The 55705-nt window shown below is 73.8% G+C and carries 52 protein-coding genes (1 of these 52 cut by a window edge); 17 read left to right on the top strand and 35 right to left on the bottom strand.

The genetic code is table 11. From position 1 onward, the window contains the following. Positions 1-673, bottom strand: partial view of a haloalkane dehalogenase gene (locus AB0F11_RS20525; RefSeq protein WP_362175527.1) — the 5' portion only. 212 nt of this gene lie to the left of the window's left edge; the window shows 673 of its 885 coding nt (coding positions 1-673); the start codon lies at positions 671-673; the stop codon falls past the left edge of the window. A gap of 109 nt (positions 674-782) precedes the next feature. Between AB0F11_RS20525 and AB0F11_RS20520 the strand changes: the two genes are divergently transcribed. Continuing rightward, a complete protein-coding gene (locus tag AB0F11_RS20520) occupies positions 783-1286 on the top strand; it encodes a MarR family transcriptional regulator (RefSeq protein ID WP_362175524.1) in 504 nt (167 codons plus the stop codon). Positions 1287-1367: 81 nt separating this feature from the next. Next, positions 1368-2897: a UDP-N-acetylglucosamine 1-carboxyvinyltransferase gene (locus AB0F11_RS20515; RefSeq protein WP_362175521.1), complete on the top strand. Its 1530-nt coding sequence runs from the start codon at positions 1368-1370 to the stop codon at positions 2895-2897. Positions 2898-3127: 230 nt separating this feature from the next. Here AB0F11_RS20515 and AB0F11_RS20510 read toward each other — a convergent pair whose 3' ends face one another. Next, positions 3128-4012 carry a hypothetical protein gene (locus AB0F11_RS20510; RefSeq protein ID WP_362175518.1) on the bottom strand — a complete coding sequence of 295 codons (885 nt, stop codon included), beginning with the start codon at positions 4010-4012 and terminating at the stop codon, positions 3128-3130. Positions 4013-4223: 211 nt separating this feature from the next. On the opposite strand from AB0F11_RS20510, the gene AB0F11_RS20505 reads away from it, so the two are divergent. Together AB0F11_RS20505 and AB0F11_RS20500 are read left to right on the top strand one after the other, a co-directional pair. Further along, positions 4224-4424 carry a ferredoxin gene (locus AB0F11_RS20505; protein ID WP_362175515.1) on the top strand — a complete coding sequence of 67 codons (201 nt, stop codon included), beginning with the start codon at positions 4224-4226 and terminating at the stop codon, positions 4422-4424. Continuing rightward, the gene (locus AB0F11_RS20500; RefSeq protein ID WP_362175512.1) at positions 4421-4954 is read left to right on the top strand and encodes an NUDIX hydrolase; all 534 of its coding nucleotides are present in this window, start codon (positions 4421-4423) and stop codon (positions 4952-4954) included. The genes AB0F11_RS20505 and AB0F11_RS20500 overlap by 4 nt, the downstream gene beginning before the upstream one ends. 28 nt (positions 4955-4982) lie before the next feature. On the opposite strand, the gene AB0F11_RS20495 is transcribed toward AB0F11_RS20500, so the two are convergent. Beyond that, entirely contained in the window at positions 4983-5630 is a 648-nt protein-coding gene (locus tag AB0F11_RS20495) for an NAD(P)H-binding protein (RefSeq protein WP_362175509.1), read from the bottom strand. A 60-nt stretch (positions 5631-5690) separates the two neighbouring features. Here AB0F11_RS20495 and AB0F11_RS20490 point away from each other — a divergent pair, with 60 nt between their 5' ends. From AB0F11_RS20490 to AB0F11_RS20475, 4 genes are all read left to right on the top strand, one after another. Beyond that, positions 5691-6074, top strand: a complete 384-nt coding sequence (locus tag AB0F11_RS20490) for a helix-turn-helix domain-containing protein (RefSeq protein WP_362175507.1) — start codon at positions 5691-5693, stop codon at positions 6072-6074. 137 nt (positions 6075-6211) lie between these two features. Then, positions 6212-6829 carry an excalibur calcium-binding domain-containing protein gene (locus tag AB0F11_RS20485; protein WP_362175504.1) on the top strand — a complete coding sequence of 206 codons (618 nt, stop codon included), beginning with the start codon at positions 6212-6214 and terminating at the stop codon, positions 6827-6829. Positions 6830-6951: 122 nt separating this feature from the next. Further along, positions 6952-8382: a cytochrome P450 gene (locus tag AB0F11_RS20480; RefSeq protein ID WP_362175501.1), complete on the top strand. Its 1431-nt coding sequence runs from the start codon at positions 6952-6954 to the stop codon at positions 8380-8382. Positions 8383-8455: 73 nt separating this feature from the next. Further along, complete coding sequence (locus tag AB0F11_RS20475) at positions 8456-9175, top strand: DUF1963 domain-containing protein (protein ID WP_362175498.1); 720 nt, start codon at positions 8456-8458, stop codon at positions 9173-9175. Between the two features lie 13 nt (positions 9176-9188). On the opposite strand, the gene AB0F11_RS20470 is transcribed toward AB0F11_RS20475, so the two are convergent. Next, positions 9189-9602, bottom strand: a complete 414-nt coding sequence (locus AB0F11_RS20470; RefSeq protein WP_362175495.1) for a hypothetical protein — start codon at positions 9600-9602, stop codon at positions 9189-9191. A 44-nt stretch (positions 9603-9646) separates the two neighbouring features. After that, entirely contained in the window at positions 9647-11200 is a 1554-nt protein-coding gene (locus AB0F11_RS20465; RefSeq protein WP_362175612.1) for an MFS transporter, read from the bottom strand. Between the two features lie 118 nt (positions 11201-11318). Here AB0F11_RS20465 and AB0F11_RS20460 point away from each other — a divergent pair, with 118 nt between their 5' ends. Continuing rightward, positions 11319-13421, top strand: a complete 2103-nt coding sequence (locus tag AB0F11_RS20460) for a prolyl oligopeptidase family serine peptidase (RefSeq protein ID WP_362175492.1) — start codon at positions 11319-11321, stop codon at positions 13419-13421. A gap of 110 nt (positions 13422-13531) precedes the next feature. Here AB0F11_RS20460 and AB0F11_RS20455 read toward each other — a convergent pair whose 3' ends face one another. From AB0F11_RS20455 to AB0F11_RS20435, 5 genes are all read right to left on the bottom strand, one after another. After that, positions 13532-14476, bottom strand: a complete 945-nt coding sequence (locus AB0F11_RS20455) for an oligopeptide/dipeptide ABC transporter ATP-binding protein (protein ID WP_362175609.1) — start codon at positions 14474-14476, stop codon at positions 13532-13534. 101 nt (positions 14477-14577) lie between these two features. Then, positions 14578-15588 carry an ABC transporter ATP-binding protein gene (locus AB0F11_RS20450; RefSeq protein WP_362175489.1) on the bottom strand — a complete coding sequence of 337 codons (1011 nt, stop codon included), beginning with the start codon at positions 15586-15588 and terminating at the stop codon, positions 14578-14580. Further along, a complete protein-coding gene (locus tag AB0F11_RS20445) occupies positions 15588-16574 on the bottom strand; it encodes an ABC transporter permease (protein WP_362175487.1) in 987 nt (328 codons plus the stop codon). The genes AB0F11_RS20450 and AB0F11_RS20445 overlap by 1 nt, the downstream gene beginning before the upstream one ends. Further along, a complete protein-coding gene (locus tag AB0F11_RS20440; protein ID WP_362175483.1) occupies positions 16571-17521 on the bottom strand; it encodes an ABC transporter permease in 951 nt (316 codons plus the stop codon). Before AB0F11_RS20440 ends, AB0F11_RS20445 begins: the two co-directional genes overlap by 4 nt. 9 nt (positions 17522-17530) lie before the next feature. After that, entirely contained in the window at positions 17531-19273 is a 1743-nt protein-coding gene (locus tag AB0F11_RS20435; protein WP_362175480.1) for an ABC transporter substrate-binding protein, read from the bottom strand. A 194-nt stretch (positions 19274-19467) separates the two neighbouring features. Here AB0F11_RS20435 and AB0F11_RS20430 point away from each other — a divergent pair, with 194 nt between their 5' ends. Continuing rightward, positions 19468-19629 (top strand): hypothetical protein, encoded by a 162-nt coding sequence (locus AB0F11_RS20430; protein WP_362175477.1) that lies wholly within the window; start codon positions 19468-19470, stop codon positions 19627-19629. A gap of 103 nt (positions 19630-19732) precedes the next feature. Here AB0F11_RS20430 and AB0F11_RS20425 read toward each other — a convergent pair whose 3' ends face one another. The 9 genes from AB0F11_RS20425 to AB0F11_RS20385 all read right to left on the bottom strand — a co-directional run bounded on the left by AB0F11_RS20425 (position 19733) and on the right by AB0F11_RS20385 (position 30353). Then, on the bottom strand, positions 19733-20443 hold the full coding sequence (locus AB0F11_RS20425) for a GntR family transcriptional regulator (protein WP_362175474.1): 711 nt from the start codon (positions 20441-20443) through the stop codon (positions 19733-19735). A gap of 56 nt (positions 20444-20499) precedes the next feature. Continuing rightward, the gene (locus tag AB0F11_RS20420; protein WP_362175471.1) at positions 20500-21462 is read right to left on the bottom strand and encodes an ornithine cyclodeaminase family protein; all 963 of its coding nucleotides are present in this window, start codon (positions 21460-21462) and stop codon (positions 20500-20502) included. Next, entirely contained in the window at positions 21459-22529 is a 1071-nt protein-coding gene (locus AB0F11_RS20415) for a proline racemase family protein (RefSeq protein ID WP_362175468.1), read from the bottom strand. Before AB0F11_RS20415 ends, AB0F11_RS20420 begins: the two co-directional genes overlap by 4 nt. Then, the gene (locus AB0F11_RS20410; protein ID WP_362175466.1) at positions 22526-23530 is read right to left on the bottom strand and encodes a proline racemase family protein; all 1005 of its coding nucleotides are present in this window, start codon (positions 23528-23530) and stop codon (positions 22526-22528) included. Before AB0F11_RS20410 ends, AB0F11_RS20415 begins: the two co-directional genes overlap by 4 nt. A 17-nt stretch (positions 23531-23547) precedes the next feature. Then, positions 23548-24483, bottom strand: coding sequence for a dihydrodipicolinate synthase family protein (locus AB0F11_RS20405; protein ID WP_362175464.1), 936 nt, complete (start codon positions 24481-24483; stop codon positions 23548-23550). 97 nt (positions 24484-24580) lie between these two features. Beyond that, a complete protein-coding gene (locus AB0F11_RS20400; protein ID WP_362175461.1) occupies positions 24581-26050 on the bottom strand; it encodes an NAD(P)/FAD-dependent oxidoreductase in 1470 nt (489 codons plus the stop codon). Beyond that, positions 26031-26366 (bottom strand): (2Fe-2S)-binding protein, encoded by a 336-nt coding sequence (locus AB0F11_RS20395; protein WP_362175458.1) that lies wholly within the window; start codon positions 26364-26366, stop codon positions 26031-26033. The genes AB0F11_RS20400 and AB0F11_RS20395 overlap by 20 nt, the downstream gene beginning before the upstream one ends. Positions 26367-26665: 299 nt before the next feature. After that, a complete protein-coding gene (locus tag AB0F11_RS20390) occupies positions 26666-27805 on the bottom strand; it encodes an FAD-binding oxidoreductase (RefSeq protein WP_362175455.1) in 1140 nt (379 codons plus the stop codon). Between the two features lie 112 nt (positions 27806-27917). After that, the gene (locus tag AB0F11_RS20385; RefSeq protein WP_362175452.1) at positions 27918-30353 is read right to left on the bottom strand and encodes a collagenase; all 2436 of its coding nucleotides are present in this window, start codon (positions 30351-30353) and stop codon (positions 27918-27920) included. 220 nt (positions 30354-30573) lie between these two features. On the opposite strand from AB0F11_RS20385, the gene AB0F11_RS20380 reads away from it, so the two are divergent. Further along, a complete protein-coding gene (locus AB0F11_RS20380; protein WP_362175449.1) occupies positions 30574-31944 on the top strand; it encodes an aminopeptidase P family protein in 1371 nt (456 codons plus the stop codon). A gap of 185 nt (positions 31945-32129) precedes the next feature. Here AB0F11_RS20380 and AB0F11_RS20375 read toward each other — a convergent pair whose 3' ends face one another. The 3 genes from AB0F11_RS20375 to AB0F11_RS20365 form a co-directional block, all read right to left on the bottom strand. Continuing rightward, positions 32130-32441: a hypothetical protein gene (locus AB0F11_RS20375; RefSeq protein WP_362175447.1), complete on the bottom strand. Its 312-nt coding sequence runs from the start codon at positions 32439-32441 to the stop codon at positions 32130-32132. Positions 32442-32543: 102 nt separating this feature from the next. Next, positions 32544-32963, bottom strand: a complete 420-nt coding sequence (locus AB0F11_RS20370; RefSeq protein WP_362175445.1) for a Rid family hydrolase — start codon at positions 32961-32963, stop codon at positions 32544-32546. Then, a complete protein-coding gene (locus AB0F11_RS20365; RefSeq protein WP_362175442.1) occupies positions 32960-34111 on the bottom strand; it encodes an acyl-CoA dehydrogenase family protein in 1152 nt (383 codons plus the stop codon). The genes AB0F11_RS20370 and AB0F11_RS20365 overlap by 4 nt, the downstream gene beginning before the upstream one ends. Positions 34112-34251: 140 nt before the next feature. Here AB0F11_RS20365 and AB0F11_RS20360 point away from each other — a divergent pair, with 140 nt between their 5' ends. The 4 genes from AB0F11_RS20360 (at position 34252) to AB0F11_RS20345 (ending at position 38093) form a co-directional block, all read left to right on the top strand. Further along, on the top strand, positions 34252-35871 hold the full coding sequence (locus tag AB0F11_RS20360) for an AMP-binding protein (protein ID WP_362175439.1): 1620 nt from the start codon (positions 34252-34254) through the stop codon (positions 35869-35871). A 4-nt stretch (positions 35872-35875) separates the two neighbouring features. Continuing rightward, positions 35876-36682 carry a PaaX family transcriptional regulator C-terminal domain-containing protein gene (locus tag AB0F11_RS20355; protein ID WP_362175436.1) on the top strand — a complete coding sequence of 269 codons (807 nt, stop codon included), beginning with the start codon at positions 35876-35878 and terminating at the stop codon, positions 36680-36682. A 132-nt stretch (positions 36683-36814) separates the two neighbouring features. Then, positions 36815-37180: a hypothetical protein gene (locus AB0F11_RS20350; protein ID WP_362175433.1), complete on the top strand. Its 366-nt coding sequence runs from the start codon at positions 36815-36817 to the stop codon at positions 37178-37180. A 70-nt stretch (positions 37181-37250) separates the two neighbouring features. Continuing rightward, positions 37251-38093, top strand: coding sequence for a GNAT family N-acetyltransferase (locus AB0F11_RS20345; RefSeq protein WP_362175430.1), 843 nt, complete (start codon positions 37251-37253; stop codon positions 38091-38093). A 353-nt stretch (positions 38094-38446) separates the two neighbouring features. On the opposite strand, the gene AB0F11_RS20340 is transcribed toward AB0F11_RS20345, so the two are convergent. From AB0F11_RS20340 to AB0F11_RS20300, 9 genes are all read right to left on the bottom strand, one after another. After that, the gene (locus AB0F11_RS20340) at positions 38447-40705 is read right to left on the bottom strand and encodes a bifunctional salicylyl-CoA 5-hydroxylase/oxidoreductase (protein ID WP_362175427.1); all 2259 of its coding nucleotides are present in this window, start codon (positions 40703-40705) and stop codon (positions 38447-38449) included. Positions 40706-40709: 4 nt separating this feature from the next. Then, complete coding sequence (locus tag AB0F11_RS20335) at positions 40710-41537, bottom strand: enoyl-CoA hydratase family protein (protein ID WP_362175424.1); 828 nt, start codon at positions 41535-41537, stop codon at positions 40710-40712. Between the two features lie 223 nt (positions 41538-41760). Beyond that, a complete protein-coding gene (argF, locus tag AB0F11_RS20330; protein WP_362175421.1) occupies positions 41761-42777 on the bottom strand; it encodes an ornithine carbamoyltransferase in 1017 nt (338 codons plus the stop codon). A 186-nt stretch (positions 42778-42963) separates the two neighbouring features. Then, positions 42964-44190, bottom strand: coding sequence for an arginine deiminase (locus AB0F11_RS20325; RefSeq protein WP_362175418.1), 1227 nt, complete (start codon positions 44188-44190; stop codon positions 42964-42966). Between the two features lie 88 nt (positions 44191-44278). Next, on the bottom strand, positions 44279-44779 hold the full coding sequence (locus tag AB0F11_RS20320; protein WP_362175415.1) for a hypothetical protein: 501 nt from the start codon (positions 44777-44779) through the stop codon (positions 44279-44281). A 158-nt stretch (positions 44780-44937) separates the two neighbouring features. Then, entirely contained in the window at positions 44938-47514 is a 2577-nt protein-coding gene (locus AB0F11_RS20315; protein ID WP_362175413.1) for a polynucleotide kinase-phosphatase, read from the bottom strand. Continuing rightward, positions 47511-49025 (bottom strand): 3' terminal RNA ribose 2'-O-methyltransferase Hen1, encoded by a 1515-nt coding sequence (locus tag AB0F11_RS20310; RefSeq protein ID WP_362175410.1) that lies wholly within the window; start codon positions 49023-49025, stop codon positions 47511-47513. Before AB0F11_RS20310 ends, AB0F11_RS20315 begins: the two co-directional genes overlap by 4 nt. Positions 49026-49063: 38 nt before the next feature. Then, a complete protein-coding gene (gene mmuM, locus AB0F11_RS20305) occupies positions 49064-49963 on the bottom strand; it encodes a homocysteine S-methyltransferase (protein ID WP_362175407.1) in 900 nt (299 codons plus the stop codon). Positions 49964-49979: 16 nt separating this feature from the next. Further along, entirely contained in the window at positions 49980-50903 is a 924-nt protein-coding gene (locus AB0F11_RS20300; RefSeq protein ID WP_362175404.1) for an LLM class F420-dependent oxidoreductase, read from the bottom strand. 230 nt (positions 50904-51133) lie between these two features. Between AB0F11_RS20300 and AB0F11_RS20295 the strand changes: the two genes are divergently transcribed. After that, a complete protein-coding gene (locus AB0F11_RS20295; protein ID WP_362175618.1) occupies positions 51134-51400 on the top strand; it encodes a hypothetical protein in 267 nt (88 codons plus the stop codon). 239 nt (positions 51401-51639) lie between these two features. Here the strand turns inward: AB0F11_RS20295 and AB0F11_RS20290 are convergent, their stop codons facing one another. The 4 genes from AB0F11_RS20290 to AB0F11_RS20275 form a co-directional block, all read right to left on the bottom strand. Next, positions 51640-52125: a DUF6099 family protein gene (locus AB0F11_RS20290; RefSeq protein WP_362175401.1), complete on the bottom strand. Its 486-nt coding sequence runs from the start codon at positions 52123-52125 to the stop codon at positions 51640-51642. Between the two features lie 120 nt (positions 52126-52245). Then, positions 52246-52659, bottom strand: a complete 414-nt coding sequence (locus tag AB0F11_RS20285) for a nucleotide pyrophosphohydrolase (RefSeq protein ID WP_362175398.1) — start codon at positions 52657-52659, stop codon at positions 52246-52248. After that, on the bottom strand, positions 52656-53936 hold the full coding sequence (locus AB0F11_RS20280; protein WP_362175396.1) for an ATP-binding protein: 1281 nt from the start codon (positions 53934-53936) through the stop codon (positions 52656-52658). Before AB0F11_RS20280 ends, AB0F11_RS20285 begins: the two co-directional genes overlap by 4 nt. 67 nt (positions 53937-54003) lie before the next feature. Then, positions 54004-54399 carry a cell division protein SepF gene (locus AB0F11_RS20275; RefSeq protein ID WP_361902684.1) on the bottom strand — a complete coding sequence of 132 codons (396 nt, stop codon included), beginning with the start codon at positions 54397-54399 and terminating at the stop codon, positions 54004-54006. Positions 54400-54617: 218 nt separating this feature from the next. On the opposite strand from AB0F11_RS20275, the gene AB0F11_RS20270 reads away from it, so the two are divergent. Beyond that, positions 54618-55355 (top strand): DUF2470 domain-containing protein, encoded by a 738-nt coding sequence (locus AB0F11_RS20270; protein ID WP_362175393.1) that lies wholly within the window; start codon positions 54618-54620, stop codon positions 55353-55355. The last annotated feature ends 350 nt before the right edge of the window (positions 55356-55705 follow it).

Raw genomic sequence — 55705 nt, 5'->3', positions numbered from 1 at the left:
CCGCGAGCCAGGCGTCGTACGCCTCCACCCGGGCGACCACGTCGGCCGGTTCGCCGCCGAGCGGCATCGACCGGGCCCACTGGAGCATGGGCAGGCGGCTCTCGCGGGTCGGGTAGGGGGCGGCGTAGACGGCGCGGTCGCTCTCGCCGATCCCGGTCAGGACCGTCTGCCCGATGCTGTCCTCGATGAAGAGGTTCCGGTCCAGGACCATCTCCTCGCCGACGCCCGGCGTGCGCAGCGCCTCGAACCGGGCGCGGGCGCCCTCGGGGTACTCCTCCCAGGTCATCGGCCGCAGGATCGTTTCCATGAAGGCGATCCCCCGGACCCGCCCGGGATGGCGGGCGGCCCAGTCGAAGGCGAGCGCCCCGCCCCAGTCCTGGCCGACGAGGACCACGTCGGCCAGGCCGAGGGCGTCGAACCAGCCGTCCAGGTAGCGGGCGTGGTCGGCGAACCGGTAGGCACCGCCGGGCTTGCCGGAGCGGCCCATGCCGATGAGGTCCGGCGCCAGGAGGCGGACCCGGCCCTCGTCCACCCCCTCGATCCGGGGCAGGACGCCCCGCCAGAGGTGGGAGGAGGTGGGGTTGCCGTGCAGGAAGACGAAGACGGTCGCGGCGTCCGCCGCGCCGCGCTCCTCGTAGTACATCGTCGAGTCGAGAACGCGGACCGTGGCCATGGGAGCCCCCTCAGATCGATTGGTGCATTAATTGGTGGACCTAACGTTCGCGACACGAACGAAATTACATCGTTAGTCGCACCAACACAAGGGTCGGTAGCATCCCCGCATGAGCACCGAGGAGCACGAGACCGTTCCGGCGCGCCTGCGCGAGCTGCCCAGCCGCCTGCTGGCGCAGGCCGCCACCCACGCCCAGCGCCTGGTGGCCGAGCAGCTGACCGCCGTCGACGCCCGGACCTGGCACTACGCGACCCTGGTGGCGCTGGATGCGCACGGCCCCGCCAGTCAGGCCGGCCTGAGCAGCCGCACCGGCATCCACCGCAGCGACCTGGTCGCCGTCATCAACGAACTCGCCGAGCGCGGACTGGTGGAGCGGGCCCCCGACCCCGCCGACCGCAGGCGCAACACGGTCTCCCTCACCGCGGCCGGCCGGGGCCGGCTGCGCCGGCTGGAGCAACTCCTCGACACGGCACAGGAGGAGCTTCTGTCCCCTTTGTCCGCATCAGAGCGCGCCCAGCTCATCCACCTCCTCGGCCGCATCGTGGACCACCACGCAGCCACGGCGACACCAATCGCGACACCAATGCCCCAAACCACCCCTGACGCCCCATAAGGCCCACAACCCGCACTCCCCACCACCCGTCCGCCACACCCGTTTCGGATCTCATCTCATATCTGAGATACGGTGCACCCCATGGCAGACGACTACCTCGTACGCATCGGCAAGCTCATCCGTGACGCCCGGCAACACCGTGGCTGGACGCAGAGTCAGCTCGCGGACGCCCTGGGCACCAGCCAGAGCGCCGTGAACCGCATCGAGCGCGGCAACCAGAACATCAGCCTTGAGATGATCGCCCGAATCGGTGAAGCGCTCGACAGCGAGATCGTCTCCCTGGGCTACGCCGGCCCGATGCACCTGCGCGTCGTCGGTGGCCGCCGCCTGTCCGGCGCCATCGACGTCAAGACGAGCAAGAACGCCTGCGTCGCACTGCTTTGCGGCTCCCTCCTCAACAAGGGCCGCACGGTGCTGCGCCGGGTCGCCCGCATCGAGGAGGTCTACCGCCTCCTGGAGGTCCTGAACTCCATCGGCGTCCGCACCCGCTGGATCAACGACGGCGTCGACCTCGAACTGATCCCGCCGGCCGACCTCGACATGGACGCCATCGACGCGGAGGCGGCCGTACGGACCCGGAGCATCATCATGTTCCTGGGCCCGCTGCTGCACCGGATGGACCAGTTCCGCCTGCCGTACGCGGGCGGCTGCGACCTCGGCACCCGCACCATCGAGCCGCACATGATCGCCCTGCGCCGCTTCGGCCTGGACATCACCGCGACCGAGGGCATCTACCACGCCAAGGTCGAGGCCGGCGTCAGCCCGGACCGCCCGATCGTGCTGACCGAGCGCGGGGACACGGTCACCGAGAACGCCCTGCTCGCGGCGGCCCGGCACAACGGCGTCACCGTCATCCGCAACGCCTCCTCCAACTACATGGTCCAGGACCTGTGCTTCTTCCTGGAGGCGCTCGGCGTACGGGTCGACGGCGTCGGCACCACCACCCTCACGGTCCACGGCGTCCCGAACATCGACGTGGACGTGGACTACTCCCCCTCCGAGGACCCGGTCGAGGCGATGAGCCTGCTCGCGGCCGCGGTGGTCACGGAGTCGGAGCTGACGATCCGCCGGGTCCCGATCGAGTTCATGGAGATCGAGCTCGCGGTCCTGGAGGAGATGGGCCTCGACCACGACCGCTCCCCGGAGTACTTCGCCGACAACGGCCGTACCCGGCTGGTCGACCTGACGGTCCGCCCCTCGAAGCTCGAGGCGCCGATCGACAAGATCCACCCGATGCCGTTCCCCGGGCTGAACATCGACAACGTCCCGTTCTTCGCGGCCATCGCGGCCACGGCCCAGGGCAAGACCCTGATCCACGACTGGGTCTACGACAACCGCGCCATCTACCTCACGGACCTCAACCGCCTCGGCGGCCGCCTCCAGCTCCTGGACCCGCACCGCGTCCTGGTCGAGGGCCCGACCCGTTGGCGCGCGGCGGAAATGATGTGCCCCCCGGCCCTCCGCCCGGCGGTGGTCGTCCTCCTGGCGATGATGGCCGCCGAAGGCACCTCGGTCCTGCGCAACGTCTACGTCATCAACCGCGGCTACGAAGACCTCGCCGAACGCCTCAACTCGGTGGGCGCCCAGATCGAGATCTTCCGCGACATCTAGCAGCCGACCACCTGCCCGAGGCCCCCGTCACCCCCTCACAGGCGGCGACGGGGGCCTTGAGCCGCACACCGTCTCGTAGGTGTGGGCGCTGCCGTGTCGGTGCCCGTACGGCACCTGCGCCACGCGGCAGTGGGGCCGACGTTGCGGCGCCCTGGGATGCACGTACGGGGTGACCGTGGCCGTCGGCGCGGGCATGCCGCCCCCAGCGTCTTCCGGCAGGGGGACGGGGTTCAGGATCGGAGCGGGAGTGGTGGGGGCAGGGTGGTGAGGGTGCGGTCCGGGGTGCTTGCGGCGTAGGCCTCGCGGGTCGGGTAGAGGTGCCAGGTGCCGTCCCGGCGGTCGGCCACCGGGTCCGGCCAGTACTCGTGCGGCTCCGGGTCGACGACGTGGGTGGTGTGCGTGGTCACGTCGTGGATGACCAGGGAGAGGACGTCCGCCAGGATGCCCATCGCGGAGTGGCCCTGGCGGGGGTGGTCGGCCGGGCCCACCATCTCCACCACGTAGTACCGGTCGTCCACCCAGTACCCGGTCTCGTCCAGGAACGTCGGCGCCTCGACCCGGACCCCGTCCACCCACAGCATCACCCCTGAGTACCGGCCCTCCACGGCCACCGCCCGGTGGCGGTCGTCGGCGGTGAAGTCCGCGCGCATCCCGAGCGAGGTGTAGCAGTCCACGAAGCTGCTGCACGCACCCGCCACCGGCCCGTGTCGCTCCCGGCGCGCCTCGCCCGGCGCGGGCGGGACGGGGTCCAGGGAGCAGGTCTCCGGCGCCCGGCAGGAGCGGTCGACACGGCGGTTGCAGCCGAGGCCCAGGGCCGCGAAGTCGCGCGGTGCCAGGCGGGAGAGGACCTCGCCCAACCGTTCGCGGTACGCGTCCTCGCCGAGCATGATGCGCAGCTCGTCGGCGTTGCCCCACCACATCTGCGCCGTCAGCGCCTCGGGCGAACGGCGCAGCCATGCCTGCCAGTCCGCCATGCGGCCCCATGCCTTGACCAGGTCGGGGGGAGGGGTCTCGTCCGGTTCCGTTTCCGGTTTCGCCTCCTGCGCCGGCTCCTTGGGACCGCCTTCTTCGGCGCTGGTCTGTGCGGTGCTGTGTTTCCTGCGTCGGCGCCACATGGCGTACCACCCCCCAGGTGGCCGATCGTAGGTGGCCCGGGGGCCGGGACGCCCGTCAATTGTCCGCCGGTGCAAAGGCTGCACGGCATGCGGCCCCGCCTCGCCCGTGGGGGTGAACATCGGGGCGGCTCGCCCGTACGGGCACCCCCGCACGCGATCATGAGCAGCGCATGCGACCGCATGCACCGGGGGCTCTCGAAGGGCAGGATCCATGGTCGACAGGATCAGCATCGACAGCAACGTCTGCATCGGCAGCAGCCAGTGCGCGCTGAGAGCGCCGGGCGTGTTCACCAGCGACGACGACGGGTTCGGGATGGTGATCCCCGGCCGCGAGGACGGTGCGGGCGAGCCGATGCTGAAGGAGGCCGCCCGCGCATGTCCCGTACAGGCGATCACCCTTCCGGGCGAGTGACCTCCGGCTGGCTGCCGCCGGAGCAGTTCGCCGAGACCCTGCCCAAGGCCTCCGCCTTCGCCTGCCTGTTCTTCACCGACGAGCACGAACGCCCGGTGCAGCTGCATGCGGTGTACTCGCGCAGCCACCCGTGGCAGTGGCCCGGCGGCTGCATGGACGAGGGCGAGCGCCCCTGGGAGACCGCCCTGCGCGAGTGCCGGGAGGAGACCGGCATCGTGTACGGGGGTCCCCCGCGGCTGCTGGCCACGGTCTTCGGCCTGCCGGGCAGGAAGTGGCCGCTGAGCACGGTCGGCTTCGTCTTCGACGGGGGCCGGCTCACCACCGACCGGATCAGGGCCATCACCCTCAACCCGGCCGAGCACGACGAGGTACGGGCGCTGGCGCCGGAGGAGTGGCGCACCCTGATGCCGGCCCGGGACTTCGAGCGCCTCGAAGCGGTCCTGCGGGCCCGCCGGACCGGGCAGACCGCGTACTTCGACACCTGGGACTGGGGGGAGGACAGCGGGGACAGCGGGGACAGCGGGGGTTGACCCGCTGTCCTCCCACCCCCTCCCGTGCCTACCGCGGCCCGTCGGCACCGGCTCCCGTCACTCCGGCGTGCCTGCCGTGCAGGGTCGGGACCTCGACCTCGTCGACCACCGCGCGGGCAAAGTCGGCGGGGGTGATCCGGGCGTCCGCCCGGGCCGGGGCCGGGGCGTAGCCGCCGACCGGCACTCCCCCGTGGTCGAAGTCCCCGGCGGGGCTGACCACCGCCCAGTCGAGCCCGGCCGGCGCGGCCGCCCGCAGCGCGTCGGTCCCGGCGCCGTGGCCGACGTAGAACTCCCGCCACTCCTGCGGATACCCGGGGGTGTCCATCAGCAGCTCCCCCGTCGCCGTGGGCAGTACGGACGCCAGTCCGACCAAGACCAGCCGCCCCACCCCGGCCGCCGGCAGGCCCTCGGCGAGGGCGCGGGCGACGGCGGGGAAGTACGTGCCGGGCGGGGCGGACGGGTCGTACACGGCGGCGACGGCGGCGTCATGGCCGGCGGCGAGGCGGGCCACGTCCGCCGGGTCGGTGACCGAGCCGTCGGCCCGGCCGGCCTCCGTGACGGCGATTCCGCGGCGTCGCGCCTCGGCCACCACGGCCCGGCCGATGCGGCCGGAGGCGCCGAACACGACGACTTTGCGGGCCGGTTCTGCTCCGTGCTGCGTCTGTGTCTGTGTCATGTCGGCGACCCTAGGAGAGGGGCTGGTTACCGATCGGATACCGACCTAACGTGGGTGATCATGACGACGCCGAAGCCGAAGCCCCAGCCCCAGCCCCAGCCCCTCGACCCCGATCTGTTCGACCCGGTCTGCCCGTCGCCGCTGGTGCCGTTCCGTGTCGGCGACAAGTGGGCCGCGTCCGTGCTGCGCTGCCTGGAGGACGGCTCGCGGCGGTTCTCGGAGCTGAAGGTGCCGCTGCGAGGCATCAGCTCGAAGTCGCTGACCCAGTCGCTGCGTCTGCTGGAGCGGGACGGTTTCGTCGTACGGGAGGAGGCCGGCGGCTACGCGCTCACCCCGCTCGGGCGGGGACTGCTCGGCCCGCTGGACGCGGCGTGCGAATGGACGCGCGAGCACTGGGACGAGCTCATCGACGCCCGCGAGTCAGGACTGGCGGCCGGGCTCTGAGGGACGGGGCCGGGAAGATGGCGTGAAACGGGGTCACCGGTCGGGCGGGGGCGCGCGTACGCTGCGGCGGTTCTCGACAGCTCGATCTTGACAGCGTGATCTGGGGGGCCTGCATGTTCCACCGTCGGGGGATTGCCGTGGCAGCGGTCGTGGGGGCGGTGGTGCTGCTGGGGAGCGGGTGCGATGATCCGGCACCGGCCAAGGCGGACAAGCCGGCCGTCGCCGCGCCGACACCGGCCACGAGCCCTCCGCCGGTCATGCCGGACCTGGTCGGGCAGAAGTTCACCGACGCCGAGGCCGCCGTGAAGAAGCAGGTCACCACCCCTGTCGAGGCCCGCAGCGCCTATACGGACGTCACCCTGGCCGGCGACCGCGCCCAGTGGACCGTGTGCTTCCAGACCCCCGCCGCGCAGAGCCCGCTGCCGCCGAGCACCGCCGTCGAGCTCACCCTGGTCGCGCCGGGTACGGCCTGCCCGGCGAAGGCGGGCGCCGCGCTGCAGCCGTCGAAGAGCCCCGCAGTGTCGTCCCCGCCCAAGCCTGCGACCTCCCCGCCCGCCACCGACGGCAGCAGCAGCGGCGGCGGGTCGTCCACGGGCAGCAGCGGCGGCGGGTCCACCGGCGGCGGCAGCAGCAGCGTCAGCTTCAAGAGCTGCGCCGAGGCCCGCGCCGCCGGGGCCGCCCCCATGCGGCGCGGCGAGCCCGGATACAGCCGCAGCCTCGACCGGGACAACGACGGGATCGCCTGCGACAAGTGACCCCGCGTCGGGGCAACGCAACCCCTGGGGGCGGTATTCAGCCTGATGGCCGGGCCGCCCTCGCCCCCGGTCCCGCGGAGCAGGCAGAATCGGCCCGTCGGTACGGTGTCGAGGGGGCGGCCATGGCAGTGGGAGCACACACGGATGCGCAGGCGGCCGGCGGCGCAGGCCCGGAGGGCCGTGAGGCGCCCTCGCTCGCGGGACTGCCGCTGCTGGGCTCCCTGTTCGACCTGAAGTCGGACTCGCTCGGCACCTACCTGCGCGCCCAGCAGCAGCACGGCGACGTCGTACGGATCACGGCCGGCCCGCCCGGGCTGCGCGCCGAGCTGTACTGCGTCTTCTCCGCGGAGGGCGCGCAGCAGGTCCTGGCCTCGGAATCGGCCAACTTCCGCAAGGACAACTCCTTCTACCAGGAGATCCGGGAGTCCTTCGGCAACGGCCTGCTGACCAGCCAGGACGCTGACTACCTGCGCCAGCGGCGGCTGGTGCAGCCGCTGTTCACCAAGCGCCGGGTGGACGGGTACGCGGGCGCCGTCGCCGCCGAGACCGGGGCCACCCTGGCCGCCTGGGAGCAGGCCCCCGGCGGCACCGTGGACGTCGCCGACGAGATGATGCACCTCGCGCTGCGCGCGGTGGCCCGCATCCTGTTCGGCACCGACGTGGACGCCACCGTCGACGTCGTCGACCGGTGTTTTCCGGTCATCACCGAGTACGTGCTGCGCCGCGGCTACTCCCCCGCCAACATCCCGCGCAACTGGCCCACGCCGGGCAACAAGCGGGCGGCCGCCGCGATGGACGAGCTGTACGCGGTGTGCGACCGGATCATCGCCGAGCGCCGCGCCGCCGGCGCAGGGGGAACGGCCGGCACGGCGGACACAGCCGGCGAGGACCTGCTGACCCTGCTGTCCGCCGCCACGAGCACCGAGGACGCCGCCTTCGACGCCGCCGAGCTGCGCGACCAGGTACTGATCTTCCTGCTCGCCGGGCACGAGACCACCGCGACCTCGCTCGCCTTCTCCCTGCACCTGCTGGCCCGCCACCCCGAGCACCAGGCCCGGGCCCGGGAGGAGATCGCCCGCGTGCTCGGGGACCGTACGCCCGAGGCCGCCGACATGGAGCGGCTGCCGTATCTGACGCAGGTGCTGAAGGAGGCCATGCGGCTGTTCCCGGCGGCTCCGGTCATCGGCCGCAGCTCGGTCGCCGCCACCGAGGTCGGAGGGGTCACCATCCCGGCCGGCGCCGACGTCATCCTGGCCCCGTGGGTGACGCACCGCCACCCGCGCTACTGGCCCGACCCGGACCGCTTCGACCCGGACCGCTTCGCTCCGGAGGCGGAGGCGGGCCGGCCGCGGTACGCGTGGTTCCCGTTCGGCGGCGGCCCGCGCGCCTGCATCGGCCAGCACTTCTCGATGCTGGAGTCGGTGATCGCACTCGCGATGCTGCTGCGGGAGTACGAGTTCGAGGCCGTCGACGTGGACGTCCCGGTCAGCGTCGGCATCACCCTGCGCACCGACGGCCCGACGCGCTGCCGGATCCGCCGCCTGGCCGGGTAGCGGCCGGGCGGCCGTCATGACCGGCCCGACCGGCCCGACCGGCCCGTCACAGCCGTGATCTAGTGTCATGGCCGTGACGACTTTGATGATCGACTCCGGCCCGACCGCGGCGGATGCGCCGGTGACGCGGGTGGGCGGCGTGCCGCTGGCTCCGGCGGGCACGGCATGGCCCCACTGCTCGGCCTGCGAGGGCCCGATGCAGTTCCTCGCCCAGATCCTCCTCGACGAGGTGGAGGGCGCCGCCGGCGCCGGTGAGGCCGGGCGGCCGGGCTCGGTGCTCGCCCTGTTCGCCTGCCAGAACGACCCGGGCGGGTGCGCGGACTGGGACCCGGCCTCGGGCGGGAACCGGGCCCTGGTCTTCCCGGCCGAGGGCCTGGAGCCGATACCGCTGCCCGAACTGGAGCAGAGCGACGACGAAAACGACGACGAGGACGAGGACGAGGACGAGGACCAGTACGAGTACGACGACGAGGAGAACGTCCTCCTGCTCGACGGGACCAGGGCCGTCGCCCGCGCCCCCGAGGACGAGTCCGACTACGCCCGGGCCCGCGAGGCATGGGCCACCCGCTCCGGCCGCCCGACCTCCGATGTGCTCGGGCAGCTCGGCGGCGCCCCCGCATGGCTCCAGTGGGACCAGACCCCGTCGTGCCGCGCCTGCGCCCGCCCGATGCCCCTGGTCGCCCAGCTCCAGGAAGGCCACGATCCCGGCCCCGTCATGAACTTCGGGAGCGGCAGGGCCTACGCCTTCGCCTGCGAGCCGTGCGCCGAGGCCGCGTTCCTGTGGCAGTGCTGACGACGACCAACGCCTAGGCCGGGTCGGCGCCCCCGGCCCGCGCGGCGGCCGCCGCCTCCAGCAGGGGCCAGCCGTCGAGCTCCACCGGGCGCCGGTCCTCCGGCTGCCACCCGCCGGCCAGGGCCGCGTCGAGCAGGGCCCGTACGGCGCCCGGTTCGTGCAGGTTCAGGTCCGGCCCCCGGAGGTACCCCACGTCACCGGAGCCCAGCGGAGCCCCGCCCGGGACGTACCGGCCCGGGCCCGCCACAAAGACGATGCGCAGCGGGCCGCCGCTGCCGGCCGGCTGCGGGGACAGGGTGAGGGTCTGGCGGCACTGCCTCGCCGTCGGGCCGCCGTCCGGCAGCTCGCTGTGGCCGTGGCGGAGCGACCACAGGTACGTACGCCCGTCGGCGACCAGGCGGCGGGGCTTCTTCGGATTGCGGGGCATGCTGCCGAGCCTACGCAGGCGGGTGCCCGCACACCCGCGGTTTTCTAGGCCGCCGGCTGGCTGTGGCGGCCCTGGAGTCTGGCCAGGTCGGAGGGGCGGACCTGGATGGCGAAGAGGGCGATGAGTGCGCCGGTCAGGGCGAACAGGGCCGCCACGGTGAAGGCCGAGCTCACGCCCGCGGTGAGCACCTGGTCGCCCCACGGGTCCGGGAGCCGCCCGGTGCGCTGGAAGAACAGCCGCTGCTCGGGGCTCGCGGAGGCCATGAACGCCGTGACCTGGCTCCGGGCCTCGCTGCGGCTGGCCGTGCCGAAGACGGTGACGAGGATGGACAGGCCCAGCGAGCCGCCCACCTGCTGGGTGGTGTTGAGCAGTCCGGAGGCTGCGCCGGACTCCCGTTCGGGCACGTTGGACAGCGCCATCAGCGTCAGCGACACGAACTGCAGGCCCATGCCGAGGCTGAAGAAGAGCATCGGGCCCAGGATGCTGCCGAGGTAGGTGGAGTGGATGTCGGTCTGCGTCAGCCAGGCCAGGCCGGCCGCCGAGCACAGCGCGCCGCCGACCATGAAGGGTTTGGGCCCGAACTTGGGCAGCAGTTGGGAGGTGATGCCCGCGCCGACCGCGATGACCGCGCTCACCGGCAGGAAGGCCAGGCCGGCGCGCAGCGGGCTGAAGTCCAGCACGTTCTGCACGAACAGGGTCAGGAAGAAGAACATGCCGAAGATCGCGCAGGCGAGGAAGAGCATGGTGCCGTAGCTGCCGGCCCGGTTGCGGTCGGCGAACATGTGCAGCGGGGTGATCGGCTGTACGGAGCGGCGCTCGTTGACGACGAAGAGGGTCAGCAGGACCACGGCCAGGCCGAAGGAGCCGAGGGTGAGCGGGTCGCGCCAGCCGTCCTGGGCCGCGCGGATGAACCCGTAGACGAGCGAGACCATGCCGAGGGTGGACAGCAGGGCGCCGGCGAGGTCGAAGTGGCCGGGGCGGCGCTCGGATTCGTGCAGGACCCTGGTGGCGAGCAGGCCGATCACCACCGCGATGGGCACGTTGACGAACAGCACCCAGCGCCAGTTGAGCCATTCGACGAGCATGCCGCCGGCGAGGAGGCCGATCGCGCCGCCGCCGGAGGAGACGGCGGCGAACACGCCGAAGGCCCGGTTGCGGGCCGGCCCCTCGCGGAAGGTCGTGGTGATCAGGGCGAGCGCCGTCGGGGAGGCAATGGCCGCGCCCACGCCCTGCAGGGCGCGGGCCCCCATCAACTGGCCGGCGGTGTGGGCGAGTCCGCCGAGCAGGGAGGCCAGGCCGAAGAGCAGCACGCCGAAGACGAAGACCCGTTTGCGGCCGAGGATGTCGCCGGTGCGGCCGCCGAGGAGCAGCAGGCCGCCGAAGGTGAGCGTGTAGGCGCTGACGACCCAGGAAAGGCTCTCGGTCGAGAAGCCCAGCGCGGTCTGGATGTGCGGCAGCGCGATGTTCACGATGGTGATGTCGAGGACGACCATGAGCTGGCACGAGGCGATGACGACCAGGGCGAGCACGTGGCCATTGCCGCTGCCGTTGCTGCCGTTGCCGCTGTCACGGGCCTTGTCGTCGGCACCGTCCGTCATCGGCGTGGGGTTCGGGTCCACCTTTTCGACGCTAAACCTGGGCCCCGGGGTGCACCACTCGAATGGGCTAGCGTGCGCTACATATACACTGTGCCATGTCACATGACACACTCGGATCATGGACGATTTCCTCAGGCTCTCCGCCGCCACGGCGCGCTTCACTCACGGCGCCCCGCGCGCGTTCTCCTTCGGTGACGACGGCCGGCTCCTCTGGTTCCTCCGCTCCACCGGCCCCACCGACCCCATCGAGGGGCTGTGGGTGCTGGACACCGCCACCGGCACCGAGACCTGCCTCGCCGACCCCCGCGCCCTGGCCCCCGAGCCCGGCCCGCTCCCGGCCGCCGAGCGCCGGCTGCGCGAGCGGATCCGGCTCGTGGCCGCCGGGATCGGCTCGTACGCACTCTCCGGCGACGGGCGGAGCGCGGTCTTCGCGCTGTACGGACGGCTGTTCAGGGTGTCGTACGAGCCCACCGCGGCCGGAGGCGCCCCGGCCGGAGGCGCCCCGCCCCAGGAGATCCCCGCCGCCGGCCCCGTCTTCGACCCCCGCCCCAACGCCGACGGCTCCCGCACCGCCTACGTCAGCGGCGACGCCCTGTACACCGCCCCCGGCGGCCGCATCAGCCCGGCCGACGGGGCTCGCTGGGGCGTCGCCGAGTTCGCCGCCGCCGAGGAGCTGGGCCGCGCCCGCGGCCACTGGTGGTCCCCGGACGGGGTCACCCTGCTGGCCGCCCGGGTCGCCGAATCCGCTCTCCAGCGCCGCCACTTCGCCGACCCCGCGCACCCCGAGCTGCCGCCCGAGGACTTCGCCTACCCCGAGGCCGGCGGGCCCAACGCCGAGGTCCAGCTGTGGGTCCTCGGGCCGGGCGGGCACCGCGTGCGGCTCGACTGGGACGCCGGGCAGTACCCGTACGTCTCCGACGCGGGCTGGGAGTCGTCCGAGGAGATCCTGCTGACCGTGCAGGACCGGCTCCAGCAGAACGTGCTGCTGCTCAGCGCCGACCCGGCCACCGGCCGCACCCGGGAGCTGTCGCGCACCACGCACCCCCAGTGGGTCGACCCGCTCGTACCCGGCACCCCGGCCCGCCTCCCCGACGGGCGGATGCTCACCGCCGCCGACACGCCCGGCGGGGCCGCCCGCGCCCTCGCCCTGGACGGCAAGCTGCTCACCGGTGACGACATCCAGGTCCGCGGCGTCGCCGGCCTCCACCGGGGCCGGCTGCTGATCGAGGCCGGACTGCGCGACCCGGCCGAGCAGCAGGTGCTGCTGCTGGACCCCGACACCGGGGAGCTGACCGTCCTGGCCGACGACACCGAGGTGCCCACCGTGCACGCGGTCCTGGCCTCGGGCGGCACGCTGCTGCTGACCGCCGCCGGCCGGGACGGCATACGCCGGACCCTGCGCACCGCCGACGGGCGCGAGTTCACCCCCGCCGACCTGTCCGAGCCGCTGCCGTACCGGGTCGCCCCCGTCCTGGAGCGCGTCACCGAGCACGGCGTCCCCACCTCGCTGGTGCTGCCCCGCGGGCACGTCCCCGGCAGCAGGAAGCTGCCCGTGCTGGTGGACGGCTACGGCGGCCCCGGCTTCCAGGACGTCAGCGCCGAGCCGCGCCGCTGGCAGCACCGCCAGTGGTGGGCCGACCAGGGCTTCGCGGTGGTGACCGTGGACAACCGCGGAACCCCGTACGTCTCCCCCGCCTTCACCCACGCCATGTACCGCCGGTTCTCCGAGGTCACGCTCGAGGACCAGGTCGCGGCCCTCCAGGCGCTCGGCGCCCGCCACGGCGACCTCGACCTCGGCCGGGTCGGCGTGCGCGGCTGGTCGTACGGCGGCTACACGGCGGCGCTCGCGGTGCTGCGCCGCCCGGACGTCTTCCACGCGGCGGCCGCCGGGGCCGCGCCCACCGACTTCCGGCACTACGACACCGCGTACACCGAGCGCTACCTGGGCCTGCCCGCGGAGAACCCCGAGGTGTACGAGCAGGAGTCGCTGGTCCGCGAGGCCCCGAAGCTGACCCGGCCGCTGCTGCTGGTGACCGGGCTGGCCGACGACAACGTCCACCCCTCGCACACCCTGCGCCTGTCGCAGGCGCTGACGGACGCGGGCCGCCCGCACCAGCTGCTGGCGCTGCCCGGGGTCACCCACATGACCCCGAACGGCACGAAGGAGAAGCTGATGGCCCTGGAGCTGGAGTTCTTCCGCCGGGAGCTGGGCGCCGTCTGACCCTTGACCTACCGGGTTCGGACACGTGAAGGGCCCCGGTCCGGACAAGTGGAGGGCCCCCGAGCCGATCGTGTCGGCTCGGGGGGCCCTCCGGTTTCCCGGGATCCCCGTCAGTCCCCCGGGAAGTGGCAGGCCACCTCGCGTGAGGCGGCGCCCTGCGTGATCCGCAGCAGCGGCCGCTCGGTGCGGCACACCTCCTGCGCCTTCGGGCAGCGCGGATGGAACGTGCACCCCGGGGGCGGTGCGGCCGGGCTCGGCGGGTCACCGAGCAGCACGATCCGCTCGCGCCGCCGCTCGGCCGCCGGGTCCGGCAGCGGCACGGCGGACAGCAGCGCCCGCGTGTAGGGGTGCTGGGGGCTCTCGTACAGGGCGCGCTTGTCGCCGATCTCGACGATCCGGCCGAGGTACATGACGGCGACCCGGTCGCTGACCCGCTTCACCACGGACAGGTCGTGCGCGATGAACACGTACGCCAGGCCCAGTTCGGCGCGCAGCCGCTCCATCAGGTTGACGATCTGGGCCTGGACGGAGACGTCGAGGGCGGAGACGGGCTCGTCGGCGACGATCAGCCGGGGGCTGGTGGCCAGCGAGCGGGCGATCCCGATGCGCTGCGCCTGCCCGCCGGAGAACTCGTGCGGGTAGCGGTCGATGTGCTCCGGGATCAGCCCGACCAGGTCCATCAGCTCGGCCGCCCGGCGCCGGGCGTCGGCGGCCGACCAGCCCTGCACCAGCAGCGGGTCGGAGATGATCCGGGCCACCGTCTGGCGGGGGTTGAGCGAGGAGTGCGGGTCCTGGAAGACCATCTGGAGGTGCCGGCGCAGCGGGCGCAGGGTGCTCTGCGGGAGCCGGGTGATGTCCCGGCCCTCGAAGGCGATGCTCCCCGAGGTGGGCTCCAGCAGGCGGACGATCATCCGGCCGGTGGTGGACTTCCCGCAGCCCGACTCGCCGACCAGGCCGAGGGTTTCGCCCGCGGCCAGGTCGAAGGAGACCCCGTCGACGGCGCGCACGGGCGCCCCCCGGCGCCCGGTCGCCGACCGCCGGCCGGGGAAGGCCATGGCCAGGTCGCGTACGGAGAGCAGCGGGGCGGTTCCGGTCCCGTCGCCGCTGCCGGCCGGGGTGGGGCCGGCGGTGGGGGTCGGGGTGGTGGGGGTGGGCGTCATCGGGCCGCCTCCTCGGCGATCGCGGATCCGGCGAAGTGGCAGGCGGCCGTCCGCCCGGGCTGCTCCCCGTACGGCTCCAGGGCGGGGCGTACGTCGGTGCAGCGGGCCGCGGCCTTGGGGCAGCGGGGGGCGAACGCGCAGCCGGGGGCCGGCGTCAGGAGGGAGGGAGGGGAGCCGGGGATGGCGCGCAGCGGCTCGTCGTCCGCGTCGTCCAGCCGGGGCAGCGAGTCGAGCAGGCCGCGGGTGTAGGGGTGGGCGGGGTCGGCGAACAGGGCGTCGGCGCCCGCCTGTTCGGCGGCGCGGCCGCCGTACATGACGAGCACGTCGTGGGCCACGCGGGCGACGACGCCCAGATCGTGGGTGATCATCACGATGCCGAGGCCGCGCTCCTGCTGGAGGCGGGCCAGGAGGTCGAGGATCTGCGCCTGGACGGTGACGTCGAGGGCGGTGGTCGGCTCGTCGGCGATGAGCAGGTCGGGTTCGCAGGCCAGTGCCATGGCGATCATCGCGCGCTGGCGCATGCCGCCGGAGAACTGGTGCGGGTACTCCCCCGCGCGGCGGGCCGGCTCGGGGATGCCGACCTCGCCGAGCATCTCCACGGCCCGCTTGCGGGCGGCGCCGCGGCGCGCCTTGAAGTGGACGCGGACGTGCTCGGCGATCTGCTCGCCGACCGTGTAGTAGGGGTGCAGGCTGGAGAGCGGGTCCTGGAAGATCATGGCCATCTTGCGGCCGCGGAGCCGGGACAGCTCCTTCTCGCCCGCCGTGGTGAGCTCCCGGCCCGCGAGCCGGATGGAGCCGGTGACCTCGGCGCCGCGGTGCAGGCCCATGACGGCGAGGGAGGTCACCGACTTGCCGGAGCCGGACTCGCCGACGATGCCGAGGGTGCGCCCGGCCTCGACGGTGAAGCCGAGTGAGTCGACGGCCCGCACGGGGCCGCGCGGGGTGCTGAAGGTGACGCTCAGGTCGCGCACTTCGAGCAGGGGGGACGAGCTGGTGGAGGCGGGCATCAGTACCTCACCCTCGGGTCGACGACGGCGTACAGGAGGTCGACGGCGAGATTGGCGACGACGATGAAGAAGGCGGCCATCAGGGTGACCCCGAGGACGACCGGCTGGTCGGAGCTGACGAGCGCCCCGTAGAACAGCCGCCCGATGCCGGGGAGTCCGAAGATGGATTCGGTGATGACGGCGCCGGCGAGGAGCCCGCCGAGGTCCATGCCGAAGATGGTGAGGATCGGGGTCATCCCGGAGCGCAGGCCGTGCTTGACGACGACGGTCCGCTCGGGCATGCCCTTGGCGCGGGCGGTGCGGATGTACGGCTCGGCCATCGCCTCGATCATGGAGCCGCGGCTCTGCCGGGCGTACATGGCGGCGTACAGCAGGGCGAGCGCGGTCCAGGGCAGCAGCAGGTTGGAGGCCCAGCCGAGCGGGTCGTCGGCGAGGGACTGGTAGGAGGGGTAGGGCAGCAGCCCGGCGACGCGGATGACTCCGTAGATGAGCATCACGGAGGTGAAGTAGACGGGCAGGGACGCGGCGGCGACCGCGCCGACCATCAGCGTCTTGTCGGTGGCGGTGTCCTTGCGCAGGGCGGCGGTGACGCCCGCCCCGAGGCCGAGGACGAGCCAGAGCACGGCGGCGCCGAGCGCGAGGGAGGCGGAGACCGGGAGGCGGTCCATCAGCAGGTCCCACACGGGCAGGGAGTTCTCGTACGAGTAGCCCAGGCAGGGGAAGTCGCAGCGGACGGCGTACTGCCCGCTGCCGAGGGTGCGGCCGGTGAAGATACCGCTGAGGAAGTCCCAGAACTGGCGCCACAGCGGCTGGTCCAGGCCCAGGTAGGCCCGTACGTCGGCGATGCGCTCGGCGCTGCAGGTCTTTCCGCAGGCGGCCGCGGCCGGGTCGGAGGGCAGGACGTAGAAGATGAGGAAGGTGACGGCGGCGATGGCGAGCAGGACGCCGGCCAGGGCGAGGAGCCGGCGCACGAGGTAGAGGATCAACTGCGGGCTCCCCTCGGGTCGAGGATGTCGCGCAGGGCGTCGCCGAGGAGGGTGAAGGCGAGGACCGCGAGGAAGAGGAAGGTGCTGGGGATGACGAAGTACATCGGGTCGGTCTCGTAGAAGGCGACGGACTCGGCGATCATCTGGCCCCAGGAGGGGGTGGGCGGGCGGACCCCGACGCCGAGGTAGCTGAGCGCGGCCTCGGTGCTGATCATGCCGGGGATCAGCAGGGTGGTGTAGGCGATGACCGGGCCGGAGACGCCCGGGAGGATGTCGCGGGTGAGGATCCGCCAGGGGCCGGAGCCGCCGACGCGGGCGGCGTCGACGTACTCGCGGTGCTTGAGGGAGAGGGTCTGGCCGCGGACGACGCGGGCGACGCCGGGCCAGCCGAAGATGCCGATGACGGCGGTCATGAGGACGATGCGGTTGACGTCCTTGGCGACCGACAGCATCGCGATCATGAAGATGAGGGACGGGAAGGACATGGTCAGGTCCATCAGGCGGGACAGGACGGCGTCGGTGCGGCCCCCGAAGTAGCCGGCGGCGATCCCGGCCGCGGTGCCGGTGACGACGACGATGGCGGTGGCGGCGAACGCGATGAGCAGCGAGACCTGGGCGCCGGTGACGACGCGGGCGAACAGGTCGCGGCCGGTGACGGGTTCGACACCGAGCCAGTGCTCGGGGCTGATCCCGCCGAGGGAGCCGAGCGGCTGCCCGCCGAGGTAGGGGTCGACGGCGGCCTTGTCGAACTCCTGCGGGGACCAGCCGCCCAGGGAGCTGAGCCAGGGGGCGGTGGCGGCCATCAGGACGAACAGGGCGACGACGCAGAGGCTGATGCGGACGGCGGGGCGGCGGCGGAGTTCCCGCCGGGCGAGCTGCCAGGGGCTGCTGCCGGGCGGGAGGTCCTTGCGCGCGCCCTGCGGGGCGGCGGCGGTGGCGGCGGTCATGGCGGTGGCTCAGCCCTGGCTCTTCGCCGGGTCCTTCAGGCCGACGGTCCCGTAGTCGATGGTTCCGGTCCACACGGGGTGGCCGTAGGCGCCGGCGATGTTGGGGCCGATGAGCAGCGGCTTGCGCTCCAGGAGGACCGGGACGGCCGGGGACTTCTTCATGATGTCGGCGTCGAGGTCGATCCAGGCCTGGTTGGCCTGCTTGGCGTCGGCCATGGCGTTGATCTCGTCGATCCGCTTCATGGTGGCCTCGTCGCGGAACTGGGCGTAGTTGCCCTGGTTGCCCTTGTCCTTGATGGTGCGGCCGTCGAAGACGAACGGGATCCAGGTGGAGCCGGAGGGGTAGTCGGGGCACCAGCCGGTGAGCGTCATGTCGGGGGTGGTGGACAGGTCGCCGATGACGTCGTAGTACGCGCCCGGGTCGACGGTGTCGATGACGACCTCGACGCCGGCGCGGGCCAGGCCCTGCTGGAGGGCCTCCGCCTTGGCCTTGTCGCCGGTGGAGACGGTGAGGGAGACCTTCAGCTTCTCCTTGCCGGCGGCCTTGAGGAGTTCCTTGGCCTTGGCGGGGTCGCCGGCCGGGGCGATCTTGAGGGTGTCGGCCTGCTTGCCGCCGGTGAGGGCGGGCGGCAGGTAGGCGGTGGCGACCTCGTTGAGGGCGGGTCCGCCGGCGGCGGTGACCACGGCCTCCTTGTCCACGGCGTACTGCATGGCCTCGCGGACCTTGGGGTCGTTGAAGGGGGCGCGGGAGTTGTTCAGGTGGAGCATGCTCGTACAGCCCTGGGACTCGGCGAGCATGCGGGCCTTGATCTCCGGCTTGGGCAGGACCTTGGGGGCGCTCTCGGGGCGCATGTTGAAGTACTCGACGGCGGAGGCGTCGGCGCCCTCGCCGGCGATGATGCGGTCGTCGACCTGGCCGCCCTTGAGGCCCATGACGACGACGAACTTGTCGGGGTAGGCCTTGCGGACCGGGTCGGTCTTGGCGTCCCAGTGCTCGTTGCGGACGAGGACGAGCTTCTTGTCCCGGTCGTACGACTCGATCTTGTACGGGCCGGAGGAGAACGGGCGGGCGTCGTACTGGGTGCCCTTCTCCTGGGACTGCGGAACGGGCGCGAAGGTGGGGAGGGTGGCGGTGGCGGAGAACTCGGCGACCGGGCGCTTGAGTTCGAAGACGATGGTGCGGTCGTCGGGCGTCTTCACCGAATCCAGGTGCTGGCCCTGGAGCGGCCCCTTGTAGCCCTCGGTGCCGGCGAGGTACTGGGCGGCGTAGTCGGGGCCGCCGGTGAGGTCGGGGGCGAAGGAGCGCTCGACGTTGTACTTGATGTCCTGGGCCTTGATGGGCGAGCCGTCCTCGTACTTCACCCCCTCCTTCAAGGTGAACGTCCAGGTCCGGCCGTCGTTGGAGGGGGTGCCGAGGTCGGTGGCGAGGTCGGGGACGAGCTCACTGCCGGCCTTGCCGGGCTCGGCCTTGAAGGTGACGAGGGTGCGGTAGAGCAGCCGGGTCCCGAAGTCCATGGCCGGCATGACCCAGTTGCGGGCGGGGTCGAGGTGGGCGAAGTCCTGGTTGGACAGAACGGTGAGGGTGCCGCCCTTGACGGGGGTGCCGCCGAGGACCTTGCCGTCGTTGGCGGAGGCGGGGTTGGACGCACCGCCGCCGGCGGAGCCCTTCTTGGGGTCGGAGCAGCCGGAGGCACCGAGTGCGAGAGCGGCCACCAGGGCGGTGGCGAGGGCGAGTTGGGTGCGCTTGGTCATGGTCACTCCAGTGAAGGGCCGCGCTCTATGATGTGACCGGTAACATAGTAATGTGAAATTGCACTGACAAGAGATCAGCCCCGCCGTTACCCACCCGTGTCCAAACCGCCTGGTACGCGGGCGGGTTGGGGGCGGGGACTCAGCCCTTGTCGCCCTGACGCCGCAGCCGGAAGTCCGGCCGGGCCACCATCCCCGTGATCCTCGGGACGCCCGACACCAACGAAGACGGCATCCCCGACATCTGGGCCGTGGACACCCTCGGCAACCAGTGGCTCTTTCGAGGCGGAACCACCGCAATCGGCCCCGCAGCCGGCCGGGACGAGGACGGCTGGAACACCTTCCTCACCATCGGCTGACGGTCAGCGACAACCCGAACCATCGACAACGGCGCCCGGCGGGACCACAGTCCCCGCCGGGCGCCGTCATCGTGGGCGCCAAACGATATGAAGGGGAGTCTCGTCAGAGGGTGGAGCCGAGGCCGCCCGGGGTGCGGCCCACCGGTTCGTTGCGGCCCTGGGCCCACAGGGAGCGGACGTGGCCGAGGTGGCGGAGCATGCAGGCTTCGGCGGCCTCCGCGTCGCCCGCGAGCATCAGGTCCAGGAGTTCGATGTGCTCCTCCGCGCTGGAGACCAGCTTGCCCGCCTCGTCCAGGCCGGTCAGGCCGTACAGGCGGGAGCGCTTGCGCAGGTCGCCCACCGTTTCGACCAGGCGGTCGTTGCCGGCGAGGCCCAGCAGCGTGAGGTGGAAGCGGCGGTCCGCCTCCAGGTAGCCGATGAGGTTGTGCTCGCGGGCGCTGGTGACGATCTCCTCCGCGATCGGGCGGAGGGCCTCCAGTTGGGCCGGAGTGGCGATGCGCGTGACCTTGCCCACCGTCGGGACCTCGATCATCGTGCGGAGTTCCGTGTACTGGTCCAGGTCCCGCTCGCTGACCTCGGTGATCCGGAAGCCCTTGTTGCGGACCGGCTCCACCAGGCCCTCGCGGGCCAGGTCCAGCATGGCCTCGCGGACCGGGGTGGCCGAGACGCCGAGCTCGGCGGCGAGACCCGGCGCCGAGTAGACGCTGCCGGGGCGCAGTTCACCCGCTATCAGGGCTGCTCGCAGGGCGTGGCCGACCTGGTCACGGAGCCGCTCCTGGGCCTTGATGAGACTGTGCTGCTTCAGGTCACCCATTGCTTTCCTCCGAGACCCCTTCACACCACCGAGGTGCAGAGGAACAGCGTACAATGTCACGTTTCGCTGTTCGCCCCGACCGCGTCGGCCGCGTGATACATCGCCACCGCCACGGCGAGATCCTCCCAGGCCATGCCCACGCTCTTGAAGAGCTGTGGACAACCCGGCGGTCCGGGCGCCGGCATCCGGCCCGCCACCAGGTCAGCGAGGGTGCCGTTGATATGACCGGGGCCGATCGCCCCCTCGGCCTCCGGGATCAGCAGGTCCCCCGCCTCCCGCAGGGCCGCCGAGCGCGCCTCCACGTACACCGCCGAGCGCCGCACCAGGGCCGTGTCGGTCTCCCGGGCGTCCGGCTCGTGCGAGCCGACCGCGACGACCACCGCCCCGGGGTCCACCAGGCGCCCGTCGAAGAGCGGTGTGCGGGCCGTCGTGCAGCACAGCACCAGGTCGGCGCCGGCCACGTCCGCCGCCGTCCCCGCGCGGGCGGGGATCCCGAGGGACTGCGCGTGCTCCACCAGCTTGCGCACCCCGGCCGGGTCCCGGGCCACGACCACCGCCCGCCCCACGTCCCGCACCGCCGCCGCGGCTTCGAGGTGCCCGTACGCCTGCGGCCCGCTGCCGAACAGCACCAGCCGCAGCGGCCGCCCCGCCGGCGCCAGGTACCGCAGCGCCAGCGCCGAGACCGCGGGCGTGCGCAGCGCCGTGAGGGCGGCGCCGTCCAGCAGGGCGACCGGGCGCAGGGTGGCCCCGTCCAGCAGCAGGTACGAGCCGGTGATGCGGGGCAGGCCGCGCGCCGGGTTGCCCGGCGCGACCCCCGCGATCTTCACCCCGGCGTACGCCCCCTGCGCGGCCGGCATCAGCAGCAGCTCTCCCCCGCCCGGCACGGCCACCGCGCTGCGCTGCGGGCAGGACTCCGGGTCCAGCCCGGCCCGCAGCGCGTCGGCCAGGGCGTCGGCGGCCCCGGCCGGGCCGAGCAGCCCGGCCAGTTCACGCGCCCCGAACTGCCGGATCACGCTCACAGCAGGAAGCCCGGGCCGAGGGCGTCGTGCGGGGCGAGGGTGAACAGGTGCTCACCGGTTCGGTACGCCGTTCCGGTGACCTCCGTGACCACGCCGTCCCCGCCTTCCCCTTCCCCTTCCCCTTCCCCGCCGTCCGACGGGAGCACCCGCCCCGTGAACACCGTGCCGACCACCGACTCGTGCAGCAGGTCCTCCCCCGCCCCCAGCCGCCCGTCCTGCGCCAGCAGCGCGAGCCGCGCCGAGGTGCCGGAGCCGCAGGGCGAGCGGTCGATCTGCCCGTCGGCGAAGACGGTGACGTTGCGCTGGTGCGGGCCGAACGGGGTGTCGGGCAGCTCCTCGTACAGGATCACCCCGTAGACCCCGGACAGCAGCGGCCCGCCGGGGTGCCAGGTCCCGGGGTGGGTGGCGAGCGCGGTGCGGATCTCCCGCCCGGCGCGCACCAGGTCGGGCAGGGCGGCCCGGGAGACCTCCAGGCCGAGGTCGCGGGCGCGCACCGAGGCGTAGCAGGCGCCGGCGTGCGCGATGTCCGCCTCCGCGAGCCCGAGGGTGGTCGCGACGGGCACCTTGCGGGCGGCGACCCGGGCCGGCACGTTGCGGAAGGTGACCCCGGTGGTGCGGCCGCCGTCGCGGTGCACGGTGGCCGCGACCCGCCCCGACGGCACGTCGATCCGCACCTGCACGTCCCCGTGGTCGGGGGCGGCGACGAGGCCGGTGTCCACCGCCCACGCCCCGAGGGCCATGGTTCCGTGGCCGCAGGCGGTGGAGTAGCCGTCCTTGTGCCAGAACAGCACCCCGAGGTGGGCGCCGTCGTCGTCCGGCGACACGACGAACCCGCCGTACATGCCGGCGTGCCCGCGCGGCTCCTGCACGAGGAGCCGCCGTACGTCGTCCAGCTCGCCCCGCCGCGGGGCCGTCCCGGAGCCGCCGGGCCCGATGGCGGTCGCGCAGCGCTCGGCGACCGTGTCCCCCGGCACGGGCGGGAGTTCGGCGGCGCGGGTGTCGACGATCCGGAAGGGCTCCCCGCCCGTGTGGTAGTCGACGGTCCGTACGGCGGTCAGCTCGGTCACAGCAGGAAGCCTCCGGGGAAGGGGTCGGTCGGGTCGAGGAAGTACTGGGCGGTGCCGGTGATCCAGGCGCGGCCGGTGACGGTGGGGACGACGGCCTCGTACGGGCCGACCGTGGTGCGGCCGACGAGGCGGCCGGTGAACTCGGTGCCGATGAAGGACTCGTTGACGAAGTCGGTGTCGAGGCCGAGCAGGCCGCGGGCGTGCAGCTGGGCCATGCGCGCGCTGGTGCCCGTACCGCAGGGCGAGCGGTCGAACCAGCCCGGGTGGATGGCCATGGCGTGGCGGGAGCGGCGGGCGTCGGAGCCCGGGGCGGCGAGGTAGACGTGCTTGACCCCGGCGATGGAGGGGTTCTCGGGGTGGACGGGCCGGTCGGCGGAGGTGTTGATCGCGTCCATGACGGCGAGGCCGGCGGCGAGCAGGTCGTCCTTGCGGGCGCGGTCGAAGGGCAGGCCGAGGGCGTCGAGTTCGACGAAGGCGTAGAAGTTGCCGCCGTAGGCGAGGTCGTAGGTGACCGTGCCGTACCCGGGGACCTCGGCCTTGAGGTCGAGTCCGACGCAGAAGGCGGGGACGTTGGTGAGGGTGACGGCGGTGGCCGCCCCGTCCTCGACGCGGACGTCGACCGAGACGAGCCCGGCCGGGGTGTCGAGCCGGACGGTCGTGACCGGTTCGACGGCCGCCACCATGCCCGTCTCGACGAGGACGGTGGCGACGCCGATGGTGCCGTGCCCGCACATGGGCAGCAGGCCCGACACCTCGATGTAGAGCACGCCGAAGTCGGCGTCGGGCCGGGTGGGGGGCTGGAGGATCGCGCCGCTCATCGCGGAGTGTCCGCGCGGCTCGTACATGAGCAGGGTGCGGACGTGGTCCATGTGCTCGATGAAGTGGAGCCGCTTGTCGGCCATGGTGGCGCCGGGGATCACCCCGACACCCCCGGTGATCACCCGGGTCGGCATGCCCTCGGTGTGCGAGTCCACCGCGTGGTAGATGTGGCGCGTGCGCATGGGGTCCCCCCGGTCGGCTAGTTGAGTCCCTCGGCGAGGGCCTTCTCGGTCGCGGCGCGGACGGCCGCCTCGGTCTCCCCGGTGAGCGGGAAGCGGGGCGGGCGGGTGGCGCCGCCGGGGCGTCCGGCCAGGTCCATGGAGAGCTTGATCGCCTGGACGAACTCGGTCTTGGAGTCCCAGCGCAGCAGGGAGTGCAGGGACTTGTAGAGCGGCAGGGCGGTGGCGAGGTCCCCGGCGACGGCGGCCCGGTAGAGGTCGGCGCAGGAGCGGGGCAGGGCGTTGGGGTAGCCGGCGATCCACCCGACGGCGCCGGCGAGGGCGAGTTCGAGCAGGACGTCGTCGGCGCCGATGAGGAGGTCCAGGCCCGGGGCGAGTTCGGCGATCTCGTAGGCGCGGCGGACGTCGCCGCTGAACTCCTTGACGGCGACGATGCTGCCGTCGGCGTGGAGCCGGGCGAGGAGGGCGGGGGTCAGGTCCACCTTGGTGTCGTACGGGTTGTTGTACGCGACCACCGGCAGGCCGGCCTTGGCGACCTCGGCGTAGTGGGCGCGTACGGTCTCGTCGTCGGCGCGGAAGGCGTTGGGCGGCAGGAGCAGGACGGAGCCGGCGCCGGCCTCGGCGGCCTGGTCGGCCCAGCGGCGGGCCTCGGCGCTGCCGTAGGCGGCGACGCCCGGCATGACGCGGCTGCCGTCGCCGGCGGCCTCGACGGCGGTGCGGACGACGCGGGCGCGCTCCTCGTCGGTGAGGGTCTGGTACTCGCCGAGGGAGCCGTTGGGGACGACGCCGTCGCAGCCGTTGGCGATGAGCCAGGCGACGTGATCGGCGTAGGCGTCGTAGTCGACGGAGAGGTCCTCGCGCAGCGGCAGGGCGGTGGCGACCATGATGCCGTGCCAGGGGCGGGTACGGGTGTCCGCCGGGGCGGAGGGCGTCGCGGGGGTGTGCGCGTCGGTCATTGAGTGCTCCCTAGAGTGGTGTGTGACATTTTACTTGGGGGTGTGACTCGGCCACAAGGGGCCGGGGCTGGCGGTTCGGGCGTCGGCGGGCTGGCGATCAGCCCTGGGCGGGCGGAAGTTCGGCGAGGTGGCGAAGGGGTACCGGGCAGGACAGGGGCCGCCGGTCCGGGGCCGGCTCCTCGCCGGCGAGCGCCGCCACGGCCGGGCCGCACATCCGGCCCTGGCACCAGCCCATCCCGGCACGCGTGAGGAGCTTGGCCGTACGGGCGTCCCGGGCGCCGAGGTCGCAGACGGCCTCCCGGATCCGGCCGGCCGGGACCTCCTCGCACCGGCAGACGTCGGTGTCGTCGGTCAGCCAGCCGGTCCAGCCGGTGCCGGGGCGGTGGGCCGCGCCCATCGCGTCGGCGAAGGCGCGCAGCCGGGCGCGGCGGCGGGACAGGGCGACGGGCACGGGCCGGCCGGCGATCGCGTGGGCCGCGATCTCACCCTCGACCAGGGCCAGTTGGGCGCCGCCGATGCCGCCGGTCTCGCCGGCGGACCAGATGCCGGGGACGGAGGTCTGCTGGTGCGCATCGAGTTCCAGGGCCACGGTTGCGTCCGCGGCGCGGCGGGTGGCGCAGCCGAGGGAGGTGGCCAGTTCCAGCTGCGGGACCAGCCCGTGGCCGACGGCCACGGCGTCGCAGGGGATCCGGCGGGCCGTGCCGGGCAGCGGGCGCCAGTCGCGGTCCAGGCGGGCCACCGTGACGGCCTCGACGCGGTCGGTGCCGTGGGCGGCCGTCACCGCGTGGCGGGTCAGGAGCCGGATGTGGCGGCGCAGCAGGGCACTGCCGTACGTGGCCCCTTCGGCGAGCTTGGCGGGATTGCGCAGCAGGGCCGGCAGGTGCGGGGCGTACGCGGTGTAGGCGGCGGCCTCGACCACGGCCGGCACCCGGGCCCCGGCCGCGGCGAGCGAGCCGGCGACGGCGAGGAGCAGGGGGCCGCTGCCGGCCACGACGACGCGCCGGCCCGGCAGGACGAGGCCGGACTTGAGCATGGCCTGTGCGCCGCCGGCGCCGACCACGCCGGGGAGGGTCCAGCCGGGGAAGGGGAGCTGGCGTTCGTACGCGCCGGTGGCCAGGAGGACGGCTCGGGCGTGGACGGTGGCGGGGTGGTCGTCGGGGGCCGCGACGGCGTGCAGGGTCCAGGTGGCCGCATCCCGGGTTCCGGGGGCTTGCTCCCCGTGGACCACCGTCCAGACGTGGTGGCCCGGGAGGTACGTGACGCGGCCCGCCGCCACGTGGGCCGCCAGGGCGGCGTCGCGCTCGGCGAAGGCGGCCCAGCCGTGGTGCAGGGCCTCGGGGCGGGCGGCCCCGAGGGCGGGGGCCGGGTGCCGGTAGAACTGGCCGCCGGGCCGCTCCGCCGCGTCCAGCAGGACGACGCGCAGCCCGAGCGTGGCGGCGGCCACCGTGGCGGCCAGGCCGGCCGGGCCGGCGCCGACCACCGCGAGGTCGGCCGGGGACTGCGCGGGCTGCGAGGGCTGCCGGGGCTGCGAGGGCTGCGGTCGCGGGTCAGACGGCGAGGTCGGCACGGCCGGTCCCTTCCTGGGTGGTGACGGTGTCGCCCGGCTGGGCGGGGACGAGGCACGCGCGCTGGTTCGGGCGGCCGTTGACGGTGACGAGGCAGTCGTAGCAGCTGCCGATGCCGCAGAACGCGCCGCGGGGGGTGCCGGATTGGCGGGTGGTCCGCCAGGCGAGGATGCCGGCGGACCAGAGGACCGCGGCGATGCTCTGGCCTGCGTGGGCGGTGAGGTCGCGGCCGTCGAAGCGGAGGGTGTACGTGGCGTCGGGGTGGCCTCCGACCAGGGTGCGGGGTGTCCGGTCCGGCCGGGGGGTGGGGTGGGTCATCTGCGTGTCTCCCTCGGCGGGTGGGGCCGGTTGCACCGGCGGGGCGGGATGGCCTGGGCGGCCGGCTTGGGCGGGGCGGCCCTGCCGGGCACGTCGGTCGGGGCGGGTGGGGTGGGTGGGCGGGGGTCCGGCCGGGCGGGAGTGGGTGGGGTGGTCCGGGGTGGGGGCCGCTGCGCGAAGCCGTCTCCCCGCCCCGCCCTTTCTCCGTATCCCGGGGGCTCCGCCCCCGGACCCCCGGTCCTCAAGCGCCGGACGGGCTGGGTGGGACCACCCGGGCTTCGAACGCCGGACGGGGTGAATCACGGGAAGCGGTTCGGGTGGAAGGGGGTGAGGGGGACGGGTGGGGGTGTGTCGGTCAGGGATGCGGTGATCAGGGTGCCCGTGGCCGGGGCCAGGCCGATGCCCGCGCCCTCGTGGCCGCAGGCGTGGAGGAGGCCGGGGACGCGGGGGTCCGGGCCGATGGCCGGGAGGTGGTCCGGCAGGTACGGGCGGAAGCCGTGGTAGGTGCGCAGCACCCGTACCTCCGCCAGGACCGGGAACAGTGCGGCCGCCTGGGCGGCGAGGCGGCGCAGGGCCTCCACCGACAGGGAGCGGTCGAAGCCGACGCGCTCCCGGGTGGCCCCGATGAGCACCGGTCCGGCCGGGGTGCCCTCGACCACGGCCGAGGACTGCAGGGCCGCGGAGCCGCTGGCGACGTCCGCGATGTAGTCCGCGGCGTACACCTTGTGCCGGACCACCCGCGGCAGCGGCTCCGTCACCAGGACGAATCCGCGCCGCGGCAGCACCGGCAGGCTGGTGCCGGCGAGTTCGGCGATGCGGCCGCCCCAGGTGCCGGCGGCGTTCACCACCGCGGGCGCGAGGAGCTCACCGCCCGGCGTGCAAACTCCCCGGACGCTGCCGTCGGCGGTGCGCAGGACGGCCGTGACCTCCTCGCCCAGGTGGAGTTCGGCCCCCGACGCAGCGAGGAGCCGGGCCGCCGCCTGGGCCGGCTGGACCTGGGCGTCCTGGGGGTAGTGGAAGCCGCCGGCCATGCCGTGCGCGAGGTGCGGCTCCAGGTCGCGGAGGTCGGCGGCGGACGCCTCCAGCGCCTCCACCCCGGCGGCGCGCTGGCCGGCGGCGAAGTCGCGCAGCGCCTTCAGGGTGGTTTCGTCGGGGGCGACGACGAGGCCGCCCTTGGGCTCGTACTCGATCTCCTGCGGGAGCTCCGCGGCGAGTTCGCGCCACAGGCGGCCCGAGAGCAGGGCGAGGTCGAGCTCCGGGCCGGCCTCCTTGTCGGAGACGAGCAGGTTGCCCTCCCCCGCGCCGGTGGTGCCGCCGGCGACGGGGCCGCGGTCGATGACGGCCACGCGCAGGCCGGCGCGGGCCGCGTAGTACGCGCAGGCGGCGCCGACGACGCCGGCTCCGATGATCACGACGTCCAGGGGATGTCTCTTGGGCACGGCAGTAATATGTCACATTCTTTATTGGGTGCCTAGGTCCCGAGGGGCCCGGCGCGGAGTGCCCGGCGGCCGGCCCCGCCCCCGTGGCACGGGGCCGGCCGCCGGGCAGAGGTCAGCTGCGCAGCGGTCCCTCGCAGCTGTAGCCCGAGGTGCCGGCCTTGTGGTCGGACCAGACCTCCACCGGGGCGAAGGTGCAGTTCATGTCGGCGAGGTTGTTGGAGGCCGCGCCGGCCCGGTCGAGGAGGAAGTAGTCCACCGTCTCCGACATGTCCTTGAAGTTCTGGTCGTCGCTGCGCCAGTTCTTCAGGTTCGCCGTGATCCGCCCGGTGCAGGTGAACCGCCGCTTGCCCGGGTCCCCGTTCTCCACGCAGTCCGGAGTGCTGTACGTGGCCGTCGCGAAGGAGGACTTCACGGCCGCGAGCGCGGAGTCGCGCAGCTGCTCGTTGGGCGTGAACACGGTGTTCGGCACGTACAGGTCGTTGACCTTGGCGATCTGCGCGTCCAGGAAGCGGTCGTAGTCGCGCTGGAGGTACGTGTCCGAGCCCATCCGGTGGCGCCAGGCGTCGAAGCCGGCCACGTCGTCGCTGCGCAGGCGGGTGTACATCTCGCGCAGCAGCGAGGGCTTCTCGGTCCAGAGGAACTCGAAGAACGTGCCCGCGTAGTTGTAGAAGCGGAAGCCGTCCCCGTCGTAGGTGGCGTGCAGGAGCTGGTCGACGCTCATGCGCGGGCCGCCGCCGGCGGTGTCGCTGATGATGCCCCGGACCAGGGACTTGCGGACGGCGATGCCGTTGTCGCGGGTGGCGCCGTCGAAGAACTCGGCGGTGCCCTCGTCCATGGCGGTCGTGCGGTCGTTCTCGTACCAGGGGCCCTGGCCGAAGAAGCCGGGGACGGCGAAGCGCCCGTTGAGGTAGTGCGTGTACTCGTGCCGGAAGAGCTCCTCGAGCGTGAGGGAGGAGTCCTGCGGGACGCGGCGCTGGTAGGTGTAGAAGGTGGCGCCGTTCTCGATGTAGATGCCGCCGTTGTTGGTGCCGTAGCCCGTCAGGATCGGGTGGTAGTTCACGTAGTCGGCGCGGGAGGCGTACAGCACGATGTTCAGGGTGGTGTTCGGGTCGCCGGCGAGCGGCTGGTCGGTGCCCAGGACCCGGTGGAACTGCGTCTTGACCTGCTTGCTCGCGTAGTAGAGCTGGTCGACGGTGGCCCGGTCGAGGGCGGTGCGGACCTTGATGCCGCCGTTGTCGTAGGTGTAGGTGTTCGGGAAGAGCTGCTTCTCGATGTCCTCCTTGCACACCCCGTACGGCTTGCACGCCCCGTAGAAGTTGAGCCAGGAGACGACCTTCGCCCACTGCTCGCTGCCGTCGCCGAAGGTGGAGCGGGCGATGGGCAGGAGGGCGCCGAGGTCGGCGACGGTGCGGTCCTTGACCGCGTCGACCTGGCCGAAGCGGCCGTACTCGCCGAGCGCGTCGCGCGCCACCCAGGAGTTGGCGGTGCCCTTGAGGTGGCCGTAGCCGGCGAAGGCCTTGAAGGCGTCGCGGTAGGAGGCGTCTGCGGCCACCGCCGCGTGGAAGGCGGTGTCCTGGTTGCCCGGGTAGACGCCGAGGTAGTTCACGGAGAGGGCGGCCAGGGCCGCGCCCGCCCAGGCGGTGTCCTGGTTCGTGGCGGGGTGGGCCGGGTCCATGGTGGCCAGGACCTTCTTGATGAGCTCCAGCTGGTGCTGGCGCAGGCCGGGCGCACTGGCGGCGTAGAGGGCCTCGCGCAGGGTGCGGGCGTTGGAGGCCGTGGCGTCGAAGGTGCGGGCGGCGCCGCCGAAGTCGGCGATGGCCCGGCGCATGGCGTCGACGGTCGGGGCGTCGGTGACGTCGATCTCGGAGCGCGAGTAGTCGTGGTAGGCCACGGCGTGCAGGTAGGTGAACATCTCCTCCAGGTGGGAGGAGTTGCGTCCGTCGTGGGCGGCGGCCAGGGCGGATATCCGGCGGGACACGGCCTGGACGTGGGCGTCGGACATGACCGGGGCCAGGCGGGCGTCCCAGGTCCAGATCAGCCCGCGCAGACAGCCGTCGGCGGTGACGGCCTGGTCGCCGAGGAAGTCGGCGAACTGCTCCGGGGACAGGCCGGTGATCCCGTCGAGGGTGCAGGGGACGCCGGCGGCGAGGGTCCTGCCCGTCGGGGCGGCCTGGGCGGCGACGGACTTGCGGCTCTTCTCGGTGCGTTCGGCGGGCGCAGCCGCGGCCGTGGCCGCGCCGGGCGTGCGGCCGGCGGCGGGCGCGGGGGCCGGGGCGGTGCCGGGGGCCCGGTCGGCGCCGGGGGCGGGGGCCGGGGCGGGAACGGCCTCCTTCTGCGTGGCAACGCGGTCGACCTCGTCGAACGGGTTCGCGCCGGGCGCCCCGCCGGTGAAGGCCGCGGGCGCGGCGGCGGCGCCGAACGCCCGGGCGGGGGCGGGGGCCGCCGCGGTCTCGGCGGCCTGGGTCACGGCCTGGCCTGCGGTGGCGAGGAGGGTGACGGTGACGGCGGCCGAGAGGAGGGACGTACGCACAGCTCTGTGCTGGGACACCAAGGACTCCTGAAGGGAGGGGAGGTGGGGGACATGGCGCGCAAGGTGCTGCGTGAGGCGTGGTGCGTGAGTGGTACGCGAGTGGAACGCGAACTGCCCTGTGTCACACGGCGTTTGACGGGGATTAACGCGCCGCGGTGTGAGCTGTAACATAGTAATGTGAAATTGCACTGACAAGACCTGTGCACCCACCAGTTCTCGTCTTCCCCAGGGAGCCCTTGTGTCCGACGCCTCCTCCCGCCTCAACATCGGCAGCCACGACCTACCGGTATCCCCTGAGTTGTCCCGCTTCATGGCGGGCAGCTGGGCCCCGTCGCCGCTCCCCGACTCCGCACGGGTCCCCGCGTACGACGTCACCCCCGCCCGGCGCGCCCGGCTCTCGGCGCTGTTCCCGGGCGAGCGGCTGATCGTCCCGGCCGGGGAGCTGAAGGTCCGCTCCAACGACTGCGACCACCGCTTCCGCCCGCACAGCGCGTACGCCTGGCTCACCGGCCTGACCGGGGAGGACCAGGTGGGCCACGTCCTGGTGCTGGAGCCGGCCGGCCCGCACGGCCACGAGGCCGTCCTCTACCTGCGCCCGCGCTCCGCACGCACGGGCGGCAACGAGGAGTTCTACCGCGACCGCCGCTACGGCGAGTTCTGGGTCGGCCGCCGCCCCGACCTGGCGGAGGCCGAGCGCCTGACCGGGCTGCGCTGCGCCCACCTGGACACCCTGGGCACTCCGGACGGGCGCAATCCGGCCACCGACCTGGAACTGGCGGCCGCGCTCTCCGAGTTGCGCCTGGTCAAGGACGCCTGGGAGGTCGAGCAGCTCCAGCTCGCGGTCGACCACACCGCCGCCGGGTTCGAGGACGTCGTACGGGCGCTGCCGCGCGCACTGGCGCACCCGCGCGGCGAGCGGTGGATCGAGGGCGTCTTCGACCTGCGCGCCCGCGCCGAGGGCAACGGCACCGGGTACGACACCATCGCGGCGTCAGGGGCGCACGCGTGCGTACTGCACTGGATCCGCAACGACGGCCGGCTCGACCGGGACGAACTGCTGCTGCTCGACGCGGGCGTGGAGACCGACACCCTCTACACGGCCGACGTCACCCGCACCCTCCCGCTGTCGGGGCGCTTCTCCCCCGTCCAGAAGCAGGTGTACGAGCTGGTGCTCGCCGCCCAGGAGGCCGGGATCGCGGCGCTGCGCCCCGGCGCGAGCTTCCGCGACTTCCACCGGGCCGGGATGCGGGTGATCGCGGAGGGCCTGGCGGAGTGGGGCGTGCTCAAGGACGCGCAGGGCGACCTCCACCGGCGCTACACCCTGTGCAGCAGCGGCCACATGCTCGGGCTGGACGTGCACGACTGCGCCAAGGCGCGCGCGCAGACGTACCTGGACGGGGTCCTGGAGGAGGGCCAGGTGCTCACGGTCGAGCCGGGCCTGTACCTCCAGCCGGACGACGAGACGCTGCCGCCGGAGCTGCGGGGCATCGGGGTCCGCATCGAGGACGACCTCGTGATCACCGCGACCGGGGCGCGGCTGATGTCGGGGGCGCTGCCGCGCACCGTCGCCGGGATCGAGGAGTGGATGGGGACGCTGTTGGAGGGCTGAGCGCCCGCATATGCCGGCCCGCTCCGCACGAGGGGCCGGCCCCGGGGTGTCCCGGGGCCGGCCCCTCGTCGCACGAGCAGGGCTCGGGCGGACTTCGGCGATGCGCTTCGGCAGGCTCTTCAGAGGTGCATTTCAGAAGCGCGTTTCAAGGTGTGTTTCGAAGGTGCGCTCTATAAACCGCCGCGTCAGTGGCGGTAGTCGTAGCGGCTGTCGTAACCGCTGTGATGGTTGTAGTTGTCGAAGCCGCCGCGGTCCCAGTACGAGTAGTCGCGGTACCAGTTGTCGTACCGGTTGTCGTGGCGGTAGCCGCTCCAGGAGTCGACGTCCCAGCACCGGTCGTAGCGGTCGCTGCGGCCGTTCCAGCAGCAGTCGCGCCAGTCGTCGTGGTACCAGTAGTCGTCGCACCACCTGTTGTTCTGCGGAACCTGCGTGTGTTCCGCGGCGAAAGCACCGCTCACCGGCATGAGGCCGAACGTGGCGCCCGCGACCCCTGCCACGACTGCTGCAATGATCCCTCGGCGCATAACCATGCACCTCCGAACATTGTTGACGATGCCACAAAGGGGATATTTCCACCCTCCCTCGTCCTCCCCCCGCTGTCAAAGCCGGGGTCGGCCCACCTCGTCGAGGACGGCAATACCGTCCAGTTCGACCAGTGCCTCCACGTCCCAGAGCCGGACGATGCCGACGACCGCCATCGCCGGGTAGTCCCGGCCCGCCAAGCGGCGCCAGATCCGGCCCAGTTCGCGGGCGTGGGCCCGGTACTCCGCCACGTCCACCGCGTACACCGTCACCCGCACCAGGTCCGCCGCGGTGCCGCCTGCTGCGGCCAGGGCCGTCAGCAGCCCGGACAGGGCCCGCTCGAACTGCTCGGGCAGCGTGTCGCCGACCACCTTGCCCGCGGTGTCCAGGGCCGTCTGGCCGGCCAGGAAGACCAGCCGGGAGCCGGTCGCGGCCACCGCGTGGGAGAAGCCCGCCGGCGGTGAGAGCTCGGGCGGGTTGATGCGCTCGGGGCTCACCGGTACAGCTCCCGCGCGATGATCGTGCGCTGGACCTCGCTCGCCCCCTCGTAGATCCGCGGGGCGCGGACCTCCCGGTAGAGGTGTTCCAGCAGATGGCCGCGTTGCAGGGCGATGGCCCCGTGCAGCTGGACGGCGTGGTCGACCACGTACTGTGCCGTCTCCGTCGCCAGCAGCTTCGCCATGGCCGAGCGGCGCGGCACGTCCGGGGCGCCCGCGTCGTACGCTCCCGCCGCCGCGTAGACCAGCAGCCGGGCGGCCTCGGTCCGGGTGGCCATCTCGGCGACCCGGTGCCCCACCGCCTGGAGGTCGCCGAGCACCCCGCCGAACGCGGGCCGGCGGGCGGTGTGGGCCAGCGTGGCGTCCAGCGCGGCCCGGGCCATGCCGACCGCGAAGGCCCCGACACTGGGCCGGAACAGGTTCAGGGTGGCCATGGCCACGGCGAAGCCCCGGCCCGGCTCGCCCAGCAGGTCCCCGGGGCCCACCGGGACCCCGTCGAAGACCAGACGGCCGATGGGATGCGGGGAGAGCATGTCCAGGGGCTCGCCGGACAGGCCCGGCCGGTCGGCGGGGACCAGGAAGGCGGTGACGCCCTTGGCACCCGGCCCCTCACCCGTTCGGGCGAACACGGTGTAGAAATCCGCCTCGGGGGCGTTGGAGATCCAGCACTTCTCCCCGGTCAGCCGCCACCCGCCTGCGCCGCCACCCCCTCCTCCGCCTCCCCCGCCACCCGCCGCCGGGTCCGGTTCGGCCGCCAGGGCCAGCGCCGCCGCGTCCGACCCGGCCCCCGGCTCGCTCAGCGCGAAGGCCGCCACCGCCCGCCCGGCCCGTACCTGCGGCAGCCAGCGCTCCCGCTGCTCCGCCGTGCCCGCGCTGAGCACGGGGTGCGCGCCGAGCCCCTGGAGGGCGAGGGCCGTCTCCGCCTCCGTGCACCCGTACGCGAGGGACTCGCGCAGCAGGCACAGCTCCAGGGCGCCCGCGTCGAAGACCCGCTCCAGCAGGCCGAGCGCGCCGAGCTCGGCCAGCAAGGGGCGGTTGACCCGCCCCGGCTCCCCCTTGTCGGCCAGCGGCCGCAGCCGCGCGGCCGCCAGGGTGCGCAGTCGGTCGCACCACTGCTCTTGTTCCGCTCCGAGCGCGAATCCGGTCATCCGAGCATCCCCGCTTCTATCGCGTCGTATTGACTGCCGTCACCATCACGATACGCTCGTCGCGAACACCGCACGGCCGGCTCCACCCACTTCGGTCCCCCACCGGGGGGCCGCTGCCGTTGCAAGGGGGCGAACCCGCCTTGGAGCTCAAGCCATCCGCCCACACCGACACCTTCGCCCGCGACAACCTGCCGCCCGCCCACACCTGGCCGCAGCTCCTCTTCGAACTGCCCGAACTGGCCTATCCGGACCGGCTCAACTGCGGGGCCGAGCTCCTCGACGGCACCATCGCCCGCCTCGGCCCGGACCGCCCGGCCTTCCGCAGCGAGAGCGGGGAGGTGTGGACGTACGGGGAGCTGCGCGACCGGGTGGACGCACTGGCGCACGTGCTCACCGCCGACCTCGGCGTGGTCCCCGGCAACCGGGTGCTGCTGCGCGGCCCGACCGGGCCGTGGCTGGCCGCCTGCTGGCTCGCGGTGATGAAGGCGGGCGCGGTGGCCGTCACCGTGCTCGCGCAGCAGCGGGCCCAGGAGCTGGCCACGGTGTGCGCGATGGCCCGGGTGCGGCACGCGCTGTGCCACGTGACGGTGCTGGACGACCTGGCCCGCGCCGGGGTACCCGGTCTGCGGATCACCCCGTACGGCGGCGAGGGTCCCGGCGACCTGCTGCATTTGGCCGAGCGCCACCGCGAGCCCTTCCCGCCCGTGGAGACCTCCGCCGACGACGTGGCCCTGATCGCCTTCACCTCCGGGACCACGGGCCGCCCCAAGGGCTGCATGCACTTCCACCGCGACCTGCTGTCGGTCGCCGACACCTTCTCCCGCACCGTGCTCAGACCCCGGCCCGACGACGTCTTCGCCGGCAGCCCGCCGCTCGGCTTCACCTTCGGCCTCGGCGGGCTGGTCGTCTTCCCGCTGCGTGCGGGCGCCTCGGCACTGCTGATGGACCAGGCCGGGCCGCGCAGGCTGCTGCCCGCCCTCGCCGAGCACCGGGTGACGGTGCTGTTCACCGCCCCCACCGCGTACCGGGCCATGCTGGACTCGCTGGGCCCGTACCACGTGGGGGCCTACGACCTCTCGGCGCTGCGCCGCTGCGTCTCGGCGGGTGAGAACCTCCCGGCCGCGACCTGGCAGGCCTGGTACGAGCGCACCGGGCTGCGGATCATCAACGGGATCGGCGCCACCGAGCTGCTGCACATCTTCATCTCCGCCTCCGACGACGACATCCGGCCGGGCACCACCGGCCGCGTCGTCCCCGGCTGGCAGGCCCGTGTGGTCGACGCCGCGGGCCGGCCCGTCGCGGACAACGAGCCCGGGCTGCTCGCCGTGCGGGGGCCCGTGGGCTGCCGGTACCTGGCGGACCCGCGGCAGGAGGAGTACGTGCGCGGCGGCTGGAACCTGACCGGGGACACCTACGTCCGGGATCCGGAAGGCTACTTCCGCTACGTCGCCCGCGCCGACGACATGATCGTCTCGGCGGGGTACAACATCGCGGGCCCGGAGGTCGAGGAGGCGCTGATGCGCCACCCGGACGTGGCCGAGGCGGCCGTGGTCGGGCGCCCGGACGAGCGGCGCGGGCAGATCGTGGTCGCGTACACCGTGGCCCGGCCGGGCACCACCCTGTCCGAGGATGCGCTGCGCACCTTCATGCGGGCCGAGCTCGCCCCCCACAAGTGCCCGCGCGTGTTCGTCTTCGTTCCGGCGCTGCCGCGGACCGCGACCGGCAAACTGCAGCGGTACCGGCTGCGCGATCTAGAGTGAGCCCGTGGCAGAGCAGCACACTCCGCGATCCCTGATCGTCACCTTCTACGGCGCCTACGGACGCTCCTTCGAGGGGCCGGTCCCGGTGTCCGCCCTGGTCCGCCTGCTGGGCGCGGCCGGTGTGGACGCGCCCTCGGTCCGCTCCTCGGTGTCCCGGCTCAAGCGGCGCGGCTTCCTGCTGCCCGCGCGCGCCGCGGACGGCTCCGCCGGGTACGAGCTCTCCGCGGAGGCCCGCCGGCTGCTGGACGACGGCGACCGGCGCATCTACGGGGAGCGCGGCGCCGAGGCCTCGGGGGACTGGCTGCTGGCGGTGTTCTCCGTCCCGGAGCAGGAGCGGCACAAGCGGCACCTGCTGCGCTCCCGCCTGGCCCGCCTCGGGTTCGGCGCGGTGGCGCCGGGCGTGTGGATCGCCCCCGCCCATGTGGAGGAGGAGACCGGGCACACCCTGGAGCGGCTGCACCTGACGGCGTACGTGGAGCTCTTCCGCGGCGCGCACCTGGGGTTCGCGCCGACCGCCGAGGCGGTGGCCCGCTGGTGGGACCTGGCGGCCCTGGCCAAGGCCCACGAGGAGTTCCTCGACCTGCACGAGCCGGTGCTGCGGGCCCTGCAGCAGGGCGGCGAGCCCACGGCGGAGGAGGCCTACCGGGGCTACCTGCGCGCCCTGGACAGCTGGCGGCGGCTGCCGTACGCCGACCCGGGGCTGCCGCGCGAGCTGCTGCCCTCGGACTGGCCCGGCGACCGGGCCGCGGCCGTCTTCGCCGAACTGCACGACCGGCTGCGGGACATCGGGGCGCGGTTCGTGGAACCGTAGCGGACGGCGCGGGCGTCACGACCGGATGTGACGAGAAGCGATCTTCCGCCGGGGGCTCCGCCGCCCGGATTCGGGCCGCCGGTGCCACCGCCACCCCTGCAGCCGCCCGCCGCGGCGTCGCGGAAGGAGCGGGTGCGCCTGTGGACCGTGGCGGTGGCGGCCCTGGGCGGCGCCCTCGCCGGCTACCTCGCGTATGCGCTGGCCGCCAACGCCCGGGCCTACTGCGACGCGGGCTGGGAGGCGGGCGGCAGGTTCGGCCTGCTCTTCGAGATGGTCGTGATGCTCGTCCCGGGGTGTGCGCTGCTCGCCGCGCTGGTCTGGCTGCTCGCCCGGCGCGTGAACCCGGCGGCGGGCGTGGCGGCCGTGGTGCTGGTCCTGGCGGTGGTGGTCGTCTGGTACTTCGCCGCCGAGGGCACCTTGGCGGGCTACCCCGGGGACTCCGGGCTGTGCGGCCCCGACAACGTGCCGCCGTGGTGGCCGGGCTGGCTTCCCTCCTGACCCTCTCGGGTGCGGTCCGGCGGCCGGAATTTCGGGTGCGGGTGGGTGGCCGGCGGCGCCATCATGAGCCATGACGTGGACCTTCACGCACGATCTGGCCGCCTACCGGGCTGCGGCCGGGCCGGCCGTGGCCGCCGACCCGGTGTCCAACACACTGCTGCTGACGATGGAGGGCGCCTTGGTGCGCCGCGGCCCGCACGCCTACTCCGACCACGACCCGGTGTTCGGCTGGTGGACCGGCGCGGACGGGGCCGTCGCGGGCGCCCTGGTGTGCACCCCGCCGTTCCCGCTGGTGCTGGGGCGGGTCCCGGACGAGGCCGTCGCGGCGCTCGGCGAAGCGCTGCACCGGGAGCCGCTGCTGGGCGGCATCGGCGGGTTCAATGCGCGGCGCGCCGACGGGGAGCGGCTCGCGCAGGCCTGGGGGCGGCCGGTCGGCGACCCGGAGGTGCTGCGGCTGTACCGGCTCGGCGAGCTGGTGGCTCCACATCCCGCGCCGGCGGGGCGGGCCCGGACCGCGGGCGAGGCGGACCTGCCGCTGGTGCGGGAGTGGTTCACGGCGTTCGCCGTCGAGCTGGATGACCGCGTCCCCGGGGACGCGGTGGTGCGCGACCGGGTCGCGCAGCGCGGCGTGGTGCTGTGGGAGGACGGCGGGGGGCGGCCGGTCGCGGTGGCCTCGTTCAGCGCCGAGGTGGGCGGGGCCTCGCGGATCGGGCCGGTGTACACGCCGCCGGCCGAGCGCCGGCGCGGGTACGCGGCCGGGGTGACGCATGCCGCGGTGGGGGCCGCCAGGTTGGCCGGGGCCGCGGAGGTGCTGCTCTTCGCGGACACGGCGAATCCGACCAGCACCGGCGTGTACCTCCGCCTCGGCTTCCGCCCCGTGGAGGACCGCGCGGTGGTGGTCCCGGCCGCCTGACCGGGCCGCGGCCCGGCCCGGCCGGGAGCCCTCCGGCCGCCGCTGCGCGGAGCCCGTCCCCTCCCCCCTTCCCGCAGTACCGATCAGCGGCTCCGCCGCGGGCTTGGCCTGCGGCTCCGGCCCCCGCCCGCCTCAATCGCCGGCGCGGCTCAAAGATCGGGGCTCCGCCCCGGACCCCGCGCCTCAAACGCCGGCGGGGCTGGATGAATCCAGCCCGCGCGGCGTTTGAGCGCACCGGGCGCGAAGCGCCCGGAACCGGGTCCGGGCAGAGCCCGCCACGCGGCGGAGCCGCACATCCGGCACAGCGGGAAGGGCCAGGGAGGGGAACGGATCCGCGCAGCGGGGGTGAAGGGTCAGGCCTTGCCCGTCGGGGGCTTGCGGCTGCCGGCGCGGTACGGGGCCGGCCAGGGGGCGGCCGGCCCCGTGTAGGACTGGTCGGCGGCCGCGTGCAGCGTCCAGTGCGGGTCGTACAGGTGGGGGCGGCCGATCGCACACAGGTCGGCACGCCCCGCCAGCAGGAGCGAGTTGACGTCGTCCCAGGAGGAGATCGCGCCGACGGCGATGACGGGAACGCCCAGCGCGTTGCGGATCCGGTCGGCGTACGGGGTCTGGTACGAGCGCCCGAACTCGGGGGCCTCGTCGGCGACGACCTGCCCCGTCGAGACGTCGATGGCATCGGCACCGCGGGCGGCAAAGGCGGCCGCAATGGCCACGGCGTCCTCGGCCGAGGTGCCACCGGGCGCCCAGTCGGTGGCGGAGAGCCGCACCGTCATCGGCCGGTCCTCGGGCCACACCTCGCGCACGGCGTCGAAGACCTCCAGCGGGAAGCGGAGCCGCCCGGCCAGGCTGCCCCCGTAGGCGTCGTGGCGCCGGTTGGTCAGCGGCGAGAGGAAGCCGGACAGCAGGTAGCCGTGCGCGCAGTGCAGCTCCAGCAGGTCGAAGCCGCAGGCGGCGGCCCGGGCCGCGGCGCCCGCGAACTCGGCGCGGATCGCGGCCAGATCGGCGCGGGTCAGGGCCCGCGGGACGGCCGAGACGCCGGGCCGGTACGGCAGCGCCGAGGCGGCCACCACCGGCCAGTTGCCCTCGGGGAGCGGGTCGTCCATCCCCTCCCACATCAGGCGGGTCGAGCCCTTGCGGCCCGAGTGGCCTAGCTGGACGCCGAGGGCGGTCCCGGGCGCGGAGGTGTGCACGAAGTCGGCGATGCGGGTCCAGGCGGCGGCCTGCGCATCGGTGTACAGGCCGGTGCAGCCGGGGGTGATGCGGCCCTCGGGGGACACGCAGACCATCTCGGTCATGACCAGCGCGGCCCCGCCGAGGGCGCGGGCACCGAGGTGGACGAGGTGGAAGTCGCCGGGCATGCCGTCCCCGTCGGCCGCGGAGTACATGTCCATCGGGGAGACCACGACCCGGTTGCGCAGGGTCAGTCCCCGCAGCTGCAGCGGGGTGAACATGGGCGGCGTCGCCTCGTCGGGGCAGCCGAAGTCCCGCTCCACCGCCCGGGTGAACCGCTCGTCGCGCATCCTCAGGTTGCCGTGGGTGACCCGGCGGCTGCGGGTGAGCAGGTTGAAGGCGAACTGCCGCTCGGGCTGGCCGACGTAGCCGGCGAGTTCCTCGAACCACCGCATGCTGGCGGCCGCGGCGCGCTGGGTGGAGGCCACCGCGGGCCGGCGGGCCGCCTCGTACGCGGCGAGGGCCGCGGGCACGTCGGGCTCGGCGGCGACGGCCTCGGCGAGGGCGAGCGCGTCCTCCACGGCCAGTTTGGTGCCCGAGCCGATGGAGAAGTGCGCGGTGTGCGCCGCGTCGCCGAGGAGCACCACGTTGCCGTGGGACCACCGCTCGTTGACGACGGTGCGGAACCCGGTCCACGCGGAGCGGTTGCCGCGCAGCGGACGGCCGCGCAGGGCCTCGCCGAATACCTTGGCGCAGCGGGCCGCCGATTCGGCCTCGTCGCACAGGTCGAAGGCGGCGGCCCGCCAGACCTCCTCGCGCATCTCCACGATGACGGTGGAGGAGTCCTGCGCGTACGGGTAGGCGTGCAGCTGCATGACGCCGTGCTCGGTCTCGGCGATCTCGAAGCGGAACGCGTCGAAGGCGAAGTCGGAGGCGAGCCAGATGTACCGGCAGCGCCCGCCCGTCACGGTGGGCCGGAAGTGGGCGGCGCCGCTGCGCCGGGTCGCGCTGTGCACCCCGTCGGCGGCGACGACCAGGTCGTACGAGGCGGCCAGCGCCTCGGCGGGGGGCGCGGGCGTGCGCAGGCGCAGGCGGACGCCGAGGTCGGCGCAGCGGGCGTGGAGGATCTCCAGGAGGCGGCGCCGGCCGAGGGCGGCGAAGCCGTGGCCGCCGGAGGTCAGCATGCGGCCGCGGTGGACGATGTCGATGTCGTCCCAGCGGACGAACTCGGCGCTCAGGGCGGCGTAGACCTCGGTGTCGGCCCGTTCGATGCCGCCGAGGGTCTCGTCGGAGAGGACCACCCCGAAGCCGAAGGTGTCGTCGGGGGCGCCCCGCTCCCAGACGTCGACCGTGTGCCCCTGCCGGGCGAGCAGCGCAGCGGCGTACAGCCCGCCCGGCCCCCCGCCGATCACCGCGACGCTGAGCGTGCTCGCGACGGGCATGGCGCTACCTGCCCTTCCACTCCGGGGGCCGCTTCGCGGTGAAGGCGGCGTGGAACTCGGCGTAGTCCTGGCCGTTCATCAGCAGGGCCTGGGTGTTGGCGTCCAGCTCCACGGAGGCGCCGAGCGGCATGTCGAGCTCGGCGGTCAGCAGGGCCTTGGTCTGGGCGTAGGCGAGGGCGGGTCCGGCGGCGAGGTGGGCGGCGAGTTCGGCGGCCCGGGCGTCGGCCTTCCCCTCCTCGGTGAGCTCGCTGAGCAGCCCGATCCGCTCGGCCTCCGCGGCGCGTACGGGCTCTCCGAGCATCAGCAGCCGGGTGGCGTGGCCGAGGCCGACGACGCGGGGCAGCAGGTAGGCGGCGCCCATGTCCCCGCCGGAGAGGCCGACCCGGGTGAAGAGGAACGCGAAGCGGGCGGTGGGGTCGGCGATGCGGAAGTCGGCGGCGAGGGCGAGGACGGCCCCGGCGCCGGCGGCGACCCCGTGCACGGCGGCGATCACCGGGAAGGGGCACTCGCGGACGGCGCGCACGACCTGGCCGGTCATCCGGTTGAAGTCCAGGAGCTGGGCGGTGTCCATGGCGAGGGTGGCGCCGATGATCTCGTCGACGTCGCCGCCGGAGCAGAAGCCGCGGCCCTCGCCGCCGAGGACGAGGGCGCGCACGGAGCGTTCGCGGGAGAGTTCGGCGAGCAGGTCGCGCAGGTCCGCGTAGGCGCCGAAGGTGAGGGCGTTGAGTTTCTCGGGGCGGTCGAGGGTGACGGTGGCCACGCCGTCCTGCCGGCTCACCCGCAGGTGGCGCCACCGTTCGGTCGCTGGTGTGGAACCGATGAAGGGGCTCACGGCATCGACGGTATCACCGCGTCATGACCTCCGTCACAGAAACGCGATACGCCGAACGGCCGGATCGGTCGGCTCGCCGCGCCCTGCGGGCATTCCCCCACCCCGCCCCTTCCCGAAACCGGGGCCTGCGCCCCCGGCCCCCGCTGCGGGGTTCCACCCCCGAACTCCCGAAGATGCCCGCGAGCGCGCCCCGCCGGGCACTCCACGCATGACTATGCGGTGGCTATGCGGCCGAGGGGGCGGGGGCGAGGGTGGCGACGAGTACGGCCTTGATCGTGTGCAGCCGGTTCTCGGCCTCGTCGAAGACCACCGAGTGCGCCGACTCGAACACCTCGTCCGTGACCTCCAGCGACTCCAGCCCGTGCCGCTCGTGGATCTCCCGGCCGACCTTGGTGCCCAGGTCGTGGAAGGCCGGCAGGCAGTGCAGGAACTTCACGTCCGGGTTGCCGGTGGCGCGCAGCACGTCCATGGTGACGGCGTACGGGGCCAGGGCGGCGATCCGCTCGTCCCAGACCTCCTTGGGCTCGCCCATGGAGACCCACACGTCGGTGGCGACGAAGTCGGCCCGGTCGACGCCCTCGGCGACCTCCTCGGTCAGGGTGATCCGGGCGCCGCTCGCCGTGGCCAGCTCGTTCGCCCGGGCCACGACGTCCTCGCCCGGCCAGTACGCCTTGGGCGCGACGATCCGGACGTCCATGCCGAGCAGGGCCCCGGTCACCAGGTAGGAGTTGCCCATGTTGAAGCGGGCGTCGCCGAGGTAGGCGAAGACGATCCGGTTCAGCGGCTTGGCGCAGTGCTCCGTCATGGTGAGGACGTCGGCGAGCATCTGGGTGGGGTGCCAGTCGTCGGTGAGCCCGTTGAAGACGGGCACGCCTGCGTGCTCGGCGAGGGCCTCGACGGCCTCCTGGCTGTCGCCGCGGTACTCGATCCCGTCGAACATCCGGCCCAGCACGCGGGCGGTGTCCTTGACGGACTCCTTGTGGCCGATCTGCGAGCCCGCGGGGTCCAGGTAGGTGGTGTGGGCGCCCTGGTCGGCGGCGGCGACCTCGAACGCGCAGCGGGTGCGCGTCGAGGTCTTCTCGAAGATCAGCGCGATGTTGCGGCCCTGGAGGCGCCGCTGCTCGGTACCGGCCCGTTTGGCGGCCTTGAGCTCGGCGGCCAGTTCGACCAGGCCGCGGAACTCGGCGGCGGTGAAGTCGAGCTCCTTGAGGAAACTGCGGCCGAGGAGGTCGGTGGCCATGGGCGTACTCCAGGGTGGGGCGACAGGGGATGGCTGGAAGTCTATACGAACATCTGTATTCATATACAGCCCGCCCCCTGTGTTCCTCGCCTCGCCTCCTCGCCCCTGCCTCCTCGTGGTCTTCCGATCATGCCCGGTCGGGCGCCGCAGGGCCGCCCCGAGTGGTCCGGACGGTCTCGGACCGCCTCACGCGGCGTCCCGCTCCACGGGACAGCTCATGCAGCGCGGGCCGCCCCGGCCCCGACCGAGCTCGCTGCCGGGGATCTCGATGACCTCGATGCCCTGCTTGCGCAGGTGCGTGTTGGTGGTCACGTTCCGCTCGTACGCCACGACCACCCCCGGCTCCACCGCGAGGACGTTGCAGCCGTCGTCCCACTGCTCGCGCTCCGCCGCGTGCACGTCCTGCGTCGCGGTCAGCACCCGGATCGAGTCCAGCCCGAGGGCGGCCGCGATGGCCCGGTGCATGTGCTCCGGCGGGTGGTCCGTCACCTTCAGCTCCTGGAGCCCGGCGCCCGGTTCGATGGTGTACGAGCGCAGCAAGCCCAGGCCCGCGTACTGGGTGAACGTGTCCGCGTCGACCATCGTCATCACGGTGTCCAGGTGCATGAAGGCCCGCCGCTTGGGCATGTCGAGGGCCACGATCGTGGTCGCCGACCCGGCCGCGAACAGGCCCCGCGCCAGCATCTCCACCGCCTGCGGCGTGGTCCGCTCGCTCATCCCGATCAGCACCGCGCCGTTGCCGATGACGAGCACGTCCCCGCCCTCGATGGTCGAGGGGTAGTCCGCCTGGCCCTGCGACCAGTAGTGGAAGGCGCCGGAGGCGGTGAACAGCGGGTGGTGCTTGTAGATCGCCTCGAAGTGCACGGTCTCGCGCTGCCGGGCCGGCCAGCGCATGGCGTTGATGGACACCCCGTCGTAGATCCAGGCCGAAGTGTCGCGGGTGAACAGGTGGTTGGGCAGCGGGCCGAGGAGGAAGTCGTCGAGCTCCATGGCGTGGAAGCGGACCGACACCGGCTCGGCGTGCCGCTCCAGGTACTCGCGCTTGGTCATCCCTCCGACCAGGGCCTCGGCGAGATCGGCCGGCGGCAGCCCGTCGAACACCGCCCGCAGGTGGTCGGTGGCGAGCGGCCCGTACTCCTTCTCGTCGAAGACCCGGTCCAGGACCAGGTGTCTGGCCTCGGGGATGTCCAGGGCCTCGCGCAGCAGATCCCCGAAGAGGTGGACCTCCACGCCCCGGTCCCGCAGCACGTCGGCGAATCCGTCGTGCTCCTGGCGGGCCCGGCGCACCCACAGCACGTCGTCGAAGAGCAGTGCGTCCTTGTTGCTCGGAGTGAGCCGCTTCAGCTCCAGATCGGGCCGGTGGAGGATGACGCGGCGAAGCCGTCCGGCCTCGGAGTCGACATGGAATCCCATGGCGTACACGTTCGCAGACCGGACGGCTTTTTGACGTGGCGTTCGACCAGTTCCGGCAGAGGGCCCGGGCGGGCCGCGCCGCGCGGGGTCAGCGCAGCCCGAGGAGCGCCGACGGGGTCCCGATCAGCTCCGGGGCGATCACGCCCAGTTCGGGCTTGGCCAGGTTCGGCACACCCGAGTTGCCGGCGTCCGGCGCCGTCAGCAGGCCGCCGAGGCCCACGCCGGGGGTCTTGGCGCGCAGGGGGGTGGCCGGCGCCTCCAGCCCGCCCTCCTGGTCGGTGGCCGGGTCGCCGAGCAGGTTGGGCACCGGGGTGCTGACCAGGGTGCTGCCGAGGTCGGTGCCGATGGGCACCACGGGCACCAGGGAGGCGGGGAGCAGGTCGCCCGAGTGGTGGCGGACCTCCGGGGCGCCGACGACCGGTACCGGCACGCCGGTGCCCACGCGCGGCGTGTCCACGCCCAGGGTGGTCTTCACGGCGTCCAGCGGGACCGACACCGGCACCGCGTCGGCCGCGGCCGGGGTGGCCGCGCCCGCCGCGGCCATACAGGTCATGAGCGCCGCAAGGCTTCCGCGCGCGGTCATCTTCATAGGTGACGTTCCGTCCTTCCAGGGTCGCGGACATTCCGCTGCCCTGGATGAACGATCCCGCCCGCGGTTTTCCCGGCGTTCCCGGGGAAAGTTCCCCCATACGACCTAATTCGGGGCCGTACGGGGGCACTCGCTTTACGCCGGGACGGCGCCCGCGGTCACAGCCGCGGGTCGACCGGCTCCGACTCCAGGGCCAGCACGGCGAACACCGGCTCGTGGACCCGCCACAGCGGCTCGCCGGCCGCCAGCCGGTCCAGGGCCTCCAGCCCGAGCGCGTACTCGCGCAGCGCCAGGGACCGCTTGTGCCCGAGGAACCGCCCGCGCAGCCGCTCCAGCTGCTCCGGACGCGTGTACTCCGGGCCGTAGATGATCCGCAGGTACTCGCGGCCGCGCACCTTGATGCCGGGCTGGACCAGGCGCCCCTTGCCGTCGCGGGCGTACGCCTGGAGCGGCTTGACAACCATGCCCTCGCCGCCCGCGGCCGTGAGCTCCAGCCACCAGTCGGTGCCCGCCCGCACGGAGTCCTCGTCGGCCGGGTCGACCAGGATCCGGGCGGTGCGCCGCAGCAGCCCGGTGCCGGCGGCCTCGTCGGCGTCGACCAGCCGGTCGATCCAGAACAGCTGCTCGTCGTGGGGCACCGCGGCCAGCGACCGCCCGGCCGCGGCCAGCAGCTGGAACGGCGCGAACCGTACGCCGTCCAGCCCGTCGGTGCTCCAGCAGTAGCGCCGGTAGGCCTCGGTGAACCGCGCGGTGTCGGCAGCCCGGTCCCGCTGGCGGGCGGCCAGGTCGCCGGTGTCCACGCCGCGGGCGGCGGCCGCCTCCAGGGCGGCGACGGCGTCCGGGAAGACGGCGCGGGAGGCCGCGCCGACGGCCGCGTACTGGTGGCGCAGCAGGCCGGCGGACTTCAGCGACCAGGGCAGCAGTTCCCCGTCGAGCAGCAGCCAGTCGGTGGCGAGCTCCTCCCACAGGCCCGCGGCGGTGACCGCCCGGCGGATCCGGTCGAGGACCTGCTCGGTGGTGGAGGGGTCGGCGAAGAAGGGCCGGCCGGTGCGGGTGTAGACCGAGCCGGTGGCGGCGCCGTCGGTTCCGAAGCGGGTCCGCGCCGCCTCGGCGTCCCGGCAGACCAGGACGGTGGCGCGGGAGCCCATGTGCTTCTCCTCGCAGACCACCTGGGCGATGCCGTCGGCCCGGTACTGGGCGAACGCCTGCGCCGGGTGCTCCAGGAAGTGCCCGTCGGCGGCGGTCGCGGCCGGGGCCATGGTCGGCGGCAGGTACGGCACCAGCCTCGGGTCCACCGCGAAGCGGCTCATGACCTCCAGGGCGGCGGCCGCGTTCTCCTCGCGGACGGCGACGTTGCCCAGGTGGCGGGTCTCCACGGTGCGGCGGCCGTGCACGTCGGCCAGGTCCAGCGGGCGGCCCTCGTGGCCGCCTGGCGCCGCGGTGGCGAGCGGCTTGACCGGCTCGTACCAGACCTTCTCGGCCGGGACGTCGACCAGTTCGCGCTCCGGCCAGCGCAGCGCGGTCATGCGGCCGCCGAAGACGGCCCCGGTGTCGAGGCAGATGGTGTTGTTGATCCAGGAGGTGTCCGGGACGGGGGTGTGCCCGTAGACGACGGCCGCCTTGCCGCGGTAGTCCTCGGCCCACGGGTAGCGCACGGGCAGCCCGAACTCGTCGGTCTCGCCGGTGGTCTCCCCGTACAGGGCGTGGGCGCGGACGCGGCCGGAGGTGCGCCCGTGGTACTTCTCGGGCAGACCGGCGTGGCAGACCACGAGCCGGCCGCCGTCGAGGACGTAGTGGCTGACCAGGCCGGCGATGAAGGTGCGGACCTCGGAGACGAACTCCTCGGGCTCGCGGGCCAGCTGCTCGACGGTCTCGGCGAGGCCGTGGGTCAGCTGGACCTTGGAGCCCTTCAGGTAGCGGCCGAGCTTGTTCTCGTGGTTGCCGGGCACGCACAGGGCGTTGCCGGAGGCGACCATGCCCATGACACGCCGTAGCACTCCGGGGCTGTCCGGGCCGCGGTCGACGAGGTCGCCGACGAACACGGCGGTACGGCCCTCCGGGTGGGCGCCGTCCTCATAGCCGAGCTTGGCGAGCAGGGTCTCCAGTTCGGAGGAGCAGCCGTGGATGTCGCCGATGATGTCGAAGGGGCCGGTGAGGTGGGTGAGGTCGTTGAAGCGCTTCTCCCGCACGATCTCGGCGCTCTCCACCTCCTCGACGGAGCGCAGGACGTGCACCTTGCGGAAGCCCTCGCGCTCCAGGCCGCGCAGCGAGCGGCGCAGCTCGCGGCGGTGGCGCTGGATGACGTGGCGGGGCAGGTGGGCGCGGTCGGGGCGGGCGGCGTTGCGCTCGGCGCAGACCGCCTCGGGCAGGTCCAGGACGATGGCGATGGGCAGCACGTCGTGCTCGCGGGCGAGGCGGACGAGCTGGCGGCGGGCCTCCTGCTGGACGCTGGTGGCGTCGATGACGGTGAGGCGGCCGGCGGCCAGGCGCTTGCCGGCGATGTAGTGCAGGACGTCGAAGGCGTCCTTGCTGGCGCCCTGGTCGTTCTCGTCGTCGCTGACCAGGCCGCGGCAGTAGTCGGAGGAGAGCACCTCGGTCGGCTTGAAGTGCCTGCGGGCGAAGGTGGACTTGCCCGAGCCGGTGGCCCCGACGAGGACGACCAGGGACAGGTCGGTGACGGGCAGCACGCGGTGGGTGCCGGTGGTGGTGGCTGGGGTGGTGTCGGTGGTGGTCATGCCGCCTCGCCCTCCTTCGGGGTGTCGGTGTCGGTCGTGGTGGTTGCGTTGGTTGTGTGGGTCGTGTCGCCGGCGACCAGGGTGAAGACCGCCATCTGGGTGGGCGGTCCGACCTCGGGGTCCTCGTCCCCGACGGGCACGAACTCCGCGGTGTAGCCGTACCGTCCGGCGACGGCGCCGGCCCACTCGCGGAACTCGGCGCGCGTCCACTCGAAGCGGTGGTCGGCGTGCCGGACCTGCCCGGCGGGCAGGCTCTCCCAGCGCACGTTGTACTCGACGTTCGGGGTGGTCACGAGGACCGTGCGGGGGCGGGCCGAGCCGAACACCGCGTACTCCAGCGCCGGCAGCCGCGGCAGGTCCAGGTGCTCGATGACCTCGCTGAGCACGGCCGCGTCGTAGCCGGCCAGCCGCTTGTCGGTGTAGGCCAGCGAGCCCTGCAGCAGCCGGACGCGCTGAGCCTGCTTCTCCCCCATGCGCTCCAGCCGCAGCCGCCGCGCGGCGGTGCCGAGGGCCCGCATCGACACGTCGACGCCGACGATCTCGGTGAAGGAGACGTCCTTCAGCAGCTCCTGCACCAGCTGGCCCTGGCCGCAGCCGAGGTCGAGGACGCGGGCGGCGCCGGCAGAGCGCAGCGCGGCGAGGACGGCCTCGCGACGCCGCACGGCGAGCGGGACCGGCCGCTCCTCGGTGTCGGTGGTCTCGTCAACGGCGTTGTCGAGCTCCTCGGCCTCGCTGCCGTCGGCCTCGGCGAGGCGGGCCAGTTCCAGGCGCTCCAAGGCGCTCTGGGTGAGCCGCTTGTGCCGGGCCAGGTAGCGGGAGGTGATCAGGGCGTTGTCGGGGTGGGCGGCGAGCCAGCCGTCGCCGGCCCGCAGCAGCTTGTCCACCTCGTCGGGGGCGACCCAGTAGTGCTTGGCGTCGTCGAGCACGGGCAGCAGGACGTACAGCTGGCGCAGCGCGTCGGTGAGCCGCAGCTCGCCCTCCAGGACGAGGCGCACGTACCGGGAGTCCCCCCACTCGGGGAACTGCTCGTCGAGCGGGACGGGCTCCGGGCGTACGAGGTCCCAGCCGAGCGGGTCGAACAGCCGGTGCACCAGCTCCGGGCCGCCGCGTGCGGGCAGGGCCGGTATCTCGATCCGCAGCGGGCGGATCCGGTCCACCAGCTCGGGGCGGGCGGCGCACCTGCCGTTCAGCGCGCTGGCGAACACCCCGCGCAGGGCGACGGCGAGCAGCGAGGACGCGGCGTAGGGCCGGTCGTTGACGTACTGCGCCAGTGCCGCGTCGGGGGCTCCGCCCCGGCCCTTGCCCTGGCCGCGCCGCACGAGGGCGACGGGGTCCACTTCCAGCAGGAGTGCGGCCGTGCAGCGCTCGGCCGTGGCCTCGGGGTAGAACACGTGGGCCGTGCCGTGGGAGGTGGGGAACGCCTGCGCCTTGCCGGGGTGCTTGTGCAGCAGGAAGCCCAGGTCGGTGGCGGGGCGCTCGGGGGTACCGGTGGTGGAGATCGTCAGGAACACACGGCCGATTCTTGCTGGTCACCCGGGTGCGGTGCGCCTCATTTTCCGGCGGCCAGCGCGGCGATCCGGTCGGGGCCGATGCGGCAGCAGCCGCCGATGAGGCGGGCGCCGGTGCGCTGCCAGGCGGCGGTGGGCCACGGGGCGGGGGCGGGCGGGTACCGCCAGGTGCCGGTGGCCCCGTCCCACACGGAGCCGTCGTTGGGGTAGGCCAGCAGCGGCTTGTCGGTGGCGCGGGCGGCGGCCTCCAGGGCGGGCAGCACGTCCTGCGGGTCGCAGCAGTTGACGCCGACCGCGATGACCTGCGGGGACTCGGCGGCGAGGGCGAAAGCCCCGGACAGGGGGCCGCCGGCGCGGGTCCGGCCGGCGGCGACGGTGTAGCTGATCCAGGCGGTGGCCCCGGTCTCGGCGAGGACGGCGGTCAGCGCCTCGGCCTCGTCGGCGTCGGGGATGGTCTCCACCGCCAGCACGTCGGGGCCGGCCTCCAGCAGGGCCTCGATGCGGGGCCGGTGGAAGGCGGCGAGCTCGCGCCGGCCGAGGCCGTAGCGGCCGCGGTACTCGGAGCCGTCGGCGAGCACCGCCCCGAACGGGCCGACGGAGGCGGCGACCCACACCTCGTGGTCGGCGGCCTCGGCGGCCCGGGCGGCGAGGCCGACGCTGCGGTGCAGCAGGGCGGTGGTCTCGGCGCGGCCGTAGCCGTGCGCGGCGAAGGCCTCGTACCCGACCTGGTAGCTCGCGGTGATCAGCACTTCGGCGCCGGCCCGTGCGTACGCCGTGTGCGCGGCCCGGACCTGGTCCGGCCGCTCGGCGAGCACCCGGCCCGACCAGAGGCCGCCGGACAGGTCGCAGCCCTGCTCGGCGAGCTGGTTGCTGAGCCCGCCGTCCAGGACGACCATTCGGCGGGAGAGGGCTTCGGCGAGTGGGCCGGACGCACGGGGCACGGGTCCTCGGCCTCCCTCAGCCGACCTGCGACAGGACCTGGGCCGAGATCAGCTCCAGGTGGTCGAGGTCGTCGAGGTCGAGTACCTGCAGGTAGACGCGGGAGCAGCCGATGGCCGCGTAGGTGCCGATCTTGTGGACGACCTCGGCGGGCGAGCCGGCCAGGCCGTTGGCCTTCAGCTCCTCCACCTCACGGCCGATGGCGGCGGCGCGGCGGGCGACCTCGGCGTCGTCCTTGCCGACGCAGACCACGAGGGCGTTGGAGTAGACGAGGTCGTCGGGCTTGCGGCCGGCCTCCGCGGCGGCCTGGCGCACGCGCGCGAACTGCCGCCGGCTGTCGTCGATCGACGCGAACGGCATGTTGAACTCGTCCGCGTACCGGGCTGCGAGGCGCGGGGTGCGCCGGGCACCGTGGCCGCCGATGAGCACGGGCACCTTGGCCTGGGCAGGCTTGGGCAGGGCGGGCGAGCCCTCCACCCGGTAGTGGGTGCCGGCGTAGTCGAAGGTGGCTCCGGGCTCGGTCGCCCACAGGCCGGTGATGACGGCCAGCTGCTCTTCGAGCCTGGCCATGCGCTCCGCCGGGAAGGGGATCCCGTACGCCTTGTGCTCCTCCTCGAACCAGCCGGCGCCCAGGCCGAGTTCGACGCGCCCGCCCGACATCCGGTCGACCTGGGCGACCTGGATGGCGAGGACCCCCGGCAGCCGGAAGGTGCCGGCGGTCATCAGGGTGCCGAGGCGGATCCGCTTGGTCTCGCGGGCCAGCCCGGCCAGGGTGATCCAGGCGTCGGTGGGCCCGGGCAGCCCGTCCCCCGCGCCCATCTTCAGATAGTGGTCGGAGCGGAAGAACGCATCGAACCCGAGTTCCTCGGTGGCCCTGGCCACCGCCAGGAGCGTGTCGTAGTCGGCGCCCTGCTGGGGCTCGGTGAAAATTCGGAGGTCCATGGCTTCCATCCTGCCCCTCCCGGGAGCCGCTGCGCGGCGCCCCCGCTCCACCCCGGCAGGGTGAATCTGCGTCAACCCTGCGTCCGCCCCCCGCCCGCCCAGTGACCAGCCCCGGAGGGTGATCGTTGCTCGGACGGAGCCGGACCGCCCGGCCCGCGCGCCGGCGGCCTTTCGCCGGTGCGTCCACCGCACCCTTCCGCTTCGGAAGGGCCAGGGCCGAGGAGGCCGCCATGTCCTACGAGTCCGCGCCCGAGCATCCCGGACAGACCGGACAGGCAGCACACGACCACGTACGCGGGGAGACCGCCGCAGCCCCCGCCGGCGGCGCGCCGAAGGGCCTGCTGCAGCAGATGGAAGAGCTGATGGCCGCGCTCAACGCCGATCTGTCGAAGCTCGACGCCGACCTCCAGTCCTCCGCGGACCGCACCCCCGGCACACCGCTGACCCCGGGCAGCCGCACCCCCGAGGACGAGCGGCCCGCTCCCCGTTCGCTCTGAACGGCCCTGACCGGGTCCGACCGCTCCGATCGGGTCCGATCGAGCCCGATCGCCTGGATCGGCCCGGTCGGCGGAATGGGCCCGATCAGCCCGATCAGCCCGATCAAACCCGATCACCCTGGCGGTCCGACCAGTCCTGGCGGTCCGGTCAACCCTGGCGGTCCGATCGGCCCGGCCCGGCCGGATCGGCTGCGGGTCCCGTCGGGCGTGACGGGACCCCGTCGGTCGGCCGCCCCCGGTCAGGCCACGCCCGAGGCCGACCCGCGCTCCCGGACCACGATCCGGCGCAGGATCGCGCGGACCCGGTCACTCGATTCGTCGGCCGCGTCTATGGACTCTATGCACTGCCAGTACAGGCTCTCGTCGTCCGTCCCGCACGCCACCCCGACCAGGGCGATGCCCACCTCGCCAAGCAGCGCCTGAAGTCCGAGCATGGCCTGCCGGACATCCGCGATCCCCGTCAGCTGCACCGCTCTCGGCGGGCCCTCCGGTGCGCGATCCCCCTCACGCAGGGCGGTTCTGTCGAACACCCCGCAGCCTCTGCCTCCCGCTTCCCCCAGCCCCCGTGCCTCCGATCTCAGCTCCCGCGGTCCGCTGACCGCCAGCCAATTTCCCATCCCCTGCGTGAGCGCCTGGGCCTGCCAGGCCTCGCCCACGATGTCCATCGCCTCCCCGCTCTGTGCCAGCGCGTGCCGGCCCGCCGCGATGAGCCGTACCGCATCCATATGCCGTCCCCCGTCCGCACGACATCCGCCGTTCTCACTACCCAGAGTGAGGGCAATGAGCCAGTAAAGCCAGGGGTATTCGGAAATCTGTGGACACAAACATGGTTGTGGATGTCGTCGTCACTCCGAAGAGTGACGATCTGCGGTCGGAGCCCCCGGCACGGGGAAGCGGAGCTCGTTCCTCTCGATCTTCGCGGCGAGCGCATCCAGCACATCCACCCCGACGACCTCACAGAATTGCAGCAGATACGCGAGCACGTCGGCCACCTCATCGGTCACCCGGTGCGCGGTTTCCTCCTTCTCCATGACCGCCGCCGACTGTTCGGGGGTCAGCCACTGGAAGATTTCGACCAGTTCGGCCGCTTCCACGCTCAGCGCCACGGCCAGGTTCTTGGGCGTGTGGTACGGCTCCCAGCCGCGCGCCGCCGCGAAGTCGGCGAGCCGCCGCTGCAGCCGGTGCAGCCGCTCCTCCGGGCCGTCCGGCTGCGGCCGCGGCTGCTCGTTCGTCTCGTGCGAGTCGTGCGTGTCGCTCATGCCCCCAGGTCTACCACCGCGACCCCGGGGACCCCGCGGGCGGCCGCCGCGGTCTCCTGCCCGACCGCCGCGACCAGGCGGACGTGGCCGCGCGCACAGGACAGCAGGGCCAGGCGCAGCAGCTCGGCGTTCTGCCGGCGGTCCATGGCGGCGTCGAAGCCGTCGGTGAGGACGGTGAGCGCCTGCCGGGCGGAGGGGAGTTCGGCCGCAGGGTCCATGGCGAGGACGCCCGGGCCGGTGAGCAGGACCAGCGCCAGCGCGAGGAAGCGGAGCTCGCCGGCGCCGAGCCGGGCCAGCTCGGTCGCGGGCCGGCCGGGGCCGCGGTCCAGCACCGCCGTGACGGGGCCGCCCGCCCGGGCCCGTACGCCGAGGCCGTGCACCGGGCCCGCACAGGCGGCGCGGGCCGCGGCGGTGAGCAGGGCGTGGCGGGTGCCGCATTCGTGGCGGGTACGGCGCAGCACGTCGGCCAGGTTGGCGCAGTCGCCGCGCAGCCGGCCCTCCCCCGGCGGGACGGCGTTCCGCATCGCCTCGGGGCGCGGGTCGCAGGCGAACACCGAGCGCAGGGCCACCACGGTCTGCTCGGCGGCGGCGAGGACCTGCCGCTGGGCGGCCGTGGCACCGGCCACGCGGAGCGGGAGCAGGGCGGTGCCGAGGCGGTCGTCGGGCATCGCGGCCCGGGTGCGGCCGGCGGAGCCGCCGGTGGGCCAGGCCGCCTGCACGGAGCGGCGGCCGGGGTCGCGCAGTGCGGTGGCGAGCAGGATCTCGCCGCCGGCGGTGAGGCGTTCGCCGGCGATCCGCAGGTCGGGTTCCGCCTGGACGGCGAGGTCGAGGCGGACCGGCCCGGCGGGGCCGTCGACGGTGCAGCCGATGCGGAAGCCGCGCCGTCCCTGCGCGTCGGCGGTGGCGCACTCGGGGATGCGGGCCGCCGCGTCGGGGAAGGCCTCGGCCAGGGTGGCGCCGGAGCCGAGGGCGGCGAGGGCCCCGTAGGCCGCGAGCGCCTGGGACTTGCCGCTGCCGCTGGGCCCGGTGAAGAGGGCGACCGGCCCGAGCGGGAACACGGCCTTGCGGTGCACCCCGTACGCGGACAGCCGCAACTCGGTGACGACGGGCCGCTGATGCCGGCCCTCCTGCCCGCCCGCGCCCCCGCCCCGGGCCCCGCCGGCGACGACGGCCCCGACAGCCGTGGCCCCGACGGCGGCGGTCGGCGGGGCGGAGTGCGGTCCGGCAGGGCGTGGCGGAGGGGCCGCCGGTAAGGCGGCGGGCGAGGTGGCGTCCATGCGCCGGACGGTACGTGTCACCGGGGCCCCGGCGGGCCCGGTGAACCGTTCCGTCGCGGCGACCTTCCTACGATCGGGGGACGGCGGCGGCCGCGATCCCCTCCACCTCGGTCCCGACGGGCGCGAGCAGGAAGACGTTCCGGTCGACCCGGTGCATCCCGCTGCCCAGGCCGAAGACGACTCCGCTGCTGAAGTCGAGGATCCGCTTGGCCACTTCGGTGTCGGCGCCGGTGAGGTCGAGCAGCACCGGGATCTGAGCGATCAGGTACTCGGCCACCTCCCGCGCGTCGGCGAAGACCTGGACCCGGATCACGACGAAGCGCCGCTGTTCCGCAGCCGCCGCTTCGGGGGCCGTGGGGATCGTGCGGTGGTCCACCCGGGAGGGCCACTCGTTGCGACTGCGCAGGGGGACCACCTGCGCGAGCCCCTCCCACTGTTCGTCCGTGACGTCGTACCTGCTCACCGGGCCGCCTCGGCCGTGCGCTTCATGTGCATCCCCCCATCCTCTCGTGTTTCACCCGTTCAGCCCAACAACGACACGAGCGGGCCTCGGGGCACACGGGGGTGCCGACCGGGAGAGTGATGGGTTAGGTTAGGCATACCTAAGTAGAGCGGTTCCGTTTGCTCGTTCGTTCCGTCAGTCCGTCAGTCCACCTGTCCGACGTCCCTGGAGAGATCCGCATGCGCATGCCCGGTGCCCCCGACATCCCGGCCGCCGTCCGCCGGCCGACCGACGCCGAGCGGGTCCGGTCGGTCCTGGCCGCCGCCCACTCCATGACCGTGGTCACCGACGGGCGCCGCAGCGAGGTCCGCCACCTCGACGGCACCGACCCCCTGGGCCGGCTGCACCTGCACCCCGCCGAGCCCGGCGGACACGCCGAGCACCGGGCCGCGGTCCGGCTGGAGTTCACCGACGTCGCCCCCACCCCCGTACGGGAACGGGTCCGCGCCCGCGTCACGATCCTGGGCCGCCTCCTGACCCCGTACACCGATGGCACCGCCGATCCGGTCGGCCCCGACGGCCCCGCCTCCACCTGCATGGAGTTCGGCCGGGCCGTCCTGGAGACCGGCGAGGGCCGCACGTACATCGGCCTCGACGAGCTCGAAGCGGCCCGGCCGGACCCGCTGGCCCCGTACGAGGCGGGCATGCTCACGCATCTCCTGGACGACCACGCCGAACTCGTCACGCTGCTGCTCCGCCTGGTCGCGCCGCGGCCCGGTGCGGTCCTGGTGCGGGCGCTGCCCCTCGCCATGGACCGCTACGGACTCACGCTCCGCCTGGAGGAGCGGCGCGGGCATCGCGATGTCCGGCTCCCGTTCCCCTCGCCGCTGGACGACGTCGAGCAGTCGGGGGCGCAGATCCAGGCCCTGTTCAGCGCGGCCCGCCGCCGCTCGCACCCCAACACCCTTCCCGCCTGACGGCGTGGCGCGGGGGCCGGTGCCGGGGCTTGCCGGCGGAGCCGGGTCCCTTGGGGCTCCGCCCCAAACCCTGCGCCTCAAACGCCGGCGGGGCTGGATATGCCGAACCCCGGGCGGCGTTCGAAGCCGGGGGCTGACTCCAGCCCTGGGGCGTTCGAAGCCGGGGGCGGCAAAATCAGCCTCGCCGGCGTTTGAGTGGGGGTCCCCCCGGACGAAGTCCGGGGGGAGGGTCCGGGCGGAGCCCGGTGCCCGGGGGAGCCGGGTTTCGGGGGGGGGGGGGGGGGGCCCCCCCCCCGGGGGTCCGGGGGCGCCCGCCGGGGGGCGCGGGCCCGCGGCGGCCGGGCGGCGCG

Origin of the sequence: Streptomyces sp. NPDC032472, from assembly GCF_040636955.1 — a bacterium.
Taxonomy (GTDB): Bacteria; Actinomycetota; Actinomycetes; order Streptomycetales; family Streptomycetaceae; genus Streptomyces.
The sequence above is the reverse complement of the archived record's forward strand: the minus strand, read 5'-3'. Positions and strand labels throughout refer to the sequence as shown.

What these genes read in the sequence shown, in the direction of transcription:
- AB0F11_RS20395 (WP_362175458.1), bottom strand. Translation starts at nt 26,366, where the DNA reads ATGACCCACCCCACCCCCCGGCCGGACCGGACACCCCGCACCCTGGTC.
- argF (WP_362175421.1), bottom strand. Translation starts at nt 42,777, where the DNA reads ATGGCCACCGACCTCCTCGGCCGCAGTTTCCTCAAGGAGCTCGACTTC.
- AB0F11_RS20515 (WP_362175521.1), top strand. Translation starts at nt 1,368, where the DNA reads ATGGCAGACGACTACCTCGTACGCATCGGCAAGCTCATCCGTGACGCC.
- AB0F11_RS20435 (WP_362175480.1), bottom strand. Translation starts at nt 19,273, where the DNA reads ATGACCAAGCGCACCCAACTCGCCCTCGCCACCGCCCTGGTGGCCGCT.
- AB0F11_RS20365 (WP_362175442.1), bottom strand. Translation starts at nt 34,111, where the DNA reads ATGACCGGATTCGCGCTCGGAGCGGAACAAGAGCAGTGGTGCGACCGA.
- AB0F11_RS20270 (WP_362175393.1), top strand. Translation starts at nt 54,618, where the DNA reads ATGCGCATGCCCGGTGCCCCCGACATCCCGGCCGCCGTCCGCCGGCCG.
- AB0F11_RS20410 (WP_362175466.1), bottom strand. Translation starts at nt 23,530, where the DNA reads ATGCGCACGCGCCACATCTACCACGCGGTGGACTCGCACACCGAGGGC.
- AB0F11_RS20460 (WP_362175492.1), top strand. Translation starts at nt 11,319, where the DNA reads ATGGACGATTTCCTCAGGCTCTCCGCCGCCACGGCGCGCTTCACTCAC.
- AB0F11_RS20490 (WP_362175507.1), top strand. Translation starts at nt 5,691, where the DNA reads ATGACGACGCCGAAGCCGAAGCCCCAGCCCCAGCCCCAGCCCCTCGAC.
- AB0F11_RS20450 (WP_362175489.1), bottom strand. Translation starts at nt 15,588, where the DNA reads ATGCCCGCCTCCACCAGCTCGTCCCCCCTGCTCGAAGTGCGCGACCTG.
- AB0F11_RS20300 (WP_362175404.1), bottom strand. Translation starts at nt 50,903, where the DNA reads ATGGACCTCCGAATTTTCACCGAGCCCCAGCAGGGCGCCGACTACGAC.
- AB0F11_RS20290 (WP_362175401.1), bottom strand. Translation starts at nt 52,125, where the DNA reads ATGGATGCGGTACGGCTCATCGCGGCGGGCCGGCACGCGCTGGCACAG.
- AB0F11_RS20320 (WP_362175415.1), bottom strand. Translation starts at nt 44,779, where the DNA reads ATGAAGATGACCGCGCGCGGAAGCCTTGCGGCGCTCATGACCTGTATG.
- AB0F11_RS20285 (WP_362175398.1), bottom strand. Translation starts at nt 52,659, where the DNA reads ATGAGCGACACGCACGACTCGCACGAGACGAACGAGCAGCCGCGGCCG.
- AB0F11_RS20440 (WP_362175483.1), bottom strand. Translation starts at nt 17,521, where the DNA reads ATGACCGCCGCCACCGCCGCCGCCCCGCAGGGCGCGCGCAAGGACCTC.
- AB0F11_RS20280 (WP_362175396.1), bottom strand. Translation starts at nt 53,936, where the DNA reads ATGGACGCCACCTCGCCCGCCGCCTTACCGGCGGCCCCTCCGCCACGC.
- AB0F11_RS20470 (WP_362175495.1), bottom strand. Translation starts at nt 9,602, where the DNA reads ATGCCCCGCAATCCGAAGAAGCCCCGCCGCCTGGTCGCCGACGGGCGT.
- AB0F11_RS20465 (WP_362175612.1), bottom strand. Translation starts at nt 11,200, where the DNA reads ATGACGGACGGTGCCGACGACAAGGCCCGTGACAGCGGCAACGGCAGC.
- AB0F11_RS20510 (WP_362175518.1), bottom strand. Translation starts at nt 4,012, where the DNA reads ATGTGGCGCCGACGCAGGAAACACAGCACCGCACAGACCAGCGCCGAA.
- AB0F11_RS20505 (WP_362175515.1), top strand. Translation starts at nt 4,224, where the DNA reads ATGGTCGACAGGATCAGCATCGACAGCAACGTCTGCATCGGCAGCAGC.
- AB0F11_RS20520 (WP_362175524.1), top strand. Translation starts at nt 783, where the DNA reads ATGAGCACCGAGGAGCACGAGACCGTTCCGGCGCGCCTGCGCGAGCTG.
- AB0F11_RS20325 (WP_362175418.1), bottom strand. Translation starts at nt 44,190, where the DNA reads ATGGGATTCCATGTCGACTCCGAGGCCGGACGGCTTCGCCGCGTCATC.
- AB0F11_RS20425 (WP_362175474.1), bottom strand. Translation starts at nt 20,443, where the DNA reads ATGGGTGACCTGAAGCAGCACAGTCTCATCAAGGCCCAGGAGCGGCTC.
- AB0F11_RS20295 (WP_362175618.1), top strand. Translation starts at nt 51,134, where the DNA reads ATGTCCTACGAGTCCGCGCCCGAGCATCCCGGACAGACCGGACAGGCA.
- AB0F11_RS20340 (WP_362175427.1), bottom strand. Translation starts at nt 40,705, where the DNA reads ATGCCCGTCGCGAGCACGCTCAGCGTCGCGGTGATCGGCGGGGGGCCG.
- AB0F11_RS20455 (WP_362175609.1), bottom strand. Translation starts at nt 14,476, where the DNA reads ATGGCCTTCCCCGGCCGGCGGTCGGCGACCGGGCGCCGGGGGGCGCCC.
- AB0F11_RS20345 (WP_362175430.1), top strand. Translation starts at nt 37,251, where the DNA reads ATGACGTGGACCTTCACGCACGATCTGGCCGCCTACCGGGCTGCGGCC.
- AB0F11_RS20495 (WP_362175509.1), bottom strand. Translation starts at nt 5,630, where the DNA reads ATGACACAGACACAGACGCAGCACGGAGCAGAACCGGCCCGCAAAGTC.
- AB0F11_RS20315 (WP_362175413.1), bottom strand. Translation starts at nt 47,514, where the DNA reads ATGACCACCACCGACACCACCCCAGCCACCACCACCGGCACCCACCGC.
- AB0F11_RS20405 (WP_362175464.1), bottom strand. Translation starts at nt 24,483, where the DNA reads ATGACCGACGCGCACACCCCCGCGACGCCCTCCGCCCCGGCGGACACC.
- AB0F11_RS20480 (WP_362175501.1), top strand. Translation starts at nt 6,952, where the DNA reads ATGGCAGTGGGAGCACACACGGATGCGCAGGCGGCCGGCGGCGCAGGC.